The sequence below is a fragment of the Paracoccus marinaquae genome (assembly GCF_018860165.1).
Lineage (GTDB): Bacteria > Pseudomonadota > Alphaproteobacteria > Rhodobacterales > Rhodobacteraceae > Paracoccus > Paracoccus marinaquae.
This window is the reverse complement of the sequence record NZ_JAHKNG010000004.1, coordinates 114,045-168,434: the sequence shown is the minus strand read 5'-3', so window position 1 is coordinate 168,434 and position 54,390 is coordinate 114,045. Positions and strand designations below refer to the sequence as shown.

At 67.1% G+C, this 54,390-nt stretch carries 57 protein-coding genes and 1 other RNA gene (2 of these 58 running past the window's edge); 23 read left to right on the top strand and 35 right to left on the bottom strand.

Annotated features, from left to right (window positions below; all coding sequences use genetic code 11):
* From KNW02_RS04410 to KNW02_RS04390, 5 genes are all read left to right on the top strand, one after another.
* Positions 1-1,285, top strand: the 3' portion of a protein-coding gene (locus KNW02_RS04410; RefSeq protein ID WP_216032057.1) for an acyclic terpene utilization AtuA family protein. 77 nt of this gene lie to the left of the window's left edge; only the last 1,285 of its 1,362 coding nucleotides appear in the window; its start codon lies off the left edge, out of view; its stop codon occupies positions 1,283-1,285.
* Entirely contained in the window at positions 1,282-1,581 is a 300-nt protein-coding gene (locus tag KNW02_RS04405) for a DUF4387 family protein (RefSeq protein ID WP_216032056.1), read from the top strand. Before KNW02_RS04410 ends, KNW02_RS04405 begins: the two co-directional genes overlap by 4 nt.
* A complete protein-coding gene (locus tag KNW02_RS04400) occupies positions 1,535-2,596 on the top strand; it encodes an AbrB family transcriptional regulator (protein WP_216032055.1) in 1,062 nt (353 codons plus the stop codon). The genes KNW02_RS04405 and KNW02_RS04400 overlap by 47 nt, the downstream gene beginning before the upstream one ends.
* 320 nt (positions 2,597-2,916) lie before the next feature.
* Positions 2,917-3,546, top strand: a complete 630-nt coding sequence (locus KNW02_RS04395) for a hypothetical protein (RefSeq protein ID WP_216032054.1) — start codon at positions 2,917-2,919, stop codon at positions 3,544-3,546.
* Between the two features lie 26 nt (positions 3,547-3,572).
* On the top strand, positions 3,573-4,085 hold the full coding sequence (locus KNW02_RS04390) for a DUF1036 domain-containing protein (protein ID WP_216032053.1): 513 nt from the start codon (positions 3,573-3,575) through the stop codon (positions 4,083-4,085).
* A gap of 36 nt (positions 4,086-4,121) precedes the next feature.
* Here the strand turns inward: KNW02_RS04390 and doeB are convergent, their stop codons facing one another.
* From doeB to ehuR, 10 genes are all read right to left on the bottom strand, one after another.
* A complete protein-coding gene (doeB, locus tag KNW02_RS04385; protein ID WP_216032052.1) occupies positions 4,122-5,111 on the bottom strand; it encodes a N(2)-acetyl-L-2,4-diaminobutanoate deacetylase DoeB in 990 nt (329 codons plus the stop codon).
* Positions 5,108-6,304, bottom strand: a complete 1,197-nt coding sequence (gene doeA / locus KNW02_RS04380; protein WP_216032051.1) for an ectoine hydrolase DoeA — start codon at positions 6,302-6,304, stop codon at positions 5,108-5,110. The genes doeB and doeA overlap by 4 nt, the downstream gene beginning before the upstream one ends.
* On the bottom strand, positions 6,297-7,274 hold the full coding sequence (locus KNW02_RS04375) for a cyclodeaminase (protein WP_216032050.1): 978 nt from the start codon (positions 7,272-7,274) through the stop codon (positions 6,297-6,299). Before KNW02_RS04375 ends, doeA begins: the two co-directional genes overlap by 8 nt.
* A complete protein-coding gene (gene eutB, locus KNW02_RS04370; protein ID WP_216032049.1) occupies positions 7,271-8,224 on the bottom strand; it encodes a hydroxyectoine utilization dehydratase EutB in 954 nt (317 codons plus the stop codon). Before eutB ends, KNW02_RS04375 begins: the two co-directional genes overlap by 4 nt.
* Positions 8,218-8,922 carry a maleate cis-trans isomerase family protein gene (locus tag KNW02_RS04365; protein WP_216032048.1) on the bottom strand — a complete coding sequence of 235 codons (705 nt, stop codon included), beginning with the start codon at positions 8,920-8,922 and terminating at the stop codon, positions 8,218-8,220. Before KNW02_RS04365 ends, eutB begins: the two co-directional genes overlap by 7 nt.
* Positions 8,923-8,940: 18 nt before the next feature.
* Positions 8,941-9,384, bottom strand: coding sequence for a universal stress protein (locus tag KNW02_RS04360; RefSeq protein ID WP_216032047.1), 444 nt, complete (start codon positions 9,382-9,384; stop codon positions 8,941-8,943).
* 9 nt (positions 9,385-9,393) lie between these two features.
* The gene (locus tag KNW02_RS04355) at positions 9,394-10,680 is read right to left on the bottom strand and encodes a TRAP transporter large permease (protein ID WP_216032046.1); all 1,287 of its coding nucleotides are present in this window, start codon (positions 10,678-10,680) and stop codon (positions 9,394-9,396) included.
* 3 nt (positions 10,681-10,683) lie between these two features.
* Positions 10,684-11,328, bottom strand: a complete 645-nt coding sequence (locus tag KNW02_RS04350) for a TRAP transporter small permease (protein WP_216032045.1) — start codon at positions 11,326-11,328, stop codon at positions 10,684-10,686.
* Positions 11,329-11,434: 106 nt separating this feature from the next.
* Positions 11,435-12,445 (bottom strand): TRAP transporter substrate-binding protein DctP, encoded by a 1,011-nt coding sequence (gene dctP / locus KNW02_RS04345; RefSeq protein ID WP_216032044.1) that lies wholly within the window; start codon positions 12,443-12,445, stop codon positions 11,435-11,437.
* 197 nt (positions 12,446-12,642) lie between these two features.
* Positions 12,643-14,007 (bottom strand): MocR-like ectoine utilization transcription factor EhuR, encoded by a 1,365-nt coding sequence (gene ehuR / locus KNW02_RS04340; RefSeq protein WP_216032043.1) that lies wholly within the window; start codon positions 14,005-14,007, stop codon positions 12,643-12,645.
* A 73-nt stretch (positions 14,008-14,080) separates the two neighbouring features.
* Here ehuR and KNW02_RS04335 point away from each other — a divergent pair, with 73 nt between their 5' ends.
* From KNW02_RS04335 to KNW02_RS04325, 3 genes are all read left to right on the top strand, one after another.
* Positions 14,081-14,563, top strand: coding sequence for an Lrp/AsnC family transcriptional regulator (locus tag KNW02_RS04335; RefSeq protein WP_216032042.1), 483 nt, complete (start codon positions 14,081-14,083; stop codon positions 14,561-14,563).
* Positions 14,564-14,717: 154 nt separating this feature from the next.
* A complete protein-coding gene (locus KNW02_RS04330; protein ID WP_216032041.1) occupies positions 14,718-16,178 on the top strand; it encodes an NAD-dependent succinate-semialdehyde dehydrogenase in 1,461 nt (486 codons plus the stop codon).
* A 13-nt stretch (positions 16,179-16,191) separates the two neighbouring features.
* The gene (locus KNW02_RS04325; protein ID WP_216032040.1) at positions 16,192-17,562 is read left to right on the top strand and encodes an aspartate aminotransferase family protein; all 1,371 of its coding nucleotides are present in this window, start codon (positions 16,192-16,194) and stop codon (positions 17,560-17,562) included.
* A gap of 200 nt (positions 17,563-17,762) precedes the next feature.
* On the opposite strand, the gene rpmG is transcribed toward KNW02_RS04325, so the two are convergent.
* The 5 genes from rpmG to KNW02_RS04300 form a co-directional block, all read right to left on the bottom strand.
* The gene (rpmG, locus tag KNW02_RS04320) at positions 17,763-17,930 is read right to left on the bottom strand and encodes a 50S ribosomal protein L33 (RefSeq protein WP_022707377.1); all 168 of its coding nucleotides are present in this window, start codon (positions 17,928-17,930) and stop codon (positions 17,763-17,765) included.
* 151 nt (positions 17,931-18,081) lie between these two features.
* Positions 18,082-18,455: RNase P RNA component class A (gene rnpB, locus KNW02_RS04315), an RNA gene on the bottom strand.
* An 82-nt stretch (positions 18,456-18,537) separates the two neighbouring features.
* Positions 18,538-19,371: an MBL fold metallo-hydrolase gene (locus KNW02_RS04310; protein WP_216032039.1), complete on the bottom strand. Its 834-nt coding sequence runs from the start codon at positions 19,369-19,371 to the stop codon at positions 18,538-18,540.
* Positions 19,372-19,474: 103 nt separating this feature from the next.
* Positions 19,475-21,400: an acyl CoA:acetate/3-ketoacid CoA transferase gene (locus KNW02_RS04305; RefSeq protein ID WP_216032038.1), complete on the bottom strand. Its 1,926-nt coding sequence runs from the start codon at positions 21,398-21,400 to the stop codon at positions 19,475-19,477.
* A gap of 93 nt (positions 21,401-21,493) precedes the next feature.
* The gene (locus KNW02_RS04300) at positions 21,494-21,877 is read right to left on the bottom strand and encodes a DUF2147 domain-containing protein (protein WP_216032037.1); all 384 of its coding nucleotides are present in this window, start codon (positions 21,875-21,877) and stop codon (positions 21,494-21,496) included.
* A 140-nt stretch (positions 21,878-22,017) separates the two neighbouring features.
* Between KNW02_RS04300 and hisA the strand changes: the two genes are divergently transcribed.
* A complete protein-coding gene (gene hisA, locus KNW02_RS04295; RefSeq protein WP_216032036.1) occupies positions 22,018-22,737 on the top strand; it encodes a 1-(5-phosphoribosyl)-5-[(5-phosphoribosylamino)methylideneamino]imidazole-4-carboxamide isomerase in 720 nt (239 codons plus the stop codon).
* 50 nt (positions 22,738-22,787) lie between these two features.
* Here hisA and KNW02_RS04290 read toward each other — a convergent pair whose 3' ends face one another.
* Positions 22,788-22,982 (bottom strand): hypothetical protein, encoded by a 195-nt coding sequence (locus tag KNW02_RS04290; RefSeq protein ID WP_216032035.1) that lies wholly within the window; start codon positions 22,980-22,982, stop codon positions 22,788-22,790.
* A 216-nt stretch (positions 22,983-23,198) separates the two neighbouring features.
* Here KNW02_RS04290 and hisF point away from each other — a divergent pair, with 216 nt between their 5' ends.
* The 5 genes from hisF to aat all read left to right on the top strand — a co-directional run bounded on the left by hisF (position 23,199) and on the right by aat (position 26,911).
* A complete protein-coding gene (gene hisF, locus KNW02_RS04285) occupies positions 23,199-23,960 on the top strand; it encodes an imidazole glycerol phosphate synthase subunit HisF (RefSeq protein WP_216032034.1) in 762 nt (253 codons plus the stop codon).
* The gene (locus tag KNW02_RS04280) at positions 23,957-24,277 is read left to right on the top strand and encodes a phosphoribosyl-ATP diphosphatase (protein ID WP_216032033.1); all 321 of its coding nucleotides are present in this window, start codon (positions 23,957-23,959) and stop codon (positions 24,275-24,277) included. Before hisF ends, KNW02_RS04280 begins: the two co-directional genes overlap by 4 nt.
* Before the next feature lie 133 nt (positions 24,278-24,410).
* Positions 24,411-24,917, top strand: a complete 507-nt coding sequence (accB, locus tag KNW02_RS04275; protein ID WP_216032032.1) for an acetyl-CoA carboxylase biotin carboxyl carrier protein — start codon at positions 24,411-24,413, stop codon at positions 24,915-24,917.
* A 7-nt stretch (positions 24,918-24,924) separates the two neighbouring features.
* Positions 24,925-26,271, top strand: a complete 1,347-nt coding sequence (gene accC, locus KNW02_RS04270) for an acetyl-CoA carboxylase biotin carboxylase subunit (protein ID WP_216032031.1) — start codon at positions 24,925-24,927, stop codon at positions 26,269-26,271.
* A 10-nt stretch (positions 26,272-26,281) separates the two neighbouring features.
* A complete protein-coding gene (gene aat, locus KNW02_RS04265; RefSeq protein ID WP_216032030.1) occupies positions 26,282-26,911 on the top strand; it encodes a leucyl/phenylalanyl-tRNA--protein transferase in 630 nt (209 codons plus the stop codon).
* Here aat and KNW02_RS04260 read toward each other — a convergent pair.
* From KNW02_RS04260 to KNW02_RS04240, 5 genes are all read right to left on the bottom strand, one after another.
* Positions 26,878-27,234, bottom strand: a complete 357-nt coding sequence (locus tag KNW02_RS04260) for a DUF2155 domain-containing protein (RefSeq protein WP_216032029.1) — start codon at positions 27,232-27,234, stop codon at positions 26,878-26,880. The two genes, aat and KNW02_RS04260, sit on opposite strands and share 34 nt — an antisense overlap.
* A gap of 2 nt (positions 27,235-27,236) precedes the next feature.
* Positions 27,237-27,698: an outer membrane lipid asymmetry maintenance protein MlaD gene (mlaD, locus tag KNW02_RS04255; protein ID WP_216032028.1), complete on the bottom strand. Its 462-nt coding sequence runs from the start codon at positions 27,696-27,698 to the stop codon at positions 27,237-27,239.
* Positions 27,699-28,082, bottom strand: coding sequence for an NADH:ubiquinone oxidoreductase subunit NDUFA12 (locus tag KNW02_RS04250; protein ID WP_216032027.1), 384 nt, complete (start codon positions 28,080-28,082; stop codon positions 27,699-27,701).
* Between the two features lie 193 nt (positions 28,083-28,275).
* Positions 28,276-29,541, bottom strand: coding sequence for an ATP-dependent Clp protease ATP-binding subunit ClpX (clpX, locus tag KNW02_RS04245; RefSeq protein ID WP_216032026.1), 1,266 nt, complete (start codon positions 29,539-29,541; stop codon positions 28,276-28,278).
* A gap of 161 nt (positions 29,542-29,702) precedes the next feature.
* Positions 29,703-30,335 carry an ATP-dependent Clp protease proteolytic subunit gene (locus KNW02_RS04240; RefSeq protein ID WP_216032025.1) on the bottom strand — a complete coding sequence of 211 codons (633 nt, stop codon included), beginning with the start codon at positions 30,333-30,335 and terminating at the stop codon, positions 29,703-29,705.
* 168 nt (positions 30,336-30,503) lie between these two features.
* Here KNW02_RS04240 and pth point away from each other — a divergent pair, with 168 nt between their 5' ends.
* The 5 genes from pth to KNW02_RS04215 all read left to right on the top strand — a co-directional run bounded on the left by pth (position 30,504) and on the right by KNW02_RS04215 (position 34,045).
* Entirely contained in the window at positions 30,504-31,226 is a 723-nt protein-coding gene (gene pth / locus KNW02_RS04235) for an aminoacyl-tRNA hydrolase (RefSeq protein WP_216032075.1), read from the top strand.
* Positions 31,223-32,287: a DUF2332 domain-containing protein gene (locus KNW02_RS04230; RefSeq protein WP_216032024.1), complete on the top strand. Its 1,065-nt coding sequence runs from the start codon at positions 31,223-31,225 to the stop codon at positions 32,285-32,287. The genes pth and KNW02_RS04230 overlap by 4 nt, the downstream gene beginning before the upstream one ends.
* Positions 32,288-32,343: 56 nt before the next feature.
* Positions 32,344-32,721: a DUF2237 family protein gene (locus tag KNW02_RS04225; protein WP_216032074.1), complete on the top strand. Its 378-nt coding sequence runs from the start codon at positions 32,344-32,346 to the stop codon at positions 32,719-32,721.
* Positions 32,722-32,772: 51 nt separating this feature from the next.
* Entirely contained in the window at positions 32,773-33,510 is a 738-nt protein-coding gene (locus tag KNW02_RS04220; RefSeq protein ID WP_216032023.1) for a molecular chaperone DjiA, read from the top strand.
* Between the two features lie 82 nt (positions 33,511-33,592).
* Positions 33,593-34,045, top strand: a complete 453-nt coding sequence (locus tag KNW02_RS04215) for a hypothetical protein (protein ID WP_216032022.1) — start codon at positions 33,593-33,595, stop codon at positions 34,043-34,045.
* Here KNW02_RS04215 and KNW02_RS04210 read toward each other — a convergent pair.
* The 7 genes from KNW02_RS04210 to acs all read right to left on the bottom strand — a co-directional run bounded on the left by KNW02_RS04210 (position 34,021) and on the right by acs (position 42,901).
* A complete protein-coding gene (locus KNW02_RS04210) occupies positions 34,021-35,991 on the bottom strand; it encodes a 3'-5' exonuclease (RefSeq protein WP_216032021.1) in 1,971 nt (656 codons plus the stop codon). The genes KNW02_RS04215 and KNW02_RS04210 overlap by 25 nt on opposite strands.
* Positions 35,985-36,356 carry a response regulator transcription factor gene (locus tag KNW02_RS04205; protein ID WP_216032020.1) on the bottom strand — a complete coding sequence of 124 codons (372 nt, stop codon included), beginning with the start codon at positions 36,354-36,356 and terminating at the stop codon, positions 35,985-35,987. The genes KNW02_RS04210 and KNW02_RS04205 overlap by 7 nt, the downstream gene beginning before the upstream one ends.
* Positions 36,328-36,855, bottom strand: a complete 528-nt coding sequence (locus tag KNW02_RS04200) for a hypothetical protein (RefSeq protein WP_216032019.1) — start codon at positions 36,853-36,855, stop codon at positions 36,328-36,330. The genes KNW02_RS04205 and KNW02_RS04200 overlap by 29 nt, the downstream gene beginning before the upstream one ends.
* Positions 36,852-38,669 (bottom strand): DUF294 nucleotidyltransferase-like domain-containing protein, encoded by a 1,818-nt coding sequence (locus KNW02_RS04195; protein ID WP_431356738.1) that lies wholly within the window; start codon positions 38,667-38,669, stop codon positions 36,852-36,854. The genes KNW02_RS04200 and KNW02_RS04195 overlap by 4 nt, the downstream gene beginning before the upstream one ends.
* Before the next feature lie 56 nt (positions 38,670-38,725).
* Entirely contained in the window at positions 38,726-40,537 is a 1,812-nt protein-coding gene (locus KNW02_RS04190; protein ID WP_216032017.1) for a sodium:solute symporter family protein, read from the bottom strand.
* A 13-nt stretch (positions 40,538-40,550) separates the two neighbouring features.
* Positions 40,551-40,808: a DUF4212 domain-containing protein gene (locus tag KNW02_RS04185; protein WP_216032016.1), complete on the bottom strand. Its 258-nt coding sequence runs from the start codon at positions 40,806-40,808 to the stop codon at positions 40,551-40,553.
* A gap of 137 nt (positions 40,809-40,945) precedes the next feature.
* On the bottom strand, positions 40,946-42,901 hold the full coding sequence (gene acs, locus KNW02_RS04180) for an acetate--CoA ligase (protein ID WP_216032015.1): 1,956 nt from the start codon (positions 42,899-42,901) through the stop codon (positions 40,946-40,948).
* Positions 42,902-43,183: 282 nt separating this feature from the next.
* Here acs and KNW02_RS04175 point away from each other — a divergent pair, with 282 nt between their 5' ends.
* Entirely contained in the window at positions 43,184-43,684 is a 501-nt protein-coding gene (locus KNW02_RS04175; protein ID WP_216032014.1) for a HugZ family pyridoxamine 5'-phosphate oxidase, read from the top strand.
* 45 nt (positions 43,685-43,729) lie between these two features.
* Here the strand turns inward: KNW02_RS04175 and KNW02_RS04170 are convergent, their stop codons facing one another.
* Positions 43,730-46,024, bottom strand: coding sequence for a glycosyl hydrolase family 28-related protein (locus KNW02_RS04170; RefSeq protein ID WP_216032013.1), 2,295 nt, complete (start codon positions 46,022-46,024; stop codon positions 43,730-43,732).
* Positions 46,025-46,205: 181 nt separating this feature from the next.
* Complete coding sequence (locus KNW02_RS04165; RefSeq protein WP_216032012.1) at positions 46,206-47,804, bottom strand: lysine--tRNA ligase; 1,599 nt, start codon at positions 47,802-47,804, stop codon at positions 46,206-46,208.
* A gap of 92 nt (positions 47,805-47,896) precedes the next feature.
* On the opposite strand from KNW02_RS04165, the gene KNW02_RS04160 reads away from it, so the two are divergent.
* Positions 47,897-48,319 carry a tellurite resistance TerB family protein gene (locus KNW02_RS04160; protein WP_216032011.1) on the top strand — a complete coding sequence of 141 codons (423 nt, stop codon included), beginning with the start codon at positions 47,897-47,899 and terminating at the stop codon, positions 48,317-48,319.
* 2 nt (positions 48,320-48,321) lie between these two features.
* On the opposite strand, the gene KNW02_RS04155 is transcribed toward KNW02_RS04160, so the two are convergent.
* The 5 genes from KNW02_RS04155 to KNW02_RS04135 form a co-directional block, all read right to left on the bottom strand.
* Positions 48,322-49,737 carry a D-alanyl-D-alanine carboxypeptidase gene (locus tag KNW02_RS04155; RefSeq protein WP_216032010.1) on the bottom strand — a complete coding sequence of 472 codons (1,416 nt, stop codon included), beginning with the start codon at positions 49,735-49,737 and terminating at the stop codon, positions 48,322-48,324.
* Positions 49,734-50,351, bottom strand: a complete 618-nt coding sequence (locus KNW02_RS04150) for a nicotinate-nucleotide adenylyltransferase (protein WP_216032009.1) — start codon at positions 50,349-50,351, stop codon at positions 49,734-49,736. Before KNW02_RS04150 ends, KNW02_RS04155 begins: the two co-directional genes overlap by 4 nt.
* Positions 50,352-50,433: 82 nt before the next feature.
* Complete coding sequence (locus KNW02_RS04145) at positions 50,434-51,405, bottom strand: GGDEF domain-containing protein (RefSeq protein WP_252733435.1); 972 nt, start codon at positions 51,403-51,405, stop codon at positions 50,434-50,436.
* A 59-nt stretch (positions 51,406-51,464) separates the two neighbouring features.
* Positions 51,465-52,049, bottom strand: coding sequence for a heme NO-binding domain-containing protein (locus KNW02_RS04140; protein ID WP_216032007.1), 585 nt, complete (start codon positions 52,047-52,049; stop codon positions 51,465-51,467).
* 75 nt (positions 52,050-52,124) lie between these two features.
* Positions 52,125-52,415, bottom strand: a complete 291-nt coding sequence (locus KNW02_RS04135) for a DUF3572 family protein (protein ID WP_216032006.1) — start codon at positions 52,413-52,415, stop codon at positions 52,125-52,127.
* 121 nt (positions 52,416-52,536) lie between these two features.
* Here KNW02_RS04135 and KNW02_RS04130 point away from each other — a divergent pair, with 121 nt between their 5' ends.
* Positions 52,537-53,931, top strand: coding sequence for a diguanylate cyclase (locus KNW02_RS04130; protein ID WP_216032005.1), 1,395 nt, complete (start codon positions 52,537-52,539; stop codon positions 53,929-53,931).
* Between the two features lie 109 nt (positions 53,932-54,040).
* Positions 54,041-54,390: the 5' portion of a DUF983 domain-containing protein gene (locus tag KNW02_RS04125; protein ID WP_252733434.1), read on the top strand. Its footprint extends 76 nt past the window's final position; the window shows 350 of its 426 coding nt (coding positions 1-350); its start codon is at positions 54,041-54,043; its stop codon lies off the right edge, out of view.

Here is a 54,390-nt window from a genome sequence, read left to right as displayed (position 1 = left end):
CATGAAGCCCGACATCATCTGTATCGACGGAGGGTCCACTGACAGTGGGCCCTTCAGCCTTGGCGCCGGGGTCTCGAAATACTCCCGCGCCGCCACGAAATCGGAATGGCGGACCCTGATGGCCGCCCGCGCCGAGGCCGGCGTTCCCCTGGTGATCGGCACCGCGGGCACCTGCGGCACCGATTCCACCGTGGACTGGATGTACGAGATCACCGTCGAACTGGCCCGCGAACTGGGCCAGTCGCTGAGGATCGCAAGGCTCTATTCCGGCCAGCCCATCGCCCGCGTGGCGCAGGCCCTGCAGGCCGGCCGCATCGACCCGCTGACCCCGGCCCCCGAAATCCGGCTGGACGATCTGTCGAACGTCGTGGCCCTGGCCGGGGCCGAGCAGATTCAGGCGGCGCTGGCTACCGGCGCCGATATCGTCATCGCCGGGCGGACCACCGACACCGCCACCATCGCCGCCCTGCCCTTGTCGCGCGGCGACGCGGCGGGCGGGGCCTGGCACGGTGCCAAGATCGCCGAATGCGGGGCGCTGTGTTCGACCAACCCGACCTCGGGCGTGATCATGGTCGATTTCGACGAGACCGGCTTCACGGTCGAGCCACTGGCCGAAACCGCCGCCTGCACCCCGCATTCGGTCTCGGCCCACATGCTCTACGAGAACTCGGACCCGTTCCGTCTCTATGAGCCGGGCGGGCATCTGGACGTGACGGGCGCGCGCTATACCGCGCTCGACCCCCGCCGCGTCCGGGTCGAGGGCTCGCGCTGGATCCCCGGCCCCTACACCGTCAAGCTGGAGGGGGCACGGATCGCCGGCTACCAGACCACGATCCTCGCCATCCTGCGCAACGCCCATTATGTCCGGAACGCGCAGGCATGGATCGACCGGCTGACCGGCTTCCTGACCAGCGAGATCGAGACGCGGATGGGCCTGACCACCGGTGATTACGGCCTCGAATTCCGGCTGATCGGCGTGAACGGCGCCCTCGGCGGGCTCGAGAACCGCAGCGGCGATCCGGTCGAGGTCGGCGTTCTGGGCATCATCACCGCCCGCAGCCAGGCCGAGGCCGGCGAGATCGGCAAGCTGATCAACCCCTTCGTGCTGCATTACCCGCTGACCGACGACGAGGAACTGCCGACCTTCGCCTTCCCCTATTCGCCGGCCACCACCGACCGCGGCGCGCTGTATGAATTCGCGCTGAACCATGTGATGCATCTGGATGACCCGATGGCGGCCTTCCGGCTTGAAGTCAGCGAGATCGGCGCGGAGGTTCCGGCATGAGACTGGGTGATATGGTTCTGAAGGTGCGGTCCAAGAATGCCGGGCCGTTCTGGGTCACGATCGATATCTTCTGCGACCGCCCCGAGGTGTTTGGCCAGGTCCGGCAGGCGCTGTCCAGCAGCGCCGTCGCCGCGCTTTACGACGTGCCCGAGCAATTGCTGAAACGCTTCGACATCGAGGAACTGCGGGTGGTCAAGTTCAGCCTGCCGCGCCCGGTCGTGCAGGGCTCGGCCGAGGATCGCGACATGCATGGCGCGCAATACGCGGCCCTTCTGGAAGAGCTTGAGATTGCTTAGGAAACGCGCGCTGACCTTCGCCATTGCTGCGGTCGGGGCGGCTGCGTTCCTGATGTCGAACCTGCCCCTGCCGCTGCTGCTGGGGCCGATGCTGGCCTGCCTCATCGCCGCCCTTGCGGGCGCGCCGCTGGCCGGGGCCGGGCAGTTCGGCGTCTTCATGCGCACCTTTCTGGGCGTCGCGGTCGGGGCCTCGATCACGCCCGAGGTGCTGGCCGGGCTGCCCGGCATCGCCGCCTCGCTGATCTTCGTGCCGGCCTTCATCGCGGTGATCGCGATGGTCGGCTATCCGCTGTTCCGGCGCGGCTTCGGCTTCGACCATCCGACCGCGTGGTATGCGGCCATGCCGGGCGGGCTGCAGGACATGCTGGTCTTCGGCCAGGAGGCGGGCGGCGATGTCCGGGCGCTGTCGCTGATCCATGCGACGCGGGTGCTGGTGATCGTGACCGTCGGCCCGCTGATCATGAACGCCTATTGGGGGGTCGATCTGTCGCGGCCGCCGGGCGACTCGATCCGGGCGACCGACCCGGTCGAGATCGCCATCATGGTCGCCGCCGGTTTCTTCGGCTGGAAGATCGCCGAGCGGATCGGCCTGTTCGGCGCCTCGATCCTTGGGCCGATGATCCTGACCACGGTGCTGTCGCTGACCGGCATCATTACCCACCGCCCGCCGGCCGAGATCATCCAGGCAGCACAGTTCTTCATCGGCATCGCGGTCGGCATCCAGTATGCCGGGATCACCGCGCGCGAGTTGCGGATCGATGTCACCGCGGGGCTGGTCTATGCCATCGCCCTTGCCGGGATCAGCCTGATCTTCTTCGAGATCATCGTGCAGTTGCAGATCGCCCCGGCGCTGGACGCCTTCCTCGCCTTCCTGCCCGGCGGACAGGCCGAGATGGTGGTGATCGCCATCCTTGCCGGCGCCGATCTGGCCTATGTGGTCAGCCATCACATCCTGCGCATCGTGATCGTCATCATGCTGGCCCCGGTGGTGGCCCGGATCATGTCACGGCGCTGACCTGCCCGCCCAGGACCCTGTCCCCTGCCCGCGATCGCCCCGCGACGCGGCGGTGCGCAAATGGCGGCGCCGCAACAGGTTCACAAGCCACTGAAAAACCGTGGCCGCGATCATCACTTTTGAATTTCGCAAATGTAAATATTAATTCTGTAAAATTAAAACATAATATGAGATAATATATCCGCCTTATTCATTCTGTTTGGCGTCTGCCGGTGCCGACAACGCCGGTCCCGCGCCAGCACGATGGAGAACGCATCTGAACGTGTCGCATGAGAAGCCAGTTCAACAGGCGGAAGGCGCGGGGTGACGGGTTTATTCCGATGAGCAGCGGACCGGAGAGCGGAAATCAGATCCAGCCATGGCATGTCGCGGCCTCGATTGCGGTTGCCGTCGCGGTTCTGCTGCTGCTGTTCTGGCTGGATCTGCGCCAGAACGCGCCCGGTTTCACCATCGATCCGGACATCACGCTCAGCGATTACGAGGAACGCTTCAACCGCCACGCGTTCGAATATTCGATCTGGACGCTGGAGCAGGCGAAGACCAATTTCCAGTGGAGCCTGCGCAGTTCGCAATACATCTTCTGGGTGTCGATGCTGATCAGCGTCAGCGGCATCTGCTTTGCCTTCTGGCAATTCGCGCAGGCCGGCCAGTTCGATCGGGCCTCGAGCGAACGCGACGAGGTCGAGGTCAAGACCGAACTGGCCAGCCTGTCCTTCAAGACCCGCTCGGTCGCCACCTTCGTTCTGATGATCTCGCTGCTCTATCTGCTGATCTATGTCGGGTTTCTCTATGGCGTCGACGTGGTCGAGGGGCCGTTGCGCGAACGTCCGCGGGTCGATGATGAACCGGGCGTCGCAAGTCCGGTGTTTGATGAGGAGGATATCGAAAGCGACAGCGACCCGGTCGATTTCGTCATTCCCGATCCGCCGGAAATGCCCGGCGGAGATTGAGTACGAGTAACACAGGAGAACTTGTCATGTCTTGGAAAGACCGCAGCAAACGGGGCAGCGCCCTGTTCATGGCGCTGCTGGTGGCCTTCGCAACCGCCACCGCGGCGCAGACCCCGACCCGAAGCGTGCCGGACCGGCCCAGCGATCGAGGCACCTCGGGTGGCTTCGGTCGCGGCATGGACGGCGGCGGCAGTGATCGTGGAGCCGGTGCGGGCACGGCCGGCTGGCAGATGTGCAACCTGTCGGGACAGGCTCTGGTCCAAGCGGTCGCATTGTGGCCCGAGGGAACCGGCTGGCGGTCGACGGGCTGGATCCCGCTTGCCAGGGGCAAATGCGCGACGATGCCGACCATCCCCGTCTCGACGGCCTATTATTTCGCCGTCGGCAAGGGGCAAAGCTGGTCTGGCCGCAACGCGTTCTGCCTCAATCCCGGCAACGCCAGCGGACGCGCGGGAACCTCGTGCTCGGGCGCGGAAAAGCCGGTGGGCTTTCGCAAAGCGACCCTGCGGGGCAGCCTCGTCAGCACGAATTTCCGCTGAAACACCTGCGGGCAGGTCGCGGCTGCCCGATTCGCTTCAGGCGACCGCGATCACGGCCAGACAATCGCCGGTCTGGATCAGGCCGGGGAAATGCCGGGCGGCAATCAACCCGTCGCGATTGGCCGGCACCTCGACCGGCGCGACCCCGGTGCGGTCGGGTGGCCAGATGCGGGCGATGGGCTGGCCGGCCCTGACCGCATCGCCCAGATCGACCAGCGGATGCATCAGCCCGTCGCGGGTGGCGAAGTGGAAACAGTCGTCGCCCGGCATGTCCAGCAGGATGCTGTCGCCGGGCCCCTCGACCTCACCCGCAAGGATGCCGGCATGGCGCAGCACATTCTTCGCCCCGCGGATGGCGATCCTCGCGGATCGTGCCGTGGCGGTGCCGCCGCCGCCCAGTTCGGTGGTGACGAAGACCTTGCCCTGCGTTTCGACCGCCGTGTCGAACATGCCCATGCTGTCGATCTCTAGCATCATCATCGTGTAGGGCGCCCCGAAAGCCTTCACGGCGGCCACGCATTTCGCTTGCTGGTCCTTGTCGTCAAGGTAATGCGCCGCCGCATAAGGCAGGAAATCCAGCGTCTTGCCGCCCGAATGGTAATCCAGCACGATATCCGCCATCGGCACCAGCACGTCGTTGAAATAGTTCGCGATCTTCTGGCTGGGGGTGCCGTCGGGACGGCCCGGAAAGGCCCGGTTCAGGTTCACCTGGTCGATCGGGCTGACCCGCGTGCCGGCGCGGAAGGCCGGGTAGTTCATATAGGGCACGATGACGACCCGGCCCGTCACATCCGCCGCCTCGATCTCCCATGCCAGTTGCTGCAGGGCGATCGGACCCTCGTATTCGTCGCCGTGATTGCCGCCGGTCAGCAGGGCGGTCGGCCCCTCGCCCCGCGCGATCACCGTCAGCGGGATCATCACGCTGCCCCAGGCGCTGTCGTTTCGGCTGTAAGGCAGGCGCAGGAACCCATGCGCCTTGCCCTGCCCGTCCAGCGGAATCGTGGCCGAGATCGGATTGCGGCTCATGACTTCACCAGCATCCGGCGCGGAATATTGCACAGCAGTTCCGGTTCGCGCTCGGTGATGACGATGGATTCGGTGGTCTCGTAGCCCCAGTCCTCCATCCACAGGCCGGTCATGAAATGGAAGGTCATGCCGGGCTTCAACTCGGTCCGGTCGCCGCGGCGCAGGGACATGGTGCGCTCGCCCCAGTCGGGCGGATAGGACAGGCCGATGGGATAGCCGGTGCGGTTGTCCTTGGTGATCCCATGGCGGTCCAGAACGGTGAAGAAGGCGGCGGCGATATCCTCGCAGGTATTGCCGGCGCGGGCGGCGCCCAGCCCGGCCTCCATGCCCTCCAGCACCGCCTTTTCGGCCTCGATGATCTCTTTCGGCGGCTTGCCGAGGAAGATCGTGCGCGACAGCGGGCAGTGATAGCGCTGGTAACAGCCGGCGATCTCGAAGAAGGTGCCCTCATTCACCTTCATCGGCATGTCGTCCCAGGTCAGATGCGGTGCCGCCGCATCCGGCCCCGAGGGCAGAAGCGGCACGATGGCCGGATAATCGCCGCCATGACTGGCCCATTCGTCATAGCGCAGCCCGGCATCATAGATCTCGGCCACCAGATCGCATTTGCGCATCCCGACCTCGATCCTGTCGGCGATGCGGCGGTGCATGCGCTCGACGATGCGGGCGGCCTTGCGCATATAGGCCAGTTCCTTCGGCGTCTTGATCGCGCGCTGCCAGTTCACCAGCCCGGTCGCATCAAGGATCTGCGCCTCGGGCAGACCGTGGACCAGCCGCTCATGCGCCTTGGCGGAATACCAGTAATTGTCCATCTCGACGCCGATGAAGCCGCGATGCCAGCCCCGGTCGGCCAGTTGCGCCCAGAGGTAGTCCATCGGGTGATACTCGACCGATTGGACGTAATGGTCGGGATAGCCGATGATACGGTCCTCGCTCATCCAGACGGTGCGCAGCGCGCCCTGCGCGTCCTGCCCGCGCCCGAACCAGATCGGCGAGCCGGTCGGGCCGACGATCACGCATTGATGGACATAGAAGGACCAGCCGTCATAGCCGGTCAGCCAGGCCATGTTCGACGGATCCGAGACGATCAGCAGATCGAGACCCAGCTTTTCCATGCTGGCACGGGTCTTCTGCAACCGCTGTTCGTATTCGTCGGTCGAGAACCGTTCGGGCGTTCTTTGCAGTTCAGGCATGCGTGGCGTCTTTCGCAAAGGCGGCAAGCGCGTGGGTGGCGATGGCGGTGTCCTGCACGCCGGTTCCGGTCAGGTCGGCGATGGTGATCTGGTCGGGCGATGTGCGACCGGGATGCCGGCCGCGGATGATGTCGCCCAGTTCGGGGATATCGCCGGTCTCGACGATCAGCCCGGCCTCAAGCGCGGCATGCAACTCGCCCATCAGCCGCGTCTGGCTGACCCGGTCGGCCACATAGAGATCGGCCCGGTCGAGGCAATAGGGATCCAGTTCGTTCTTGTCGGGCTGGTCGCTGCCCATGGCGGTGACATGCTGGCCCGGACGCAGCCAGTCGGCCTGAAGGATCGGGTGATGCGACGGGGTGGTGGTGACGATGATATCGGCAAAGGCGGCGGCGCGGGCGGCGTCAGCCTCGGCACGCACGGTCAGGCCGTCACCGTCAAGTTCGGCCGCCAGCGCCGCCGCCTTGTCGGGATCGCGCGCCCAGATCACCGCCTCGCGGATCGGGCGGACGAGGCACAGTGCCTGAAGCTGCATCCGTGCCTGAAGGCCGGCCCCGAAGATCGCGGCGCGGCTGCTGTCCGCGCGCGACAGGTGTTTCGCGGCCACCCCGCCGGCGGCGGCGGTGCGGATATCGGTCAGATAGCCGTTGTCCAGAAGCACCGCCTGCACCCGGCCGGTTTCACTGGACAGCACCACCATCAGCCCCGAGGTCGAGGGCAGGCCCTTCGAGGGATTGTCGAAGAAACCGGGCGACAGCTTGACCGCAAAACCCGCCAGGCCCGGCACATAGGCGGTCTTCACGTCCAACTCGCCCTTCACATCGGGCATTTGCATCGACAGGACCGGCGGCATCACCACCCCGCTCCGGCCCAGGGCCGCAAAGGCGGTTTCGATCACCCCGATGGCGGCGGTGTCCAGCTTGACCCGCTGGCGCAGCTGGTCCTCGGTCAGAATAAGGATATCGCTCATCTCTCTCCCCTGACGATGGCGGCATGGCGGGCCGGATCGATATTGCCGCCCGACAGGATCAGGACCAAGGGGTCATCGGTCCGCAGCTTGCCGGCAAGGATCGCGCCCGCGCCGACGGCGCCCGCACCCTCGACGGTTTCGCCATCCTCCAGCGCCAGATGGCGGATGCCGGCGGCGATCTCGTCCTCGCTCAGAAGGATCAGGTCGTCCATCAACGCCCGCACCATGCCGAAGGTCAGGCGGTTCTTCTGCCCGATCCCGCCACCCAGGCTGTCGGCCAGCGTCTCGACCTCCTCGACCTCGACCGGATGCCCGGCGGCAAGGCTGGCGGCCATGGCCGCGCCGCGTTCCATGGAGATGCCGATGATGCGGATATCGGGTCGCAGCGCCTTGACCGCCAGCGCCACGCCCGACAGGAGCCCGCCCCCCGACAGCGGAATGGCGATGGCGGCGGCATCGGGAATCTGGCTCAGGATTTCGAGGCCCAGTGTCCCCTGCCCCGCGATCACCTCGGCATGATCGAAGGGCGGGATCAGCGCGAAACCCTCGTCGCGTTGCAGGCGGCGGGCCTCTGCAAATGCCTCGTCCTGCGAGGCGCCGGCGATCCGTGCCTCGGCGCCAAGCGCGGCGATGGCGTCCAGCTTGTTCTGCGGCACGAGGCGCGAGACGCAGATGATCGCGGGCAGCCGCTGTGCCCGTGCCGCATGGGCCAGCGCGCGGCCGTGATTGCCGGTCGAGGCGGTGGTGACGCCGGCCACATCGCCCAGCCGGGCGACGGCATTGCTGGCCCCGCGCAGCTTGAACGCGCCGGTTTCCTGCTGCTGCTCGCATTTCAGCCAGACCGGCCCGCCGGCCAGCGCTGACAGGCTGGGCGACAGCTTGACCGGTGTGACCCGCACCAGGCCGCGGATCCGCCCGGCCGCCGCCGAAACATCGTCCATCGTCACCATGTGCGCACCTGAAACAGCCGGCCCGGTCCGGCGGCGGGAATGCGTGCCTGATCCAGCATCGACCAGAACAGCGCCAGATTGGCACTGATGACCGGCTTGCCCAACTGATCCTCGATCCGCTCGATCACCGGAACAGCCGGCAGGGCGGTGCAGGACATGAACAGCGCCTCGGCATCGGGATGATCCGATTCCAGCGCGAAATTGACGACCTCGTCGCCCGACAGCATGGCCATGTCGCGGTCGTCCGCATAGCCCATGGAATGGCGGGTCACGACGCGCATGCCGCTGGCCTCGAAATGATCGCCGACCAGATCGGTGGTTTCGCGGAGGTAAGGCGTCATCAGCGCGATCCTGTCGACCCCAAGCACGTGAAAGCCGCGCAGGGCCGCGCCGACCGGGGTGCTGACCGGGGCGCGTGCGCCGATGGCCCGCTCGACCTCCGGGCCAAGGACGGCCGAGGCCGAGGTGCAGGCAAAGCCGATGCCCTTCAGCTCGACCCCCGGCACCAGCAGGGCGGCGGCGGCGGCCAGATGCGGGCCGGTCCGGCGCAGGTTCTCGGCCGTGGTCGGATTGTCGAAGGCGATGCGGGTCACATGCAGGCGGCAATCGCCGGGCAGCAGGCGGGCGGCGTCAGCCTCGACCGTCAGATCGGTGGCAAGGGCGATCAGCCCGAAACGGTTCAGATTGTCGCGCCACATCTGTCTTGACCTTCCCCGTCAGACCACCATGACCGGGCAATCGGCCAGCCCGGTGACCTTGTGGCTGACCGACCCCAGCAGATAACCCTCGGTCGCGCCCAGCCCGCGCGAGCCGACGACGATCAGGTCGCAGCCCTTCTCCTTGCCCAGTTGCACGATGGTGCGCGCCGGCTGGCCCGCCTTGATGAAGGCGCTGACCTTGGCGACACCCGCGTCCCTCGCATGGCTTTTCGCATAATCGGCCGCGTTGCGGGCGGTCGTCCGCATCGCCTCGTCCAGATTGCCGCCGGGTTCCAGACTGCCGCGCACCATCGACAGCGAGGCTTCCAGCATCGAGTGATGGCGATAGACGGTCAGCACCACCAGATGCGCCGCGCACAGCCGGGCCAGTTCGGTGGCCTTCTCCAGCGCCCGTTCGGCGCCGCTCGAGCCGTCATAGGCGATGAGGATTTTCTGAAACATCGCCGCCCCCTATTTCGCGAATGCCAGATCGCGCAGGAACAGGGCGATCTGCGGGAAGAAGATCAGCAGCACCGCCACCGCCAGCAGCATGAAGACGAAGGGCGGCGTGCCCTTGACCACCTCGATATAGGGGCGCTTGAAGACGGCGATGGCGGTGAAGATGTCGCAGCCGAAGGGTGGTGTCGCGCTGCCGATGGCGACCTGCAGGGTGATGATGGTGCCGACCAGAACCGGGTCGAGGCCCACCGACTGCACCACCGGCGCGAAGATCGGCACGAAGATCAGGATCACCACGATCGGATCGACGAACATGCAGCCGACGAAGAAGGCGATCGAGATGGTGAACAGCACGCCATATTGCCCCATCTCGTCGATGCCGATGCCGCCCAGGATCTGCTGCGGGATCTGCGCGAAGCTGATGACATAGGAAAACGCCTGCCCCGCGCCGACCAGGATGAACACGACGGCGGTGATCAGCCCGGTCGATTTGGCGGTGGCGTAAAGCTGGCGGAAATTCATCTCGCGAAAGACGATCATCTCCAGAAACAGCGCATAGAGGACGCAGGCCGCCGCCGCCTCGGTCGGCGAGAAGATGCCGCCATAGATGCCGCCGATGATGATCGCCGGAAAGCCCAGCGGCCAGAGCGCGCGCTTCACCGCCTGCCCGCGTTCGGCCCAGGTCGCCTTCGGCTCGACCGGGACATGGTTCCTGACCGCGTAGATGTAGGAATAGATCGAGAAGAACAGCAGGATCAGCAGCCCCGGCCCGATCCCGGCGATGAACAGCTCCGAGATCGAGGTGCCCGACACCACGCCATAGATGATCATGCCGATCGAGGGCGGGATCAGGAAGGCGATGTCCGAGGCGTTCACGATCAGCGCCAGCACGAAGCTGTCATTGTATCCGGCCTTCAGCATCCGCGGCCGCAGCGGCCCGCCGACCGCCACCACGGTCGCCTGCGTCGATCCCGACACCGCGCCGAACATGGTGCAGGCCCCGGCGGTCGAGATCGCCAGCCCGCCCTTCAGGTGGCCGACAAAGGCCATGACCAGATCGATCAGCCGGTTCGCGGACTGGCCGCGGGTCATGATGTCGGCGGCAAAGATGAACATCGGCACCGCGATCAGGCTGGCCGGGCGGATGCCGCCCAGGATCTGCTGGACCATGGTGTCAAGCTGGCCGAAGCCGCCGAACAGCGCGACGAATCCGATCAGCGAGCCCGCGATCAGCGGGATCATCATCGGGAACCCCAGCAGCAGCAGGACAATCATGGTGCCGAAGATGGCCAGCGTCATGGCTCAGATCTCCTCTTCCGCGCTGTCGTCATATCCTTCCAGCGTGCTGGTCGACAGCCAGATATCCTTGTCGATCAGGTTCTTGATCGCCGTCAGCGCATATTGCAGCCCGGTCAGGAAAAACCCCAGCGGCACCCAGATGATGATCCACCATTGCGGGATCTGCAGCGCCGGCAACAGCCTGCCCCGCGACGCCTGCGCCAGAAGGTAGTCGAGGGAATACCAGGTCAGCAGGAACATCGCGGCCGCCGTCACCGCGGCGATGACGACCATCATCGTCTTGCGCAGATGGAAGGACATGGCGTCGAAAAAGGCCGACATGCGGATATGCCGGCCGTGCCGCGCGGCATAGGAGATACCGGCGAAGGTGATCAGGATGATCAGCGCCTGATTCAGTTCCTCGGAAAAGAAGATGCTTTCGCCCAGCAGGTAACGCCCGACGACATTGGCCATGGTGTTCAGCGCCATCAGCAGCACGCCCACGGCCAGCAGCACCGCCTCGATCCGGGCAATGCCCGCGTCGATCACGCCAAGAAGGCCCGGCAGCCCCGAGACATATCTGGAATCGTCGATATCGTCATCGACATCCACCGCCGCCGTGATCACGTCGGGACCCGGGTTCGGGGCGTGCTTGTCGTCAAGCGTCATGGCCGCAATCCGTCATGCTGTGGCATCTGGAAACCTGCCGGATCCAGCCCGTGAAACGGGCTGGCCCGGCATGGACGCGCGGCCGGGGTGCCGCGCGCCCGGGACGTTACCCGCCAGCCGCGGCCGCAAGATCGGCCTTCATCTGGTCAAGGATCGCCTGCGCCTGATCGCCGCCGATCTTCAGGAATTCCTGCTCGACCGACTCGGCGGTGGCCATGAAGGGCGCGCGCTGTTCGTCGGTCAGCGTGGTGATGGTCATCTCGGGCTTGGCTTCCTGAATTTTTGTCAGGGATTCCTCGGTCAGGCCGGTCTGGTATTCGATGATAAACTCGAAGGCTGTGTCGATCGCGTTCTGCACCACCTGCTTTTCCTCGTCCGAAAGCCCGTCATAGAAGTCCTTGTTGGCCATGACGGCGGTGGTGAAATTGTTGTGGCCGGGCCGGGTGATATGGTCGGTCACCTCGTACATCTTGGTCGATTCGATGAAGAAGGCGGGGTTTTCCTGCCCCTGGATGATCCCGGTCTGCAACGCGCCATAGACCTCGCCCCAAGGCAGCGGCGTGGGCGTGGCACCGAAGGCGCGATAGCTTTCGACCAGCAGCGGATTGGTCATCACCCGGAACTTGACCTCGTTCAGATCCGCGGGGCTGGCGACCGCCTCGGTGGTGGTCATCATCACCTCGCCCTCGGGGAACATGGTCAGCAGTTCCAGCCCCTGCTCGGCATAGAGCGGCGGGAACAGCTCGTGGATGGCCTTCGAGTTGCGGAAGAAGCTGAACAGCTGATCGCGGTCGGCGGGCAGCAGGTAGGGCACGAAGAACACCTGCGCCTCGGGGATCAGCGCGCCGGTGAACCCGGGCGACTGGTCGACGAATTGCAGGATGCCGGATTGTGCCTGCTCCATGATATCGGCGCTTTCGCCCAGCGTGCCGAAGGGGAAAAGCTGCACCTCGTGGTCGGAATTGGCCTCGACCTCTTCCTTGAATTTCTGGGCGAACTTGCCCTGCACCTCTTCCAGCGCCTCCTCGAAGGCATAGCGCCAGGTGTCGGCCAATGCGCCGCCCGTGCCCAGAAGAAGGGCCGCGAGGCTTGCAGCGGTGAGTGTCTTGTAGGTCATGTAACCTCCTGTTCATGGGGCCGATGTGACGCGATGCGTCCAGGGCCTCCGGCTGGCAGGATCCGGGTCGTTCCTGCCCGGCCTGGATGAGGTGACAGTTCGGTGTATCCGGATATCAAGTCAATTATTATATTAAATCATGACAATTTTGACGCCATCCGTCAAATCGTCCCGCCGCATCGCGGCGCGGGGACAGCCTATTGAACGGGCAGAATCTCCGCGACGATGCTCAGCGCCTGTTCCAGATCGCGCAGGGTCGACCCGCCCAGGCACAGCCGCAGCGCCGGGCTTCGGTCGCTGACCGCGAAACCCGATCCGGGGGCCAGCGCGACCCCGCGTTGCAGGGCCTGGCGCAGAAGGGCACGCTCATCCGTGCCTTCGGGCAGCGGCAACCAGCGATGCAGGCCGTGCCGAAAGCCCAGGCCGCGCCCACCAAGGCTGTGCTGCGCCAGCCGGTTCCGCGCCGCCAGTTCGGCCCGCTGCGCGATCAGCAGCTCATCCGCCAACCCGCCGTCGATCCAGTCGGCGGCGATCTCGGCCATCATCGGCGTGGCCATCCAGGCGACCGACAGATGCCGGTTCAGGACCCGTTCGGCCAGCGCGTCGGGCATCGCCAGAAAGCCCAGCCGCAGCCCCGGCGACAGGCATTTCGTCAACCCGGTCAGATAGAGGCTGCGCTCGGGCGCGAAGCTGGACAGCGGCGGCGGGCGGCGCGGCGCGACCGGACCCAGCACATCGCTTTCGATGATGATCAGCCCGTTCGCGGCGGCAGCGGCGGCCAGATCCTCGCGCCGCTGGCGGTCCATGACCTGCGCGAGGGGCCCGGCCCCCGAGGGCAGCAGGAACACCGCGCGCAGCTTGCCGCCCGAGGCCCGCGCCGCCGCCGCCAGCGCGTCGGGCAGCATGCCACGCTGGTCGCCGGCGATCCCGCGCAGCCGCAGATGCAACTGCCGGGTCGCGGGTTTCAGCGTGTGGCAGGTGGAACTGTCGGTGGCGATCTCCTCGCCCGGCTGGGCCACCGACATCAGCGCCACCAGCACCGCCGGCGTGCAGCCATTGGTGATCAGGATGCGCTGCGCCGGAACCACCATGCCGCAGCGCGCCAGCCAGCCCGCCGCAGTGCCGCCATAGCGCGCCATGGTCTGGCGCGGACGGAAGGAATAGATCGCCGGATCCTGCAGCCGGTCCGCCACCCGATGCAGCGATTCGCGCCAGGCCTCGGCGATGCGCGGCAGGCGCACCGGCGTCATCATCGACAGGTCGATCGGCGCCTGCCGGGTCACGGCGCGGAACCAGGGCACCTCGACCATCTCGCGCGGGCCGGAATTGACGAAGCTGCCGCGCCCGACCTCGCCCGAGATCAGGTCGGCGCGGATCAGTTCCTCATAGGCGCGGCTGACGGTCTGCACCGACAGGCCCAGCTTCCAGGCAAGATCGCGATGCGGCGGCAGCCGGTCGCCCGGCCGCAGGCTGCCCGCGTCGATGGCCGCCGCAATCCCCTGCGCCAGGCTGCGATAGGCGGGGCGGGTGATATCATCCTTGCTGAGCGGCCAGTGCGACATGGCCCCAGACTGGGCCAGACCGCGCCGGCTTGTCCAGATTGACAAAATTCCGCGCGCCGGAAACAAGCGGGACATGACCGCATTGCGCCTCGACGACCGCGACATCGCCATCCTCGCCACGCTGAGCCGCGAGGGCCGCATCGCCAAGACCGATCTGGCGGCGCGGGTGAACCTGTCGCCGACCCCCTGCTGGGAGCGGATGAAGCGGCTGGAACAGGCCGGGCTGATCCGCGGCTATCGCGCCGAGATCGACCTGGCCGCCCTGGGGCCGCATGTGCAGGTCTTCGTCATGGTGGAACTGGACAGCCACCGCGCCGAAAGCTTTCAGACCTTCGAGCGGGTGGTGGCGCGGATCGACCAGATCACCGGCTGCTGGGCCATCGGCGGCGGCTATGACTATCTGATGCAGGTCCTGACCAGGGATGTGGCGGCCTTTCAGGACCTGATGGACGGGCTGCTGGAAAGCCGCGCGGGATTGCGGCGCTATTACAGCTATATCGTGACCAAGCCGGTGAAGGATCTGCCGCCGGCCCTGGCCTTGCTGGGTCAGGATTGAAAGGGGCTTCGCCCCTCGCCCCGTTGGGGCTCACCCCAGGATATTTTGATGAAGAAGAAGGGGCGGGAGGAGGAATCCTCTGGCGGGACGGGGCGCTTTGGTGAAATCCCCTGCCCCGTTGCGCCTAACCTCCTGGCAGACAAGGAGGTGCGCGATGCTTGACGATATCTCTGCCCGACTGGCCGAGCGGATCGGTGATCCCGGCCTGTTGCCCGGCTCAGGTGATTTTGCGGGTGACGGCAGGCTGGCGGTTCGCGATCCGGCAACCGGCGCGGTGGTGGCCAAGGTCGCGATCAGTGACAGGGACGGCGCGCGCGCCGCCGTCGATGCCGCGCAGGCGGCATTTCCCGGCTGGTCGGCCATGCTGCCGCAGGACCGCGCCGCGATCCTGCATCGCTGGTACGGGCTGATCCTGGCCGCGAAAGAGGATCTGGCGCGGATCATGGTGGCCGAACAGGGCAAGCCGATCAGCGAGGCGCGGGGCGAGATCGACTATGCCGCGAGCTTCGTGCAGTTCTATGCCGAAGAGGCGTTGCGCCCGAATATCGAGGGTGTCACCAGCCACCTGCCCGATGCCGAGATGGAGTTGTGGCGCGAACCCGTGGGCGTGGCCGCGCTGGTCACGCCGTGGAACTTCCCCTGCGCCATGATCACCCGCAAGGCGGCGGCAGCCCTTGGCGCCGGCTGCAGCGTGGTCATCCACCCCTCGGCCGAGACGCCCTTGTCGGCCCTGGCGCTGGCGGTGCTCGCGCGGCGGGCGGGGTTTCCCGCCGGCGTCGTCAACACCGTGATCGGCGATGCCGCCGGCATCGTCGGCGAATGGACGGCGGATGCGCGGGTGCGCGCGCTGTCCTTCACCGGCTCGACCGAGGTCGGGCGGCTGCTTTATCGCCAGTCGGCAGAAACGGTGAAGCGGCTGGTGATGGAACTGGGCGGGCACGCGCCCTTCATCGTCTTCGAACATGCCGATCTGGATCGCGCCGTTCGCGAAGGTATCAAGGCGAAATTCGCCACTTCGGGGCAGGATTGCCTCGGCGCCAACCGCTTCTACATCCACCGGCCGGTCTATGCCGAATTCTGCGCCCGGTTCGTGGCGGCGGTCGAAAAGCTGACGCTGGGTCCCGGCATGGAGGACCCGGATATCGGGCCACTGATCCATGACCGGCAGATCGACAAGCAGAAGGCGCATGTCGCCGATGCGCTGGCCAAAGGCGCAAGGCTGCTGACCGGCGGTAATGTGGACAAGGCGCGGGGGCCGCTGTTCTTCCGCCCGACCGTGCTGGCGGATGTGCCCGACGAGGCCGCGATCATGCGCGAGGAAACCTTCGGCCCGGTGGCCGCACTGTCGGTCTTTGACGCGGAGGACGAGGTCTATGCCCGCGCCAATGCCAGCGAATACGGGCTGGTGGCCTATGTCCACAGCCTTGACCCGCGCCGCATCTATCGCGCCACCCGCGCCCTGCAATACGGCATGGTGGCAGTGAACCGCACCAAGGTCACCGGCGCGCCGATCCCCTTCGGGGGAATGAAACAGTCGGGGCTGGGGCGCGAGGGCGCGCGCCAGGGCCTCGAGGCGTTCACCGAAATCAAATATGTCTGCCGCGACTGGGGATGAAAGGACGAATACCATGCTGACCAATGACGAGCTTGCGAAATGGGACCGCGAGAATTTCCTTCACCCCTCGACCCATCTGGGCCAGTTCGCCCGCGGCGAGGCCCCGCAGCGGATCGTGACCGGCGGTGAGGGCGTCTTCATCACCGACCGCGACGGCAACCGCCTGCTGGACGGCTTTGCCGGGCTTTACTGCGTGAACGTGGGTTACGGGCGGAAGGAGATCGCCGAGGCCATCGCCGATCAGGCACGCGAACTCAGCTATTACCACGCCTATGCCGGGCATGGCGCGGAGGCGAATATCACCCTGGCGAAGATGGTGATGGACCGCGCGCCCGATCACATGGCCCGGGTCTATTTCGGGCTGGGCGGATCGGATGCGAACGAGACCAACATCAAGCTGGTCTGGTATTACAACAACATCCTCGGCCGGCCGGAAAAGAAGAAGATCATCAGCCGCTGGCGCGGCTATCACGGCTCGGGGCTGATGACCGGGTCGCTGACCGGGCTGGAGCTGTTCCACAGGAAGTTCGACCTGCCGCTGGCGCAGGTGATCCACACCGAGGCGCCCTACTACTATCGCCGCCCCGACCTGAGCCTGAGCGAGGCGGATTTCACCGCCCATTGCGTCGAGAGGCTGGAGGCGCTGATCGCCGCCGAGGGTGCCGGGACCATCGCCGCCTTCATCGGCGAGCCGGTGCTGGGCACGGGCGGGATCGTGCCGCCGCCCGCCGGCTACTGGCCGGCGATCCGGAAGGTGCTGGATCGTCACGACATCCTGCTGATCGCCGATGAGGTGGTGACCGGCTTCGGGCGGCTGGGAGCCATGTTCGGCAGCGATCACTTCGGCATGAGGCCGGATCTGATCACCTGCGCCAAGGGGCTGACCTCGGCCTATGCGCCGCTGTCGGCCTCGATCGTCGGGCAGCGGATGTGGGAGGTGCTGGTCGAGGGCACGGATGAACATGGCGTGCTGGGCCATGGCTGGACCTATTCCGCCCATCCCATCGGCGCGGCGGCCGGCATCGCCAATCTGAAGCTGATCGACGAACTGGGTCTGGTGCGGAATGCCGGCGAGACCGGCGCCTATCTGGTCGCATCGATGCGCGAGGCCGTGGGCGCGCATGCCCATGTCGGCGAGGTGCGCGGCGAGGGGATGCTGTGTGCGGTCGAACTGGTGGCCGAGCGCGAGAACCGGCGCTTCTTCGAGCCGGCCGAGGGCAAGGGCGCCAAGGTGGTGGCGGCGATGCTGAAGCGCGGGGTGATCACCCGGGCGATGCCGCAGGGCGACATCATCGGCTTCGCGCCGCCCCTGTGCCTGAGCCGGGCCGAGGCCGACCAGATCGTGGCGGTGACGAGGGACGCGATTGCCGAGGTACTGGGATAGGCAGCAGCCCCGGGGGCGATTTGCGTCCCGCGATGGCCGGGGGACTTCGCGTCCCCCGGACCCCCTGCGAGGTATTTGGAAAGAGTGCGAGGGGCGACCCTTCCGGATCCCGACACGCAACCCATGCCGGCCCCTGCAGACATGGCAAAAGGCCGCGCCTTTCCGGGCGCGGCCTTGCAAACCGTCGGGATCGGCAGATCCTACTTGATCTTGCCTTCCTTGTATTCGACATGCTGACGCACGACCGGATCGTATTTCCGGACCGTCATCTTTTCAGTCATCGTGCGGGCATTCTTCTTGGTCACGTAGAAGTGACCGGTCCCGGCCGTCGAGTTCAGCCGGATCTTGATGGTCGTCGGCTTCGCCATAGTCGTCGCTCCTGCTTCGGGGCGAGTCGCGGCTGCGAAACCCCGTGGAATTCGTCTGGAACCCGCCTTTTATTCGCGGCGGATGCGAAGTCAACCGCGAATCGCGGAAAACTGCGCCCACGCCATGCGGCTGATGGCAGATATGCATCTGATGCGCGGAGGGCCTGTAAGCCGGATTCTGTCCTCCGGGGTCTCCGGAGGGATGGCCATTCCTCTGGCCCGGCCGTTGCCGGCCGGATCAAGCTGCCTACCCGGACCTGCTGGGGCAAGGCGGCCCTGCGGATCGCTCCGCGCGCGGTCCCTATTCGGCATTGCTCCCGGTGGGGCTTGCCATGCGGGGGCTGTTGCCAGCCCCCCGGTGGGCTCTTACCCCACCGTTTCACCCTTACCCGCAGGCGCGGGCGGTCTGTTCTCTGTGGCGCTTTCCCTGGGGTTGCCCCCGCCGGGCGTTACCCGGCACCGTCGCCTCATGGAGTCCGGACTTTCCTCGACGGCAGATGCCGCCGCGGCCATCCGGCCCTCCGCGCAGCCCCGATATGGCGGCGATCCGGGCGGCGGTCAATGGGGCTGCCGCGCTGGTTGCCGCGCCGGCCCGGAAATCCCCTGCTCAGTCCTCGAGCGGCCGCGGTTCGAGCACCAGAACCGTCGGGCGCCGAGGCAGGCTGGAGGGCGAGACGGTGATCTCGCTGGCGCCGGCGCGCTCGATCAGGAACTGGCCGGACATGCCGGAGAGAAAGCTGCCGAGTCGCGCCTCGGAAAACCAGTGCATCGGCAGGACCAGCGAACTGCGCAGCCGCGACACCACCCGCATCATCGTGCCCAGATCCATCGTGTAGCTGCCATCGACCGGCACCATCAGCACGTCGACCCGGCCGAGTGCGGCATATTGCGCCTCGTTCAGTTCCTGATGCAGATGGCCAAGATGGGCGATGCACAGCCCCGCCGCCTCGAAGACGAAGATGGAGTTGCCGTTTTCCTCGACCGTGCCGAAGCTGCGGATATCGCTGGTGACATTGCGGATCAGCACATCGCCAAGTTCGAGATGGTGGTCGGCGGGCAGGCCGAAGCTGTCGGACCAGCCGCGCAGCACCTGTCCGATCCCCTCGACACCGTCGGTCCAGTGGCTGGAATGGGCGCGGTTCATGGTCGCGACATCGGGCAGGAAGGTCGTGGGGCCAAGATAGCCGTTGTAATCGGTGACGATGCTCAGGCCGTCCCCGGTCCGGATCAGGAACATCGAATGTCCGATATAGCCGATCCGCACCGCGCCGTCCGGCACCGGATCGCGCCAGGTCGCAGGTTGAATGTACTCGATCCCCGGGGCTGCGTCGGCAATGGCGATGCAATGGCTCAGCCGGCGCGACTGCGCCCCGGCCGGGACCGCCATGGCGAGGGACAGAATGGCCAGAAGCAGGCTGGCAAGGACGGCTTTCAGGGGCATCGCCGGCAACCTTTCGGGATCGGCCCAGCATAACCCCGCAGGCGCGCTTTCCCAAAGTCCGGGCGCCGCGCCGGCCTCACTTCCCCGTGAGGCCGGCGGCGGGCTATGTCTGCCGCAAGGCCGCCCGCGCCGCCGCCTCGCTGTCATAGATGGTCTGCCGGCGGCGCGGCTCCAGCGTCTCGCCCAGACGGCGGCGCAGGAAGGCCGAGGTGGAATAGCGCGTCACCTGCCGGTAGAGCCGGCTTTCCAGATCGCCGACCATTTCGGCCCAGTCCTGCTGGATGCGCTCATCGATCCGGAACAGGTCGTAATTGACCACCACATCGACGCGCCGGCCCAGCCCCGACAGTTCCGCTTCGACCCGCTGCCGGACGGCGCGGATATCGGCCAGATCACGGATCGTCATCCGCGACAGGTTCACGAACAGGATATCCTTGCCGGGATCGAAATGGACCCGGCGCGACAGCGGGATCTCCAGCAGGTCGTCGCGTAGGCCCATCGGCGCGTCGGTGAAGATGCGAGCATCCATCCCGGTCGGCAGATCCATCAGCGGCGCGAAGCCCATCAGCGGCAGGATGTCGCGGTCGGGGTCGATGCCGGGCGCGATCTCGACCAGGCGCAGCCCGTCGGGATCCAGCTGCAGCACGCAGCGTTCGGTGACGAACAGCACCGGCCGGCGCAGGCGGCGCGCGCGCGGCCCCGAGAAGGTGATCTGCTGCACCGCCTCGATGAACTTGCGCGCCCGCCCCTCGCTGCGGATCTCCAGCCGCCCCGCGCCCGGGCGCACGTCCAGACCGCCGGCGGTGAAGCTGCCGGCAAAGACCAGCTTGCGGGCGTTCTGGCTGATATTGATGAACCCGCCCGAGCCCGCCAGCCTTGTGCCGAAGCGGCTGACATTGACATTGCCCAGCTGATCCGCCTCGGCCATGCCCAGACAGGCCATGTCGAGGCCGCCGCCGTCATAGAAATCGAACTGCTGGTTCTGGGCGATGATCGCCTCGGTGTTGATGGCGGCGCCGAAATCCAGACCCGAGGCGGGTTGCCCGCCGATCACGCCCGGCTCGGCGGTCAGGGTGACGTGATCCAGCAGCCCTTCCTCGGCGGCGACGGCGGCCACGCCCTCGGGCATGCCGATGCCCAGATTGACCACGCCGCCAATGGGCAACTCAAACGCGCAGCGCCGGGCGATCACCTTGCGGATATCCAGCGACAGCGGCGCCACGCCACCCTCGGGCGCCCGGTAGCGGCCGGTGAAATAGCGGTTGTATTGCGAGGCATAGGTCTGCGGGTGCTGCTCGGGCGGGGCCTCGACCACGGCATCGACCAGCGCTCCGGGGATCTCGACATCGCGGGCGCAGAGGCTGCGGGCGGCGACGATCTGGTCCACCTGCACGATCACCACGCCGCCGGAATTCTTGACCGCCATCGCCTGGGCGAGATTGTCGAGGATCAGCGCCTCGCGCTCCATGGTGATGTTGCCGCGCTCATCCGCGGTCGAGCCGCGCAACAGCGCCACGTCGATCGGCAGGGCGTGGTAGAAAAGGCGTTCGACGCCGGCGATGGTCACCAGTTCGACCAGATCCTCGGCGGCGGCCTCGCTGATCCGGCCGCCGCCCAGTCGCGGATCGACGAAAGTGTCCAGCCCGACATGGGTCAGCGTGCCGGGCTTGCCGGCCGCGATATCGCGATAGAGATGGCTGATCACGCCCTGCGGAAAGTTCCAGCCGGCGATCTCGCCCCGCACGGCGCGGGCGGCAAGCGCCGGGATCAGGCCCCAATGGCCGCCGATCACGCGGCTGACCAGCCCCGGGGCGCAGAGCCGGTCCAGCCCGCGCCCCTTGCCGTCGCCCTGCCCGGCGGCGAAGATCAGGGTCAGGTCGCGCGGATGGCCGGCCTCGGCATGCCGGTCGGCCAGGGCATTCAGAAGGCAGTCGGGGACGCCGGCGCCGACAAAGCCCGAGGTTGTGACGGTATCGCCGCTATGAACCAGAGCCGCGGCATCGCGCGACGAGACGACCTTGTTCGGCATCGGAATCCCCCCTTTGCCCCTGCGGCTTGAAGGAAGATTAGCGCCGGCAGCGTTTCACGCAAGCCGGCCGCTTGGGCTTTGGCCCCGGTCGGGTTACTTGACCCGCACCCAGGTCTGGCTCTTGCACAGCAGGCCGCCGGCGACGCAGCCGGCAAGGCTCAACTGGTTGCCCGAGACGCTGGCCTTGCCCTGATAGACCTTGTTGTTCGCCGGACGCCAGACCTTGCCCTCATAGCTTCCGCCGCCCTTCGGCGCCATGTCGATGACGATCTGGCGGCCAAGGTTGGGCGACTTGTATTCGGCCTTGTCCTTGAAGGTGCGGCTGATGGTGCCGCAGAAGGCGCCGCCGCAGGGCGCGATGGTGACGTGGGCGAAAGATCCCTCGTCGGGCTGGGTCTGCCACAGGCCCTCGATCGGGTCGGCGCCGGCGGCGGTGGCGGCCAGCAGGAATGCGGCGGTGATGGCGAATTTTCTCATGATCCCTCCTCCCTGGGGAATGCGCAGATCACCTTGCGCCGCAGAGCTTTGCCGAGGCAAGGCTGACGTGGGGTCCGACCCTTCCCCTTTGCCCCGCAAAATGCAAAAGGGGGCGCAACGTCACGACTGCGAGTATCCAGATGATCCTTTATCCCGCCATCGACCTGAAGGACGGCAACTGCGTGCGCCTGCTGCGCGGCGACATGGAGGCCGCGACCGTCTTCGGCAGCGACCCCGCCGCCCAGGCCCGCGCCTTTCAAGACTCGGGCGCCGAATGGCTGCATCTCGTGGACCTGAACGGCGCCTTCGCCGGGCATCCGGTCAATGCCGCGGCGGTCGAGGCGATTCTGGCGGCCATCGACATCCCGGCCCAGTTGGGCGGTGGCATCCGCGACATGGCAACCGTCGAGGCATGGCTTGACCGCGGCCTCGCCCGGGTGATCCTGGGCACGGCGGCGGTCGAAAACCCCGATCTGGTGCGCGAGGCGGCGGATGCCTTCCCGGGCCGCATCGCGGTCGGGATCGACGCCCGCAGCGGCAGGGTCGCCACGCGCGGCTGGGCGACCGAAACCAATGTGATGGCGACCGATCTGGCGCGGCGTTGCGAGGATGCCGGGGCGGCGGCGATCATCTATACCGATATCGACCGCGACGGCGCCATGCAGGGGCCGAATATCGCCGCGACCGAGACCCTGGCCCGCGCGGTCAGCATTCCGGTCATCGCCTCTGGCGGGGTGTCGTCCATGGCCGACCTGACGGCTCTGGCCCGCACCGGGGTCATCGCCGGCGCCATCTCGGGTCGCGCCCTCTATGATGGCGCGCTGGATCTGGCCGAGGCGCTGGCGGCGCTGAACAGCTAGCCGCGGGCGCCCCGACCGATGGGCCGATTGCTTCGGCCCGGCGGCGCGGCTTACTTGGCCGGCACGAAAGCGGCAAGATTGGCGAAAGCCCTGGCGGTGGCTTCGCCACCCGTGCTGTGGGCATTGGGGGCGACCTGCGTCGCAGCGTCATTATGGCCCGCAAGTGCAGCCAAGCCGGTGGTCAGAGCCTCGATTCCGGTAACAACGGCGTCCGGGCGGTTCTGGCAGTCAGCGTGGTGGGTCATTTCTCATTCCTTCGGATAAAACAGTAGCTTCGCGCGCTTGCCCATGAGATATGCTGCGGGCGCTAACACGACCAGAGGCCCGGACAGCAAAGGCGGTATGCCCCCCACGCAACACTCGGGGGGTCGCAATCCGCGTTCGGTTCCCCATGCAAGCTCTGGCCGTTGCGGGCTTTTCGATCTAGAACGCCCCGACCCGAGGAAAAAGGCCACCCTGCCATGCTGAAGACCCGGATCATTCCCTGCCTCGACGTGGCCGATGGCCGCGTCGTCAAGGGCGTCAATTTCGTCGATCTGATCGATGCCGGCGATCCGGTCGAGGCGGCGCGGGCCTATGACAAGGCCGGCGCGGACGAGATCTGCTTTCTCGACATCCACGCCACGCACGAGAACCGCGGCACCATGTTCGATCTGGTCACCCGCACGGCCGAGCAGTGCTTCGTGCCGCTGACCGTCGGCGGCGGGGTGCGCAGCCACGAGGATGTGCGCGCCCTGCTGCTGGCCGGCGCCGACAAGGTCAGCTTCAACTCGGCCGCCGTGGCCGACCCCGATGTGGTGGCCGGGGCCGCAGACCGCTTCGGCAGCCAGTGCATCGTCTGCGCCATCGACGCCAAGACCGTCGCCCCCGGCCGGTGGGAGATCTTCACCCATGGCGGGCGCCGGTCCACCGGCATCGACGCGGTGGAATTCGCCCGCACCGTCGAGGCGAAGGGGGCGGGAGAGATCCTGCTGACCAGCATGGACCGCGACGGCACCCGCGCCGGCTTCAACCTGCCCCTGACCCGCGCCATCGCCGATGCGGTGGGCATCCCGGTCATCGCCTCGGGCGGGGTCGGCACGCTGGATCATCTGGTCGAGGGCGTGACCGAAGGCCATGCCAGCGCCGTTCTGGCCGCCTCGATCTTCCATTTCGGCACCTTCACCATCGCCGAGGCCAAGGCCCATATGGCCGCCGCCGGCATCCCGATGAGGCTGACATGAGCGCGCTTGAACGGCTTGCCGCCACCATCGAGGCCCGCAAGGCCGCCGATCCCGACAGCAGCTGGACCGCGAAACTGCTGGCCAAGGGCCCCGAGAAATGCGCCGAGAAATTCGGCGAAGAGGCCGTCGAGGCGATCATCGAGGCGGTGAAGGGCGACCGCGAGAAACTGGTCTCGGAAGCGGCCGACGTGATCTTTCACCTGCTGGTCATGCTGGCCGCGCGGGATGTCACGCTGCAGGATGTGGCGACCGAACTGGCGCGGCGCGAGGGGATTTCGGGCCTCGCCGAAAAGGCCGCACGACCGGCACCCCGCTGATCAAGACCCAGCCGCCTGCCGCGCCGTCCAGACTGTCAATACACTTTCCCTTGGGTTGTCCTCCGCGCTATAAGCGGCACAACGGCCCCGCCACAGAACGCGGCCGATTTAATGGAACAAGCCAGAGGACGGCATGAGCAAGGATTCCGAAGACGGCAAGCATCACGAGGGCGACGTGGCCTTCATCCGGTCTCTGGCCGAATTGCTGAACGCCAGCGAGCTGAGCGAAATTTCGGTCAAGCGCGACTATGGCGAACATGACCGCCTGACGGTCAGCCTGTCCAAGCATGGCAAGCAGATCGCCGTCGCCGCCCCGGTCGCGCCGGCTGTCATGGCCGCCCCTGCGGCCGCGCACGCCCCGGCCGCCACCGCGCCCGCCGCCGCCGGCGACGACCCCGCCAGCCTGCCCGGCGCCGTGACCTCGCCGATGGTCGGCACGGCCTATCTGTCGCCCGAACCCGGCGCCGCGCCCTTCGTGCAGATCGGCCAGAGCGTCGCCGAGGGTGACACGCTTCTGATCGTCGAGGCGATGAAGACCATGAACCACATCCCCGCCCCGCGCGCGGGCACCGTCAGGCGCATCCTCGTGGATGACGGCACCCCGGTCGAGTTCGGCGCCCCCCTGATGGTCGTCGAGTGAGGCGGCCATGTTCGACAAGATCCTGATCGCCAATCGCGGCGAGATCGCCCTGCGCGTGATCCGTGCCTGCCGCGAGATGGGAATCGCGTCGGTCGCGGTCCATTCGACCGCCGATTCGGATGCGATGCATGTGCGCATGGCCGATGAATCGGTCTGCATCGGCCCTGCCCCCTCGGCCGCAAGCTACCTGTCGATGCCCGCCATCATCTCGGCCTGCGAGATCACCGGCGCGCAGGCGATCCATCCCGGCTATGGCTTCCTGTCCGAGAACGCGCAATTCGTTCAGATGCTGGAAGACCACGGCATCACCTTCATCGGCCCGCGCGCCGAACATATCCGCATCATGGGCGACAAGATCACCGCCAAGGACACGATGAAGGCGCTTGGCGTGCCCTGCGTGCCCGGCAGCGCGGGCGGCGTCGACGATGTCGAGACGGCGAAGACGGTCGCGGCCGAGATCGGTTACCCGGTCATCATCAAGGCCACGGCCGGCGGCGGCGGGCGCGGCATGAAGGTCGCGCTGGACGAGAACGGGTTGGAGGTCGCCTTCCGCACCGCCCGGGCCGAGGCCAAGGCCGCCTTCGGCAATCCCGATGTCTATATCGAGAAATACCTGCAGAAGCCGCGCCATATCGAGGTTCAGGTCTTCGGCGACGGCAAGGGTCGCGCCGTGCATCTGGGCGAACGCGACTGTTCGCTGCAGCGCCGCCACCAGAAGGTTCTGGAAGAGGCGCCGGGCCCCGTGATCACCCCCGAGCAGCGCGACGAGATCGGCCGCATCTGCGCCGAGGCCGTGGCCCGGATCGAATATGCCGGCGCCGGCACCATCGAGTTCCTGTTCGAGGACGGCGAGTTCTATTTCATCGAGATGAACACCCGCCTGCAGGTCGAACATCCCGTCACCGAGGCGATCTTCGGCGTCGATCTGGTGCGCCAGCAGATCCTGGTCGCCGCCGGCGAGGAGATGGAATTCGAGCAGGACCGGCTCAGCATCCGCGGCCATGCCATCGAGGTGCGCATCAATGCCGAGAAGGTGCCGGGTTTCAGCCCCTGCCCCGGCCGCATCAGCCAGTATCACGCGCCCGGCGGTCTGGGCGTGCGGGTCGATTCGGCGCTTTACGACGGCTATTCCATCCCGCCCTATTACGACAGCCTGATCGGCAAGCTGATCGTCCATGGCCGCGACCGGCGCGAGGCGCTGGCCCGGCTGGACCGCGCATTGGGCGAATTGATCGTGGACGGGGTCGATACCACCGTGCCGCTGTTCAGCGCCCTGCTGGCCGAGCCGGACATCCAGACCGGCAACTATTCGATCCACTGGCTCGAACGCTGGCTCGAGCAGAAATTCGGCTGACCGGCCGCCGATGCTGAGCGCCTCGCAATTGCTTGCGGGCTATGCCCGCGGCGTCTTTCCCATGGCCGAAAGCGCCGGCGATCCGCGGCTGTTCTGGTTCGATCCGCCACGGCGCGGGGTGATCCCGGTGGGCGGGGTCCATGCCTCGCGATCGCTGCTGCGCGAGTTGCGGCGCGGCGGCTGGTCGGCGCGGCGGGACGGGAATTTCGACGCGGTCGTGGCGGCCTGCGCCGATCGCGACGTGACCTGGATCAACGCCCCGCTGGCGCGGCTCTATTCCGACCTGCACCGCACCGGCCACGCCCATGCCATCACCGTCCTCTACGAGGGGGATTTCGCGGGCGGATTGTTCGGCGTCACCCTGGGATCGGCCTTCTTCGGGGAATCGATGGTCTCGATGCGCCCGAACGGCTCCAAGATGGCGCTGCTCTGGACCTCGTCGCATCTGGCACGATGCGGCTTTACGCTCTTCGACACGCAGTTCCTGACACCGCATCTGGCGCGGATGGGCGGGATCGAGATTCCACGGGACCGCTATCACGAGGGTCTGGCCCGGGCGCTGCGCCTGAAGGCCGATTTCCGCGCCGCAGAACTGCCCGACGCCGATCAGCTCTGGCAGGAAATCACCCAGACGTCGTAGCGCGCATCATCCAGCGCCGACAATGCGGGCGAACTGGCAATCATCCAGCCGCTGAACAGGGTGACGTTCTGCGACAGATCGGTGACGGTCAGTTGCGCGAAGGCGTCCGAACTGGGATTCCCGGCCGGATAGCGACACTCGCCCAGGCGCACCTCCAGCCGGCCATAGCGGACCGCCTCGCCGACCCCAAGGCGGATATCGGAGGTGCGGCCCGAAATCTTGTCCAGCCCGCGCAGCAATGCACCATCGGCGCGCGCCACCTCCTGCGCCGCGGCGGGAAGGGCAAGGGCTAACGCAAGCGCGGCGGAAAGCATCCGGATCATGGCTAGCCTTCACCGTCCTGCGCCTGGCTGTCGACGAATTTCATCATCAGCTGGATCAGGCTGACCGCGCCCTGCACCTCCTCGATCTCGTCTCCGGGTGCAAGGTTTTCGAGGCTGCCGCCCGGCTGGATCTGGATATAGGCGCCGCCCAGCAGGCCATCCGACTGGATGATCGCGGCGCTGTCGGCAGGCAATACCACATCGTCGGGGATGCTCAGGGTCGCATCGGCCATATAGGTCTGCGGATTAAGCCCGACCCCGGTCACCCGCCCGACCTTGACCCCCGCCAGCCGCACCTCGGTGCCGATCTCGACACCATCGACATCGGGGAATGACGCCGTCAGCTCATAGCCGCCCCGCCCGGGCAGATCACCGCCCGTCGCCCAGATCAGAAACCCGGCGGCAACGGCCAGAACCATGCCACCGGCGATCAGTTCGGCCCGATGCTCGGCACCAGCGGTCATCTATTCGGGCTGCCACGCGTCATAATCGCGCCGGACGGCGGGTTCGGCCCGGTAGAGCGAGCCATCAGGGTGATAGGCCGCGGGCGAGCCGGTCAGGTTCGGCCGATGCGGCTTTTCCCAGGTCCTGTGCGCCAGCGGAACCTCGGTCGGCGGTTCGTCCCAGGTATGGTGCAGCCAGCCATGCCATTCCGGGCTGATCTTGCTGGCCTCGGCCTCGCCCTTGTAGATGACCCAGCGGCGCTTGCCGTCCTTGGTCTGATAGAAGACGTTGCCCTGCTCGTCCTCTCCGACTTTCCTGCCGTTCCGCCAGGTCCAGACCTGCGTGTTGATGGTCTGGCTGTTCCACCAGGTCAGGACACGAAGCAGCGTGGATTTGACGGACATCGGCACGGACCTCATTCTTCCGGTTCGCTCGAGATATGGCGCAGTTTGTCCCTGACGTCCAGCCTTCGCGGTGAGGCGTCTCGCCGCGCAGTTCCTCGGAACGACCGGCCGCCAGGGCCGATCCCGTCCGGGCGGAAACACCGGCCAAAAGCCCGGCCCGGACAGGCCGCGCGTCCGCCGGGTCCTTGGCCAATCAGCCGGCCGAGGCGCTTTCCTTCTTCTGATCGGCATGGATCAGCAGGGGCGTGACGGCCGCGTTCTCGACCGCGTCCTCGTTGACCACCACCTCCTCGACGCTGTCGAGGCCCGGCAGTTCGAACATGGTATCCAGCAGGATATCCTCCATGATCGAGCGCAGCCCGCGGGCGCCGGTCTTGCGCTTGATCGCGCGCCGGGCGATGGCGTCCAGCGCGTCCTCGGTGAAGGTCAGTTGCACCCCTTCCAGATCGAACAGCCGCTGATACTGCTTGACCAGCGCGTTCTTCGGCTTGGTCAGGATGGTGATCAGCGCCTCCTCGTCCAGATCGGTCAGCGTGGCGATCACCGGCAGGCGGCCGACGAATTCCGGGATCAGGCCGAATTTCAGCAGATCCTCGGGTTCCAGCTCCTTGAACAGCTCGCCCACGCCGCGGTCGTCGTTTTCCTTGACTTCGGCGCCGAAGCCCATCGCCGTGCCCTTGTTGCGCTGCGAGATGATCCGCTCGAGCCCGGCGAAGGCGCCGCCGCAGATGAACAGGATATTGGTCGTGTCCACCTGCAGGAATTCCTGCTGCGGATGCTTGCGCCCGCCCTGCGGCGGCACCGAGGCGACCGTGCCCTCCATGATCTTCAAGAGCGCCTGCTGAACGCCCTCGCCCGAGACATCGCGGGTGATCGAGGGATTGTCCGACTTGCGCGTGATCTTGTCGACTTCGTCGATATAGACGATGCCGCGCTGCGCCCGCTCGACATTGTATTCGCTGGCCTGCAGCAGCTTCAGGATGATGTTCTCGACATCCTCGCCGACATAGCCGGCCTCGGTCAGCGTGGTCGCATCGGCCATGGTGAAGGGCACATCGAGGATCCGCGCCAGCGTCTGCGCCAGCAGCGTCTTGCCGCAGCCGGTCGGGCCGATCAGCAGGATGTTCGACTTGGCCAGCTCGATATCCGATTTCGAGCCGTGGTTCAGCCGCTTGTAATGGTTGTGCACCGCGACCGACAGCACCCGCTTGGCATGTTCCTGCCCGATCACGTAATCGTCCAGGACCGCGCAGATTTCCTTCGGCGTCGGCACCCCGTCGCCGGATTTCAGCCCCGAGGTCTTGGTCTCCTCGCGGATGATGTCCATGCACAGCTCGACGCATTCGTCGCAGATGAACACGGTCGGCCCCGCGATCAGCTTGCGCACCTCATGCTGGCTCTTGCCGCAGAAGCTGCAATAGAGCGTGTTCTTGCCGTCACCGCCGGACTGGTTCGCCATCGTCCACTTCCTTCGTTGCCGCCTGCCCCTTGGCCCGACGGGCGGCCGCGGGTCCGTCCCCGCCCACCGCTTTTGCCATCGCCGCGGCGGCCATCCCGGCCGCCACGATCGCTTCGCGCCATGTTAGGAGCGACATGCCGTCGTCACAATCCCCAACCGGCCTATTTCTTATCGGGCTCGGCCTTGCCCCGCGGCACAAGCACCTCGTCGATCAGGCCCCATTCCTTCGCCTCTTCCGGCGACATGAACCGGTCCCGTTCCAGTGCCTCCTCGACCTCTTCCAGCGTCCTGCCGGTATGGGCCACGTAAATCTCGTTCAGGCGGCGCTTCAGCTTTTCGGTCTCGCGGGCGTGGATCAGGATATCGGTCGCCTGCCCCCGGAAGCCGCCCGAGGGCTGGTGCACCATCACCCGGCTGTTGGGCAGCGAATGGCGCAGGCCCGGCTCGCCCGCGGCCAGCAGAAGCGAGCCCATCGAGGCGGCCTGCCCGACCACCAGCGTCGAGACGCGCGGGCGGATATACTGCATCGTGTCATAGATCGACAGGCCCGAGGTCACCACGCCGCCGGGGCTGTTGATGTACATGCTGATATCCTTGGTCGGGTTCTCCGCCTCAAGGAACAGCAATTGCGCGCAGATCAGCGTCGACATGCCGTCATGGACCGGCCCCGAGACGAAGATGATGCGCTCCTTCAGCAACCGCGAGAAGATGTCATAGGCACGTTCCCCGCGCGAGGTCTGCTCGACCACCATGGGAACAAGGGTGTTCATGTAGAATTCTGCCGGATCGCTCATCGTCTTTCCTTGCCTCAAATATCCCTGTTCCCGCGATTCGTCCGGGCTTGAATCCCTGTCTTAGTCGCGAAAGGTTGACAGAGTCTTAGTAACCGGCAAGGTCCGCCGCAAGGTATGGATCGCAAAACGGCCAGAGGCATCCCGGCCGTGATGACGCAGGAGGCAGATGTGAAGCTGATCGTGGGGTTGGGAAATCCGGGCGCGAAATACACCGCCAACCGCCACAATATCGGCTTCATGGCGGTGGACCGGATCGCCGCCGATCACGGTTTAGGCCCGTGGAAGGCGCGGTTTCAGGGGCTTGCGGCCGAGGGGCGCCTGGGCGAGGCCCGGGTGACGCTGCTGAAGCCGCAGGGTTTCATGAACCTCTCGGGCCAGGCCGTGGGCGAGGCCATGCGTTATCTGAAACTGGCGCCCGAAGACGTGACCGTGCTGCATGACGAACTGGATCTGGCGCCCGGGAAATGCCGCGTGAAGCGCGGCGGCGGTCATGCCGGGCATAACGGGCTGCGCTCGATCCATCAGCATATCGGCGCCGAATACGACCGGGTGCGGCTGGGGATCGGCCATCCCGGCCACAAGGACCGGGTCGCGGGCTATGTGCTGTCGGATTTCGCCAAGGCCGATCAGGACTGGCTTGACGACCTGTTGCGCGGAGTTTCCGACGGCGCAGCGGCGCTGGCCTCGGGCGATCACGGCCGGTTCCAGAACGCCGTCGCCGCGCGCACCGCGCCCGCCCGCAGCGGCACCGGCGACCGGCCGCCCGAGGCGCGGCCGGCACAGTCCAAACCTGATCCAAAACCGAAGCCCGGCAAGGCAGGCCCCGACACGCCGCCGCAACCCGCCAGTCTCGCCGACCGGCTGCGTGCCCTGACCGAGCGCTTCAAATGAGCGAGGCGCGGGTCCGCGCGGCCTTTCTCGATCAGGCCAAGGCCTGCCGGGCGCTTGGCTCGCCCTTCACCGCCGATCTGTGCGCTTCGCTGGCGGATGATCTCAAGGCCGGTCAGGGCGCGGTTGCCGCGAAGGTTCTGGGCTGGACCGGCGATCCGTCCGCGCGGGCGGATTCGGTGCCGCTGCGCCTGTGCGGCGGCCTGCATGCGCTGGTCCTGACCGGCGCCGACGCCGCCTTGACCGAAAGCTATCACGCGAGGCAGGTCGACCGCGCGGCGATCCTCGCGGCACTGGTCGCGCATGAGGCGATGCTGATGGGCTGGCTGGACAGCCCGCCGCAGACCAACGAGGTCGCGCGTTCGGCCGCGATCATCGCCGCGGCGCGATTCGCATCCGGCCTGTCGCCGCTGCCGATCAGGGCGCTTGAACTGGGGGCCTCGGCCGGGCTGAACCTGAATTTCCATCGCTATCACCTGCAGGCGCAGGACCGGCCGCCCCCCGCGCCCTCACACCATCAGCCCGAGGGCCGGGCGGACGGGCAGGCGGTGGTGCTGACCCCGCACTGGCAAGGAGAGGTGCCGGGCGGAACGCTGCGCGTGGCTTCGGCCGAAGGGGTCGATCTGCGGCCGCTGGATGCGCGGCGGGACGGGCTGCGGCTGATGGCCTATTGCTGGGCCGATCAGGACCTGCGGCTGGCGCGGCTGCGGGCGGCGCTGGAACTGGCGCGGGATTATCCGCCGCAGGTCGCGGCGGGCGATGCCGGCGACTGGCTGGCCGAAAGGCTGGCGCAGCCCGCGCCGGGGCGGCTGACGCTGGTCTATCACACGATCGCGGCGCAGTATTTCCCGCCGGCGACACAGGCTGCATGCGAGGCCGCCCTGGCGCGGGCGGGGGCGGCGGCCTCGCCGGATGCGGCGCTGGCCCATTTCGCCATGGAGGCGGATGGCGGCGACGGCGCGGCCCTGACCCTGCGCGTCTGGGACGGATCGCCGCGAGGCTGGCGGCTGGGCCGGGCCGATTTCCACGGCCGCTGGATCCGCTGGGCGCCCGTTCCGAACTGAGGGCTTGGCGGCGGGCCGGGCAACGGCTAGCCTTGAGAAAGAACCGGGAGGGCCGGATGGAGCCATCCGTGAACGTGCTTGGCGGGCGGCTTGAGCCCTGCTCGAAGGACCCGATAACCGGGTTCTATCGCAATGGCTGCTGCGATACCGGGCCGGAGGACGGCGGCAGCCACACCGTCTGCGTGATCGTCACGGCCGAATTCCTCGCCATGTCGGCCTATCTGGGCAATGATCTGACGACGCCACGGCCCGAATTCCTGTTTCCGGGGCTGAAACCCGGGGATCGCTGGTGCCTTTGCGCGGCGCGCTTTCTGCAGGCGGCACAGGAATATGCCGCCCCTCGGGTCGTGCTGGAGGCGACCCATGCCCGGGCCCTGTCCATCGTGCCGCTGGAACTGCTGCGCGCCCATGCCGTGACCGATCCGCAGGGCTAGCCGGCCCGATCGGCCCTACCGTCGCGCCGCGATCCCCGCTAGTCTCAGGGCATGGACACGAGCCCGCATCCCGCCCCCTGCCCCGAACTGCCGAAGCCGCGCAGCTTCTGGCAGCGCATCGCCGACCGGCTGGCGGCGTTGCTGGGCCGTGCGCCTGCGGCGACGCCGCCGGAACGCTCGGTCGCCTTCACCATCGCGGTGATCGCGCTCGGGGCCAAGCTGGCCAAGGCCGATGGCACCGTCGCCCGGGCCGAGGTCGCGGCCTTCCGCCGGCTGTTCATCATCCCGCGCTCCGAGGAAAAGAACGCCGCGCGGGTCTTCGATCTGGCCCGGCAGGACGTTGCCGGCTTCGATTCCTGGGCGCGCCGGATCGCGGCGATGTTTCCCTCCGGCGATCCGGTGCTGGGCGACGTGCTGGAGGGGCTGTGCATCATCGCCGTTGCCGATGGCAGGATGCACGAGGCCGAGATCATCTTCATCGACGAGGTCGGACGCATCTTCGGCATGCCGCCCGCCCGCATCGCCGCGATCCGCGCCCGGCACGATCCGGCCGCCGGCTGCCCGCCCTGCGAGGTGCTGGGGATCGAGGCCGACACGCCGCTGGCCGACGCCCGCAAGCGCTGGCGCGAGCTGATCCGCGAGGCCCATCCCGACCGCGCCATCGCCCGCGGCCTGCCGCCCGAGGCCGTGCGCCTGGCCGAGGCACGCACCCGCAGCCTGAACGAGGCGTGGGAACGGTTCCGGGCCATGCATCAGGGGCCCGACCCGAAGCCGGCCAGCCCTGCCTGACGCCAAGGCCCCGCCGTCATCGGCCCGGTTGCAGGGGCCGAACTGGCTTGCGCCATGGCCCGCAAGACCCCATCTTCGGGCCATGACCTGTCGCACCCTTGCCCTGACCGCCTGTATCCTCGCCCTGCCCCTCGGCGCGGCGCCGGTTCAGGCGCAGACCGAATATGAACCGCCGCTGGCCGAGGACATCCCCGAGGCCGAAGACGGGCTGAGCCTGATCGAACGCGGCATCGGCGCCTTCATGGAGGAATTCTGGCAGGATGTCGGCCCCGACCTGAACCAGTTGGGCGAAAGCATGTCATCCTCGCTGTCGCGCATGACCCCGGTTCTCGAGGATCTGTCGGCGCTGATCGACGATCTGGGCAATTACCAGGCGCCCGAGCGGCTGGAAGGCGGCGATATCATCATCCGCCGCAAGCCCGGAGCACCACCCCCGCCGGTGATCGGCGAGGGGCTGCGCGACGCCCCGGCACCGGATGGCGACGGATTACCCGCCATCCCGCGCGATCCCTATGCGCCCGAGGTCGAGCTTTGATCCGGCGCCTCGGCGGCAATCGGGTTCACATCCCCGATCAGGCGCCGATGGCGGCGCGATTCGGCCACCGCCTCCTCGAAAAGTGAGATGCCCTTGCCCTCCAGCGCCGGGATCAGCCGCAGGAAGGCCTCGGCCGTGGCCACGGTGTCGCCCATCGCGGTGTGACGGTCCTCGGGCGGGATGGTGATCCCCAGCCGCTCGGTCAGCGCGTCCAGCGTATGCGGCACCGACTGCCCCCAGACCATCGCCGACAGCAGCACCGTGTCCAGCACGCGATTGTCGAAATGCGCCCCGGTCTCGGGCGCGGCATTGCGCAGAAGCCCCATGTCGAAGGGCGCGTTATGGGCGATCAGCACCGCGTCCTCGGTAAAGTGGTGGAAGGCGGTCAGCGCGGCGGTCATGTCGGGGGCATCCGCCACCATGGCGTCAGAGATATGGTGGATCTCGGTCGTGCCGGGCGGGATCGGGCGGCCCGGATTGACCAGCGTCTCGAAGCGTTCGCCGGTCAGGCGGCCACGGGCGATGCGAACCCCGGCAATCTGGACGATGCGATCCTCGGTCGGCGACAGGCCGGTGGTTTCGGTGTCGAAGACGACGCAGGTCAGATCCGCCAGCCGCGACGAGGCCGCGCCGCGGCTGGCCAGCGCGAAATCATAGGTCAGCCCTGCTGCGTCCGACTGGCCCGGCGCCAGCCGCAAGGGCAGGATCAGCCGGGCCGTGCCGTTCCGGGCCTCGGGCCAGATGCCGCTGCCATGCGTGGCCAGGATATCGGCGCCGGACTGGTCGGGCTGGCCGGCATCGGGGGGCTGCGACAGCCAGCCCTCCAGCCGGTCCATCGACACCGCCCCGCCCTGCCATTCCAGCAGCAGATGCGCCTCGCCCGGCTCGTCCAGCCCGACCCGCAGGGCGGGGGCCAGCCCATCCCCGCGCAGTTGCCCGTCCAGATGCCGCAGCAGCGCGTTCATCGGCCCGGCCTCGGCCAGCACCGAGAGGCGCGGCAGGTCGCCGGCATGGTCCATCCCGGTGGCCAGTTCGGCCATCGTGGCGCGCCCGGCCGGCGCATCCTCGGCCATGATCTCGGACAGCCGCCGCATGGCCGCGGCCAGCCCCTGCCCTTCGTCGCGGATCGCCTGCGCCAGCGCCGGCGGCATCGGCCCCTCCAGCGCGTCCAGCATCGGCACCAGCGTCGCGGCATGGCGGCGCAACGATTCCAGCACATCGCGCGGCGCCGGCCGTTCGCGGGCCCGGTCGCGCAGGATCAGCAGGGTGCCGCCGTCGATCCGGCGCATGCGCCCGGCCAGCCGCTCGCCCTCGGAAGTCAGGCAGATCAGGTCGGTCGCCTCGACGCCGGTTTCCAGCCGGGCGGCGGCGGCTTCCAGCGCGCCCGGCACGATGTGACGTTCCAGCGGCCGGTCCAGCCCGAGGCCCGGCAGCAGCCGCGCTGCCGAGGCATTGTAGAACACCACCCGGCCCTTGGCATCGGTCATCACCGCGCCGGCGCCGAAATCGGCGAGAATCGATTCCAGCGTCGCCTTTTCGCGGGCCAGATCGGCGGCATGTTCCTGCACCGCCTCGGCCAGCGCCTCGGCCGAGCGGGCGCGCGCCTCGGCGGCGTCGCGGGCGGCCGGGCCGAGATCGGCCAGATAGCGGGATTCGCCAGGATCGGGCGCCTGCCCGGTGCGCAGCCCGCCGGCCAATGCCTCGATGGGGCGCGCGACGTTGCGGTCGAACAGGAACCAGACGCCGGTGACCAGCCCCAGCGTGCCGAACCCGGCGATCAGCCCGGCCTGCAGCATCGGGTCCAGCCATGTTTCAGCGCCAAGGCCGCTGGCCGCCAGCCGTCGCGCCTCGACCCACAGCCCCAGCCCGATCATGGCCAGCACCGCCGCCGCCAGCCCGGCAAAGATCAGCAGGACGCGCAGCCGCAGCGGCAGGCCGGTCAGCATGGCTTCTCCAGCAGCCGCGCCATCTCGCTGCGAAGTTCGGACAGTTCGAACGGCTTGGCGATAAAGCCGTCGGCGCCAAGCGCCAGCCCCTTGCGCCGTTCCACGACCGAGCCGCGCGCGGTCATCATCAGCACCCGGACATCGGCCAGCGACGGATCGGCGCGCACGTCCTGCACGATCTGGTAGCCCGAGACATCGGGCAGCATCACGTCCAGCAGCACCAGATCGGGACGGGTCTCGCGGATACGCGCCACCGCGCCCGCCCCGGTCGCCATGCGGTCATGGCGATGGCCTTCGCGCGTCAGCAGGAAATCCAGCGCGACGGCAATATTGTCCTCATCCTCGATCACCAGAATTTCGGCCATTGTCTCCCTCCCCCTGACAGACGGCGGCATAGGCCGGATCCTCCGGCCCCGCCTCCGTCCATTCGCCGCGCGCCGGGCGGATCATCCCCCGGCCGCAGTCGAATTCCTGCGGCACGACCAGCGTCTGGTCGCGCCGCTCGACCAGCATGATCTGCGCCTGGCGCACCGCGCCCTCGCCGGCGCTGATCGTCGCCGGATCAAGTGCCGCGAAACGCACCTCAACCGGCACCAGATAGGTCCAGGGTGCCCAGGGCTGGCTGTCGCGTCCGACCAGCAGCACCTGGGCATCGGCGGGCAGCCTCCCCACTGCCCGCCCGAACCAAGCGTAATCGTTCCAGACCGAATAGCCGATCATCGCCAGCCCGATCCCCGCCGGCAGCAGCCAGCGCGGCAGGTCCAGCCCGGCCTTGCGCAGCGCATGCAGCCCGGCATAGAGCAGCGCCGCCATGCCGATCCCGACCGCGATCACCCCCAGAAGTTCGACACCCACACCCGTCATCCCAGCATCCCCTTGCCATGTCCCACGGCCGATTGCATGCCGCGTACCACCACGAAGGCGTCGCGCAGGTGGCTGCGCTCGAAATCCGGCAGATCGGCGGGGGAAAGATAATTGTCGGGCTTGCGGCCCGCGCGGATCAGTTGCGCCTGACTGTCCAGCCGCATGGTCTGGATCAGGTCATAGGCGGCGATCAGGTCGCGCGCGCCACCGGCCGAGATGACGCCCTTCGCCTCGGCCTCCTCCAGCCGGCTGCGGGTGTTCACCGGCACCAGCCGCCCCTGCAGCGCATAGACGCGGGCCAGATCGGTGACCGGCACGACCCCGTTATGCTTCATGTCGATATGATGGCGATGCTCGCCCGAGCGGATCGTGGCAAAGCCGCCGATCAGCCCCAGAGGCGGGCGGTGCTTCAGCGAGTTCGAGACCATATGGGCCACGAAGATCGAGTTCTTGGCCGCCATCTGCAGGGTGTCGCGCTGCAGATCCTCCAGCAGCCCGGCATCGCCGCCGATGGCGCGCAGGTCGAACATGACCGAGGCCAGCATCTGCGCCTCGGGGCTGGGGTGGTCGATCCAGTCGCGGAAATAGCCGCGCCAGACCTCGCGCGGCTGGCGCCAGCGCGGGTTGGTGGCCATCATGTCGCCGGGGCAATAGACATAGCCGCATTCGTTCAGCCCGTCGCTGACAAGGCGGGCCATCTCTTCGAAATAGGGATGTTTCGGATCGGTGCCCTCGGCCAGGATCAGGCAGTTGTCCTGATCGCTGACCCCGGTCTGTTCCTGCCGGCCCTGACTGCCGCAGGCCGCCCAGAGCCAGGCGGCGGGCGCCGGACCCAGCTTCGCCACCGCCATGTCCAGAAGCCGCCGCGTGACGGCGTCAGCGATGTCGGTGATCATCCGGGTGATCACCTCGTGGCGCTGATGGCCGCGCACCAGATGCAGCAGCAGTTCGGGGATCCGCGCCGTCGTCTGGGCCATCTCGGCCACGGTCTCGGCCATGGCCGCGTCCCGGATCAGGGCCGAGGCGCTGACCGCCTGCACCCGCGTCAGGTCGGTCTGGCTGATCATGCCGACGAAACGCCCCTCATCGACCACCGGCAGGTGCCCGACCCGGCGTTCCAGCATGATGTTCAGCACGTCATAGCCGAGCGCCGAGGGCGGCAGGGTGATCGGGTCGGCGGTCATCACCGCGCGCACCGGGTGGCGCATGTCGCGGCCCTCGGCCACGACCCGGTTCGACATGTCGCGGATGGTGACCAGCCCGATCAGGCGCTCGCCCTCGGTGATGCCGAGGCTGCTGACGCGGGCATCGCGCATCAGCCGCGCCGCCTCGATGATCGGCGTGTCGGGGCCGCAGCTTTGCGGGTTGCGATGCAGCAGGTCGCCGACCTTCAGCATGGCGATCTCGGTGCCGCGATCGACCGGGCCGCGGCCGCGATCGAAGAAGCGCGCGACGGCGCTATGGTTCTGGATCAGCCGCACCACCTCGGATCGCGGCAGCATCAGCACCACCGAGTCCTCGTCCGTCGCGGCCGAGGTGACCGCCACCCCGTCGCGCAGCAGGCCGCGTTCGCCGAACGAATTGCGCGGTCCCAGTTCCGAGACGGAATCGCCGTTGCGGTCGGTGACGCGGATGCGGCCGCGCTCGATCAGGAAGATGCCGGGCAAGAGGTCGCCGGCATGATAGATCTCGGTGCCGGCGGGATAGGTCCTGCGGCTGAAGGAGCTGGCGACGCGCGCCAGTTCGTCCCGCGACAGGCTGTCATAGGGGTGGACCGTGGCAATGAAATCGGCGGTCTCGGACATCCCTGACATTCCCCCGGATTGCGAAAGGTGCCGCGCCCCGGCAGGGGGCGCGGCGCTATTTTGTGTCAGTGGGCGACGGCGTCGCCGGCACCGCGCGGAACGCGGATCGATTCGACCAGTTCCTGCACCTCGACCGGCGGCTCTTCGGTCGCGTTCGACACCACATAGGCGACACCGAAGTTGATCAGCGCGCCGACCACCCCGAAGGAGGCGGGCGAGATGCCGAACAGCCAGTTCGCAGCCGTGTCGGCCAGCAGGTTGGTATCGGCGATGAAGAACCAGCCCTTGTAGGTGAAGATATAGACCAGCGTCGAGATGATGCCGGCCAGCATCCCCCAGATCGCGCCCTGCTTGTTGATGCGCTTCGAGAAGATGCCCATCATCAGAACCGGGAAGATCGAGGATGCGGCAAGGCCGAAGGCCAGCGCCACGGTCTGCGCCGCAAAGCCCGGCGGGTTCAGACCGAGGATCGTTGCCACCAGGATCGACACCGCCATCGAGACGCGGGCCGCGAACAGCTCGCCCTTCTCGCTGATGCCGGGGTTGATCGCGCCCTTGATCAGGTCGTGGCTGACCGCGCCCGAGATCGCCAGCAGAAGACCCGCGGCGGTGGACAGCGCGGCGGCCAGACCGCCCGCGGCCACGATGGCGATGACCCAGCCCGGCAGGTTGGCGATTTCGGGATTGGCCAGCACCATGATGTCGTTGTTCACGGTGGTCAGCTCGTTCCCGACCAGTCCCTGCTCGGCGATGACGGCGGCCAGAGGCTCGTTGGCGGCGCCCGCTTCGTTATAGTACTGGATCAGACCGTCGCCGTTCTTGTCTTCCCAGTTCAGCAGGCCGGTGACCTGCCAGTTGCGCATCCACTGCTTGTCGGCGTCGTTCTGGATCGCGTCCAGCGACACGGCCGACTGGCTGAAGGTTTCGCCCGAATGGGCACCCGGCCACATGGTCGCGGTCAGGTTGAAGCGCGACATCGCACCCACCGCCGGAGCAACGGTGTAAAGCAGCGCGATGAAGACCAGCGCCCAGCCGGCCGACTTGCGCGCATCCGACACCTTCGGCACGGTGAAGAAGCGGATGATGACATGCGGCAGACCCGCGGTGCCGATCATCAGCGCCAGGGTGAACAGCACCATGTCCAAGGTCGACTTGTGATGCCCGGTATAGGACGTGAAGCCCAGATCCGTCACCACCTGGTCCAGCGTGGTCAGGAACTTGCCACCACCGTCGTTCAGGGTGCCGAACAGCCCGGTCTGCGGCAGGACATGACCGGTCAGCTGCATGGCGATGAAGACCGCCGGGATCGTATAGGCGATGATCAGCACGACATATTGGGCGACCTGCGTATAGGTGATGCCCTTCATGCCGCCCAGGACCGCATAGCAGAACACCAGCGCCGCGCCGATCCACAGGCCGGTCGAGTTCGACACTTCCAGATAGCGCGAGAAGGTCACGCCGACGCCGGTCATCTGGCCGATCACATAGGTGATCGAGATCACCAGCAGACAGACCACGCCGATGATCCGCGCGGTCTGCGAATAGAAGCGGTCGCCGATGAATTCGGGGACGGTGAACTTGCCGAACTTGCGCAGATAGGGCGCCAGCAGCATCGCCAGCAGCACATAGCCGCCGGTCCAGCCCATCAGATAGGTCGAGTTGTCAAAGCCGGTGAAGGCAATGAGGCCCGCCATCGAGATGAAGCTGGCCGCCGACATCCAGTCCGCGGCGGTGGCCATGCCGTTCATGACCGGGCTGACGCCGCGGTTGGCGGCATAGAATTCCGCCGTCGAGCCGGCGCGGGCCCAGATCGCGATGCCGATATAGATGGCAAAGGACAGGCCGATGAAGATCAGGTTAAGCGTAAACTGGCTCATGGGTCAGTCCTCCTCATTCGTCCACGCCATGGTCGCGGTCGAGCTTGTTCATCCGCGCGGCGTAGAAGAAAATCAGCACGATGAAGACCAGGATCGACCCCTGCTGGGCGAACCAGAAGCCCAGATCGGTACCGCCGATCCGGATGCCCTCGACCAGCGGCCGCAGGATGATCCCGAAGCCATAGGACACCAGCGCCCAGATGACCATGCAGACATAGATAATCCTCAGATTTGCCTGCCAGTATGCATTCGATGATTGCCTGTCACTCATGTCCGTCGGACCCTCCCTAGTGTTTCAGACTCGTCCCTCATTCCGCCCTTGAATTGGGTACAGCATCCCGGTTCCCGGCGGAGAGGCCGGGATGCGATAGCGGGGCCGCAAGGCAGCCCCGTATTCCGGTCGGCAGATCAGCCGCGGTTCATGCGGTTGTCGATCAACTCGTCCACGACCTCGGGCTCGGCCAGGGTCGAGATGTCGCCCAGGGCCCCGTAATCGTTCTCGGCGATCTTGCGCAGGATACGGCGCATGATCTTGCCCGAGCGGGTCTTGGGCATGCCCGGCGCCCACTGGATCAGGTCGGGGCTGGCAATCGGGCCGATCTCGCCGCGGACCCATTTCACCAGTTCGGTGCGCAGCTCCTCGGTCGGCTCGATCCCGTTCATCAGCGTGACATAGGCATAGATGCCCTGCCCCTTCACCGGATGCGGATAGCCGACGACGGCGGCCTCGGCGACCTTCTCATGGGCGACCAGCGCCGATTCCACCTCGGCCGTGCCCATGCGGTGCCCCGAGACGTTGATCACGTCATCGACACGCCCGGTGATCCAGTAATAGCCGTCCTCGTCACGGCGGCAGCCGTCGCCCGTGAAGTAATAGCCCGGATATTGCTGGAAATAGGTTTCCATGAAGCGCTGGTGATCGCCCCAGACGGTGCGCATCTGCCCCGGCCAGCTGTCGGCGATGCACAGCACGCCCTCGGCCGGGTCACCCTCGATCAGCTCGGCGGTGCTGGCGTCGAGGATCGCCGGCTTGACGCCGAAGAAGGGCAGCGTGGCCGAGCCGGGCTTGGTTTCCACGGCACCGGGCAGCGGCGTGATCATGTGGCCACCGGTCTCGGTCTGCCACCAGGTATCGACGATCGGGCATTTGCCCTTGCCGACATGGTCGTTGTACCAGTGCCAGGCCTCGGGGTTGATCGGCTCGCCCACCGTGCCCAGCAGGCGCAGGCTGGACAGGTCGTGCTTCTCGACGAATTCGGAACCCTTGCCCATCAGCGCCCGGATCGCGGTCGGCGCGGTGTAGAACTGGTTGACCTTGTGCTTGGCGCAGACTTCCCAGAAGCGGCCGGCATCGGGCCAGGTCGGCACGCCCTCGAACATCACCGTCGTCGCGCCATTGGCCAGCGGGCCATAGATGATATAGCTGTGGCCGGTGACCCAGCCGACATCCGCCGTGCACCAGAAGATGTCGCCATCCTTGTAGTCGAAGACGTATTGATGGGTCATCGCGGCGAAGACCAGATAGCCGCCGGTGGAATGCACCACGCCCTTCGGCTTGCCGGTCGAGCCCGAGGTATAGAGGACGAACAGCGGATCCTCGGCATTCATCGGCCGGGGCGGGCAGTCCGGGCTGACATGCTTCATCTGCTCCTTCACGTCGACATCGCGGCCCTGGACCCAGGTGGTCTGGTCGCCGGTATGCTTGACCACAAGGCAGCGCACCCGGTCCGAGCAGTGCAGCAGCGCCGCGTCGGTGTTGGATTTCAGCGCGGTGCGCCGTCCGCCGCGCGGCGCGGTATCGGCGGTGATCACCACCTTGGCGCCGGAATCGTTGATCCGGTTGGCCAGCGCGTCGGGCGAGAAGCCGGCGAATACGATGGAATGGATGGCGCCGATCCGGGCACAGGCCAGCATCGCATAGGCGGCCTCGGGGATCATCGGCAGGTAGATGACCACACGGTCGCCGCGCATCACGCCCTGGCTCAGCAGGACATTGGCCATCCGGTTCACGCTCTCGGACAGCTGCGCATAGGTGATGTGCTGCGCCGGCGTCCGGGGATCGTCGGGCTCGAAGATGATGGCGGTCTGGTTCGCACGGGCCGGAAGATGGCGGTCGACGCAGTTCACGCTGGCATTCAGGATGCCATCCTCGAACCACTTGATGCTGACCTCACCGAAGTTGAAATTGGTGTTCTTGACCTTGGAATAGGGATGGATCCAGTCCAGCCGCAGACCCTCGCGCCCCCAGAAGCCCTCGGGATCGTCCATCGATTCGGCATAGAGCCGGCGGTAGTCCTCGACCCCGGCATGGGCCTGTTCGAAGCCCGCGGGAATGGCGTGTTTTTCAACGGTTTCTGTGCTCATGAAGTCCCCTCCTCAGCAGTATGATCGCAACCTGACGGCTTTCGCCGCAGCCCGGCAAACGAAGGTGCTTGCCCGCCTTGGGGGAATGTTAACCACAAACCAGACAAAATGTTAAGTGATTTTTATATAACGATAATTTTGTAAATTTATTCACGGATTTATCACTGTTCTTGTAAACCGTTCACAACCTTGTCAGCCGACGGAACCGGCCTCCCTCTCGGCTGCGGTTTTTTCCGCCGCCCGCCCCTTGCCATTGGCCCGGCCGCGCGCGAGCATGGCGGCATGAGCAAGTCACCCATCCGCAATACCGACGATCTGGCCCGCGGCACCGCGCGCGGATTGCTGGACGGAATGTGTCACGCCACGCTGGCGGTGATCGACCCGGAAACCGGCCATCCGCATCTGTCCCGCATCCTCTGCCAGACCGATGCCGACGGCCAGCCGATGGCCCTGCTGGCCGGCCTCGCCACCCACAGCCGCGCGCTGGCCGCCGATCCCCGCGCCGGGCTTCTGGTCGAAAATACCCAGCCCAAGGGCGATCCGATGACCTGGCCGCGGCTGTCCTTGCAGGTCACGGCCAGCCAGTTGCCCTCGACACCCGAACGGCGGGAACGCTGGCTGGAACGCCATCCGCGTTCGCAGCTGTTCCTCGGCCTGCCCGACTTCGCCTTCTGGCAGCTGACCCCGCTGGGCGGATTGCTGAACGCGGGTTTCGGCGCGGCCTTCCGGCTGACACCGGCGGATCTGGCCCTGCCCGCAAACGAAACATCGCCGCAGGGCTGACCCTGCGGCGACATCTTTCCTTGCAATTGGCTGGTCGCGGCGGCGCTATTGCGGGCGATCCATGCGCGCATAGACGCAGACGCTGCCCTTGACCGGCTTCGACCAGTTCAGCCGGATCTGGCGCTTGGACGATCCGACATGCGTCTGCACCCAGGGCATGGCGTCCAGCCGGCTGCCGCTGTTGTCGATGATCGGCGCCTCGGACACCACCGACTGCACCGATTTCGCCCAGGCCTGGAACGGCAGCCCCTCGATCACCGGCAGGGTCCAGCTGTTCGAGGTGCTGTTCTGGACATGCTGGATCATCAGCGGATTCGAGACATAGTTCGAGACGCCATTGAAGGTGTTGCCCTCGAACTGGACGTTCCGCATGTTGTTATAGTCCAGATCAGCGATCGAGGTATCGACCCGCTCGACCCGGTCGATCTGGTTGTAGAGCGCCTTGAAGACATTGCCGACCACCGACAGGCCGTGGACGAAATGGCCGCTGCCATAGGGCTTGACCGTCAGCCAGGTGAACCAGGGCACGGTCTTGCTGCACAGGCAGGTATTGCCCGAGATGGTCAGCCCGCCAAAGCTGAACTCGTTACCGGTGAAATCGGGATAGGCGCTGTGTTCGTTGGTCCATTCGACCGAGGCATTGTCGATGTAATTGCCCGAGATCGTGGTCTGGACGTTCTTCTGCGTCAGCACCAGCCCGGCATAGCGCAACCCGTCGCTGGCATTGTCGCCCTGGAACCAGTGATTGCCGGTGATGATATGCCCGCCGCCATGGGCGACCATGAAATGCGCGAACCGGACAAAGCGGTTGTTGCGCATCTTCACGTCATTGCCGTTCACGTTGATGGCGATGGTGTTGCGCTGCTGGGCCGGCAGGCTCATCTCGTTCGACAGGAACTGGCAGCGGTCGACCAGCATGTCCTGACAGCCCCGCCCGATCGAGGTGATGGCGCGGTCCTTCGGCCGGGTCACATAGCAGTCGCGGACAGCGATCATCTCGCCCTTGGCGGGCAGCATCAGGCAGCTTGCGACGCCGTTGCAGTTGATGTCCAGATCGACGAAGTTCAGCCGGTCGACCTGATCGACGCCCGAGAAATCGAAGATATAGCGATAGCGTTCAAAGCTGTAGCTGCGCGTGCCGGCACCGCCGTAAAGTGGCTGCGACAGGCTTAGCCAGCCCTGGGCGACGTTCTTGCCGTTCACATAGACCTCACGGCCGACCCCGTTGCCGATCACCCGGCTGCCGATCTCGATCGCGGCCACATTGGCGACATTGGTCAGCCGCCCCGGTGTCGCCGGGTCATAGGTCGCCTGGCTGGTCCAATTGCCGGTCAGCCAGGCCGGCCCGTCCACCGCCAGAAGGCTGCCATTGCTGATCACCCGACGGTTCGAGAAATCGCCAAGGCCGGGCGCGAGGGCGTCGATGACCAGCGGCTCGTCGATCTCGACCCGGCGGCCGCACAGATCCAGCGTGACATGGTCGGTATAGCCGAACAGCGCCTGCAGCGCCTTCTTCATGCCCAGCGTCTCATTGCCGAAGGCATCGGCATAGGTCGGGAAGTCAAAGCTCTGCAGGAAGGCGATGCGGGTCGAAGCCGGCGCCGTCAGCCGCCCCTTGAAGCGGATCGGGCTGTTGATCGCCAGATCGCCCTGGATGAGGAAATTGCCCTCGGGCACAAGCACCCAGCCACCATTGGCGGCCTGGTCGGCGGCCAGGAAGGCGGCGCGGTCATTGGTCACGCCGTCGCCCACCGCGCCGTAGTCGCGCACATCGACCCAGTCGATCAGCGAGGGAACGAAGGCCGCGCTGACATCCTCGATCCGGACCGATTCGATCCGGACGGCGCCGCCATTGGTGCCCACCAGATCCAGCCCGAAATGCCCATAGACCGGCCGGGTGCCCCAGCTCATGTCCACGCCGCCGCGCGCACCGACACCGACGATGGCGCTGATCTCGACGACCTTGCCGATCGTGTCCAGCGGCACGGTCGGCCCGGTTTCGGGCAGGCCGGTGACATGGTTGCGCGCCCCGTCTCCGGCCCAGCCGGCGATGCGCGCGCTGCAGGGCACCCCGGCCACCAGCTTCAGCCGGGCCGAGACGCGCAGATAGACCCCCGCGATCATCGGCGTCTCGCCCATGAAGCGGATGCTGGTCGTCGTCTGCTGCTTGAAGATCTCAAGGCAGGCGCCGAAATCCTGATCGGACGGGTTGATGCCGCCAGTGCCGCCGCTGGCCCAGGTGGCGCTGCCCGGCGTGCCATTGGTCCGCGACCATGCGTTCAGTCCCGCCCGGAAGGCCGGCGGCATCAGCAATAGGCCGTTGGTGATCGCTATGTTCATTCCCTATCTCCCATGACGGAACAGAAACGGGCCCGACACACGACCCCGCATGAGGCCTGAAGAGATAGTTGATGAAAGGTTAAGGCCGGCCAAAGGCAGCGTCCGGCGCAACACGACCGAGGCGCAACAGGGGCGCCAGCCTGCACGTGCGCAGGGGGCCGCGCGACCCCCTGTCCACGTCTTACGCGGTCGGCGGCGCCTCGGCGACCAGCCCCCCGGTCAGGGCGCGTTCGATCAGCAGGCGCGTCTCATCGACGCCGTAAAGCGCGATGAAGCCGCCGAATCGCGGCCCCTGATCGGCGCCCAGCAGCACCTGATAGAGGGCCCCGAACCAGTCGCGCAGCGGCTCGAACCCGTGTTCGCGGCCGATGGCGAAGACCATGGATTGCAGCGCCTCGGGATCGGCCGGCTGGTCCCAGGCCGCAAGGCGGCCGGCCAGATCCTCCATCGCGCGCCGCTCGACCTCGCTCGGCAGGCGGAACTCGCGGGTGGGGGCGACGAAATCGTTGAAATAGCGCACGGCGAAGCCGGCGCCCTGATCCAGACCGGGATGGGTCTCGGGGCTGGCCTCGGGGGCATAGCGGCGCATGAAGCCCCAGAGCCCGTCCCTGTCCTTGGCACCCGCCACCGAGGCGAGGTTCAGCAGCATCTGGAACGGCACCACCATGTCGGATTGCGGCACCTCGCCGCCATGGATGTGCCAGACCGGATTGGCCAGTTGCTGCTCGGGCGTCTGATCGGGATAGGCGCGCAGCTGCTGGTGATATTCGTCCACCGCCTTGGGGATCACGTCGAAATGCATCCGCTTGGCCGTCTTCGGCTTCTGATACATGAAATAGGACAGGCTTTCGGTCGCGGCATAGGTCAGCCATTCGTCGATGGAAAGCCCGTTACCCTTTGATTTGCTGATCTTCTGGCCGTGCTGATCGAGGAACAGCTCATAGGTGAAATGCTCGGGTTTGCGGCCGCCCAGGATCTCGCAGATGCCGTCATAGATCGGCGTATTGGTGCTGTGATCCTTGCCATACATCTCGAAATCGACATCCAGCGCCGCCCAGCGGGCGCCGAAATCGGGCTTCCATTGCAGTTTGACCTGCCCGCCGGTGACCGGCAACACCATCTCCTGCCCGTCCTCGTCGTCGAAGGTGATGGTGCCGGCCTTCGCATCGACATGCTTGATCGGCACATAGAGGACGCGCCCGGACTTCGGATCGATCGGCAGGAAGCAGCTGTAGGTCTGCTGCCGCTCCTCGCGCAGCGAGGCCAGCATCACCTCCATGATCGCGTCGTATCTCTCGGCCGCGCGCAGCAGCGTTTCGTCAAACTGGCCCGATTTGTAGAACTCGGTGGCGCTGACGAACTCGTACTGGAAGCCGAAGGTGTCGAGGAAACGGCGCAGCATGGCGTTGTTATGCGCGCCGAAGCTGTCATATTCGCCGAAGGGATCGGGCACCGTGGTCAGTGGTTCCTGCAGATGCGCGCGCAACATCTCTTGCTGGGGCACGTTGTCGGGCACCTTGCGCATCCCGTCCATGTCGTCGGAAAAGCAGATCAGCCGGGTCGGGATGTCGCTGATGATCTCGAAGGCGCGGCGGATCATGGTGGTCCGCGCCACCTCGCCGAAGGTGCCGATATGCGGCAGGCCCGAGGGGCCATAGCCCGTCTCGAACAGCACATATCCCTTTTCGGGATCCTTCCTGGCATAGCGTTTCAGCACCCGGCGCGCCTCTTCGAACGGCCAGGCCTTCGAGGTCATTGCGGCATCGCGCAGGGTGGTCATCGCGTCTACTCCTGTTTCAAGGCTACGACGCCTTATTGAAAGCGCATGGAATCGTCAATAATTTGCACCCCATTCAGGACGGAGACCTACACATGACCGCAGAACTGCCCTCCCTTTCGCCCTGCGACGCGCTGGTGGCGGTCATGGTGGCCGTCTCGGCCTCGGATGAGACGATGCGCACCTCCGAGCTGGTGGCGATCCAGCGCAACGTCGATCATGCCCCGGTCTTTGCCGAATATGACGTCGACCGGATCCGCGCGATCAGCCAGACGGTCATTTCGCTGTTCGAGGACGAGGACGGGATCGACGCCCTGTTCGGACTGATCCGCGACGCCCTGCCCGAGAAGCTTTACGAGACGGCCTATGCGCTGGCCTGCGATGTCGGCGCGGCCGACGGGCGGCTTTACGAGGGCGAGATCGTCATGCTGGCCGAGATCCGGCACCAGTTGAACATCTCGCGCCTGCATGCCGCCGCGATCGAGCTGTCGGCGCAGGTCCGGCACCGGGTGCTGTAACCTCACAGATAGCGCGCGACCCAGCCGGTCAGGATATCGCGCTGCAACCGCTTGGCAGCCTTGGTCCAGCCGATCACGCCGGCCGGCAGTTCCTGCCCGCTGGTCGCGGCATGGCGGGGGCTGTCGGCGCAGAGGATGGCGAAGCCGGCCGTGCCGCCGCCCGGCACGTTCAGGTGACCGGCAAGGTTCGAGACGAAGTTCAGCGTGCCGGTCTTGGCCATGACATCGAAGCCCCGCGCCGGCATCGCCCCCAGATCCTCGTCCAGCGGATCGCGTTTCAGCAAGGGCGTCAGTGTCGCGGCGCCCTGCGCCAGCGTCAGTGCCCGCGCCAGCCCCTCGGCGGTGACCCGGCTGTCACCGGCAAGCCCCGAATGGTCGGCCAGTCGGAACCCTTCGGCCAGACCCTGATCGCGCAACCAGCCCTGCATCGCCGCGGCCGAGGCGGCAATGCCTGCGGCCCCGCTGGCCTGCAACCCGATCACCTCGGCGGTAAGATTGGTCGAGTAATACAGCATGTCGCGCAGCAACTCGCTGAGTGGCGGGCTTTCAAGCGAGGCGATCTCGGTTCCCGCAGGCAGTTCCTCGATCACCTCGGGCGTGGGCAGCACCAGCCCCTTGGCGCGGCACAGCGTCTGGAACACGTCGCCGGCATAAAGCTCGGGCTTGCGCACCGGCAGCCAGCGGCTGCCCGGCCGCGCCACCGCCGAACGCGCGACGGTCCAGTATTCGCGCAGCGGCTCGGCGCGATAGGTGAACAACTCGCGCTGATCGCCGGCCTGCGCGCTGATCGTATAGGCGCGGGGCGAATTGGCCGCGGCCCGCGCCTCGAGCGACATCTGCACGCCGCCATTCGCGCGGCGCCAGCCCAGATGCACCCGGTTGAAATTCAGGATCATCCCCGACAGGGTCGGGTTATAGGCCAGATGATCGGCCTGTTCGGGCGCGATCTCGGCCAGCCGCGGCAGGGCCCCGCCCCAGACGGCGAAACGGGCGGGCGCGGGCTGCCCGCTGGCCACCAGATCCGCGGCCAGCGCGGCCAGCCCGTCGCTGCTCAGGACCGGATCGCCGCCGCCGGCCAGCACCAGCATGTCGCCCGCCACCAGCACCCGGGTGCGAAAGCGATAGCCCTGCCCCAGCCGGTCCAGCGCATAAAGCGCGGTCAGCACCTTCATCGTGCTGGCCGGCGGCAGTGATGCCGCCCCGGCGCCGCCATCCAGCAGCGCGCCGCTCTGCGGATCGACCAGCGCATAGCCGACCGTTCCGGGCAGATCGGCGGCCGCAATGCTGCGCGCCGCATCCGGCAGCGGCCGCGCCGGCGGCCGCTGCGCCAGCCCGCCACCGGTCAGCGCCCATCCCTGCGCGGCGGGGATGGCGGCCATTGCCGCCGACAGGAAGGCACGCCGGCCAAGTTTCGTCATCTCGTCTCCCGCCTGACTGCGGCATGTCTGGCCGCGCGAATCGCCGTGGAAGACTGCCACGACATCGGCAGGTTGATCAAAACCCAGGCGGGTGCGGGCACGCTCGCCAGAAGCGACGCCCGCGCCTGCGGCAGGCGCCAGCGCCGCATGATCTGCGCCGCGACCGCATTGCGCGCCGCGATGCGCGAGCCCGGCCGGGCCAGGACCCCGATCGGCACCGCCTCCGCAATCTCGCGCCAGCGATCCCAGCGGTGGAACTGACACAGGTTGTCCGAGCCCATCAGCCAGACGAAGCGGACCCCCGGATAGTGCCGGCGCAAGGCTGCAATGGTGTCGGCGGTCATGCGCGTTCCCAGCCTTGCCTCGATATCGGTGACCACCACCGCCGGGTCGTCCAGCATGCGCCGGGCGGTGGCGATCCGCTCGGCCATCGGGGCCGGGCCCTGCGCCTTCAGCGGATTGCCGGGCGAGACCAGCCACCAGACCCGATCCAGCCGGAACCGGCGCCGCGCCTCTTCGGTGATATGCACATGCCCGGCATGGGCGGGATCGAACGATCCACCCAGAAGCCCGATCCGCATGCCCGGGCGCGCAATGGGAAATTCCGCAACCATCCCTTTCGATTAGAACATCCTGCAGGCCAAGCCAATCGGCGGCAGAGCCGCATGAAAACCCGCGACGGCCCGGTGCCGCCGGTCACAGGCCCTGCGTCTCGCCCGTCAGCGGGGCCGTCAGGATCGTGACCCGCCCCCGCCCTTCGCGCTTGGACCGGTAAAGCGCGGCATCCGCGTCAAGCAGCATCCGTTCAAGCGGCTGGTCGCGATAGTTGCGCGACAGGACGATCCCCACGCTGGCCGAAACCCTGCAGCCGTCGGCCCCATCGCTCAGGACCGACTCGATTCCCGCGATGATCCGCCGCGCCAGGCGTTCAAGGCCGGCCACATCCTCGAACCGGCGCAGGATCAGCACGAATTCATCGCCGCCGACCCGCGCCGCGGTATCATCGCTGCGAATCACGTCGCCCAATACCCGCGCCACATGGCACAGGACACGGTCGCCCTCGGCATGTCCCAGCAGGTCGTTGACCGCCTTGAAATGATCCAGATCCAAATGCGCCAGCGCGAATCCGTCGCGGTCGCCGGCGCGCAATCCGGTCAGCGTCCGTGCCTCGGACAGCGCCAGTTCGAGGCCGCGGCGGTTGTGCAGCCCGGTCAGCGGGTCGGTATGCGCCTGCGCCTCGGCGACATCGCGCGCCACCTCCAGCTGGCTGTTGAAATGCGACAACTCCCCCAGCACGCCACCCATCGCCTCGCGCATGAACAGCAGTTCCATGGCCAGTTCGGGCGGCGCGAAATCCCGGTCGGTCAACCCGGCCGCGCGCACCGCATCCGGCAGGCCGATCCCGAAGCCCAGATTCACAAGCACCGCGTCCCGCCCCGCCGGCACGGCATGGCCGCGCAGGTTCAGGCAGGGCGTTTGCCGCATGCGCAGAAACAGCCGCTCGCCATCCGAGGCCGCGCCGAGGATGACGGCAACGAGGTCTTCATTGCCGCCGGGCCTGCCATTCGAGAAGCCATCGGCGACATGGCGCATCCCGGGCGTGACCAGCTTGCGCAGCGTCGGCCCGACCGACAGGACGCGACCACCGGCCTGGATCAGCAGATGCATCGGCAATATCCGGTCCATCGCCCCGGACGAAATGCCAGGCAGCAGGCCCGAGGGTTCCATCAGCGCAGCCCGGCGGCGTTCGGGACATCGCCCTGTTCCAGATGAAAGTCGCGCCCCTCGGCGAAGGATGCCTCGGGGATCTGCACCTGAACCGCGCGCCCCCCGACCGCGACCAGCCCGAGGGCGCCATAGTCATCCGCCATGGCCCGCAGCAACCCGCCGAGGATCGCGCACCAGGCCGGGGCCAGGGGATCCAGCAGCAGCCGCATGGTGCCATCTTCCTCGCGCTCGACCCGTATTCTCGGCATCTCCAGATCGGGGATGACGAAATGCGCCCGGTCGGGCAATTCCTCGAGGCTGAGGACGAAATCCGCGAAATCCCGGCCGGAAAACCGCAGCAGCCTGCGGATCGCCTCGCGGCGGGCAAGCCAGGCGCCCAGATCCTCGTAAAGCTCACCCTCGGGCTTTTCGAGGATCGCCCCGGCCGCCGCGATCATCCGCTCGGCCCCGCCGGGCAGGCGGCCGGCCGGTGCCGCAGCAGCGACCTGTTCCACCGCACAGGAAATCTCGACCTGCCGCCACAGGTTTGCGCCATAGGTATCGCGCAAGAATTCCTCGACCGCCCGAACAACCAGTCTGTGCATGATCCACCTCTGTTCGGATCAGGCTAGCGCGGAAGAATGAAGAAAGCGGAAACGCCGCCGGGGCCAGGGCGCCGGTCAGCCGGCCTCCCAGCCATAGCTGCCCGGCCCGGCCAGTGCCACCCGGGCGGCCAGCAGATCCTGCGGACGGCAGCCGATGGCGCGCGCGGCCTCCAGCACGCGCGCATCATCCTCCAGAAGGAAGTCCAGCGCCTGCAGCCCGGCCTCGGGGCGCGCGGCAAGTTGCCGCAGGTCATCGGCCTTGAGGCCCGTGGCCGCCATGAAACCCGCGATCAGTTCCGGCTGCCGGATCACATGCAGAAAGGCGTTCATCGCCAGGTCCTGCGCCTGTGCGGCGGAAAAGCTCATTGGATCACTTCCTTTCCTGAGTCGGCGGAAACCGGCCGGCCGGCTTCCTGTCGAAACCCTTTATTAAGAAATTGCTGAAAGGGTCCATCCGAACGAGGACCTGAATCGAATGGGGCAGATGATGACCGCACGCATCCTGGTGGCTGACGGCGTGGCGACGACGCGGATCAGGCTGAAGGTGCGGCTGGCCGCGGCCTGTTATGACGTCATTACGGTTGAAACGCCCGAGAGGTTGCGGATGCGAGCCCTGGCGGATCGCCCCGACCTGATCGTTCTGGGCGAGGGCTTCGCCGCCCCCGGCCCGATCGAAATCTGCAAGCGGCTGCAGGGTGACCGCGATCTGGCGGCGATTCCGGTCCTGATGCTGGCCGGGGCTGCCGGCAGGCTCGATGCGCTGCGCGCCGGGGCCGCGGCGGTGCTGTCTGTCGATGTCGATGAACAGATGCTTCTGGCCCGGATCCGCGGATTGCTGCGCGATGCCGAAAGCGACATCGAGTTGCAGTCGGCCCTTGCCGAGGCACCAACGGCCTTCGTCGCCCCCTCCGCCCGCATCGAGATCGCACTTGTCGCCGACAGCCCGGCGCGGGCCCTGCGCTGGCGTCACCTGTTGCGGGACCGGCTGTCCTGCAGGTTCTCGATCCACAACCCGGAAGAGGCGCTGGCGGCGGCAGCGTCAGGCCGGGCGGCCGCGCTCTACCTGATCGCCGCCGATATCGAGGGCCGCGGCGACGGGCTGCGCCTGATGTCCGAACTGCGCTCGCGCAGCGGATCGCGCGATTCGGCCTTCGTCATCGCGACCACGCCCGAGAGGGACGAGTTGTCGGCGGTCGCGCTGGATCTGGGGGCCGGCGACGTGCTGCCCATCGACCTTGGCGGCGGTGGTGGGATCGAGAGCACGGTGCTGGCGCTGCAGGCGCAGCTGTCGCGCAAGAAGCAGGGCGACCGGCGCCGGGCCGAGCTGCGGCGCAACATGATGTGGGCGATGACCGATCCGCTGACCGGGCTGCATAACCGCCGCTATGCCCTGCCGCGGCTGGCCGAGACGGTCGGCAATGCCCGGCGCGACCGGCTGCCCTTCGCCGTGCTGCTGCTGGATCTGGATCGGTTCAAGCGGGTCAACGACCTTCACGGCCATGCCGCCGGCGACGCCGTGCTGCGCGAGGTCGCGCGGCGGCTGGAAACCGTCATCGGCCCGCAGGGGATCGCCGCGCGGCTGGGCGGCGAGGAATTTCTGGCGATCCTGCCCGGGGCGGATGAGGCGGCGGCCTATCGCTGTGCCGAAGATCTGCGCCGGGCGGTCGAGGCGCAACCCATTCCGCTGCCGGATCTGTCCGGGGGCGGCTCTGTGCATGTCACCCTGTCGGTCGGCGTCGCCACCGGCCGACCCTGCCAAGAAGGGCTGCGCCCCGACCAGCTGGCCGAATGGTCGCTTGAACGCGCGGACCGGGCGCTGATGCTGGCCAAGTCCCATGGTCGCAACCGGGTCATGCTGGCCCAGACCGAACACGCGGCCTGAACCTTCCCGCCAGATCCTCGCCCGCCGGGGCTGGCGAAACCGGCATTCCGACACTAGATTGTGGCGGCGCGACGTCATCCGGCGTCCGGCCCATGCATGGAGGCGCCCGATGCCACAAGCCCTGATGTCCCGCGGATCGACCGCAACCCCGGAGACCGAGCGCCCGACCGGGCAGGCGATGTGGCGCGGCACCCGCGGGTACTGCCCGGCCTGCGGCGAGGGCCGGCTGTTCCGCGGATATCTGAAGGTTGCCGATCACTGCCCGACCTGCGCCGAGGAACTGCATCACCAGCGCGCCGATGACGGCCCGGCCTACCTGACCATCCTGCTGGTCTCGCATCTGGGCGCGCCGCTGCTGCTGGCCAGCTATATCGCCTGGCGGCCCTCGGCGGCGACCATGATCCTCAGCTTCGGCCTCGGCGCCATCGTGCTGTCCCTGTTGCTGCTACCGCGCATCAA

Excerpts from the sequence above, each read along its gene's own strand:
- KNW02_RS04405 (WP_216032056.1), top strand. The coding sequence starts at position 1,282 with ATGAGACTGGGTGATATGGTTCTGAAGGTGCGGTCCAAGAATGCCGGG.
- KNW02_RS04400 (WP_216032055.1), top strand. The coding sequence starts at position 1,535 with ATGGCGCGCAATACGCGGCCCTTCTGGAAGAGCTTGAGATTGCTTAGG.
- KNW02_RS04395 (WP_216032054.1), top strand. The coding sequence starts at position 2,917 with ATGAGCAGCGGACCGGAGAGCGGAAATCAGATCCAGCCATGGCATGTC.
- KNW02_RS04390 (WP_216032053.1), top strand. The coding sequence starts at position 3,573 with ATGTCTTGGAAAGACCGCAGCAAACGGGGCAGCGCCCTGTTCATGGCG.
- doeB (WP_216032052.1), bottom strand. The coding sequence starts at position 5,111 with ATGAGCCGCAATCCGATCTCGGCCACGATTCCGCTGGACGGGCAGGGC.
- doeA (WP_216032051.1), bottom strand. The coding sequence starts at position 6,304 with ATGCCTGAACTGCAAAGAACGCCCGAACGGTTCTCGACCGACGAATAC.
- KNW02_RS04375 (WP_216032050.1), bottom strand. The coding sequence starts at position 7,274 with ATGAGCGATATCCTTATTCTGACCGAGGACCAGCTGCGCCAGCGGGTC.
- eutB (WP_216032049.1), bottom strand. The coding sequence starts at position 8,224 with ATGGTGACGATGGACGATGTTTCGGCGGCGGCCGGGCGGATCCGCGGC.
- KNW02_RS04365 (WP_216032048.1), bottom strand. The coding sequence starts at position 8,922 with ATGTGGCGCGACAATCTGAACCGTTTCGGGCTGATCGCCCTTGCCACC.
- KNW02_RS04360 (WP_216032047.1), bottom strand. The coding sequence starts at position 9,384 with ATGTTTCAGAAAATCCTCATCGCCTATGACGGCTCGAGCGGCGCCGAA.
- KNW02_RS04355 (WP_216032046.1), bottom strand. The coding sequence starts at position 10,680 with ATGACGCTGGCCATCTTCGGCACCATGATTGTCCTGCTGCTGCTGGGG.
- KNW02_RS04350 (WP_216032045.1), bottom strand. The coding sequence starts at position 11,328 with ATGACGCTTGACGACAAGCACGCCCCGAACCCGGGTCCCGACGTGATC.
- dctP (WP_216032044.1), bottom strand. The coding sequence starts at position 12,445 with ATGACCTACAAGACACTCACCGCTGCAAGCCTCGCGGCCCTTCTTCTG.
- ehuR (WP_216032043.1), bottom strand. The coding sequence starts at position 14,007 with ATGTCGCACTGGCCGCTCAGCAAGGATGATATCACCCGCCCCGCCTAT.
- KNW02_RS04335 (WP_216032042.1), top strand. The coding sequence starts at position 14,081 with ATGACCGCATTGCGCCTCGACGACCGCGACATCGCCATCCTCGCCACG.
- KNW02_RS04330 (WP_216032041.1), top strand. The coding sequence starts at position 14,718 with ATGCTTGACGATATCTCTGCCCGACTGGCCGAGCGGATCGGTGATCCC.
- KNW02_RS04325 (WP_216032040.1), top strand. The coding sequence starts at position 16,192 with ATGCTGACCAATGACGAGCTTGCGAAATGGGACCGCGAGAATTTCCTT.
- rpmG (WP_022707377.1), bottom strand. The coding sequence starts at position 17,930 with ATGGCGAAGCCGACGACCATCAAGATCCGGCTGAACTCGACGGCCGGG.
- KNW02_RS04310 (WP_216032039.1), bottom strand. The coding sequence starts at position 19,371 with ATGCCCCTGAAAGCCGTCCTTGCCAGCCTGCTTCTGGCCATTCTGTCC.
- KNW02_RS04305 (WP_216032038.1), bottom strand. The coding sequence starts at position 21,400 with ATGCCGAACAAGGTCGTCTCGTCGCGCGATGCCGCGGCTCTGGTTCAT.
- KNW02_RS04300 (WP_216032037.1), bottom strand. The coding sequence starts at position 21,877 with ATGAGAAAATTCGCCATCACCGCCGCATTCCTGCTGGCCGCCACCGCC.
- hisA (WP_216032036.1), top strand. The coding sequence starts at position 22,018 with ATGATCCTTTATCCCGCCATCGACCTGAAGGACGGCAACTGCGTGCGC.
- KNW02_RS04290 (WP_216032035.1), bottom strand. The coding sequence starts at position 22,982 with ATGACCCACCACGCTGACTGCCAGAACCGCCCGGACGCCGTTGTTACC.
- hisF (WP_216032034.1), top strand. The coding sequence starts at position 23,199 with ATGCTGAAGACCCGGATCATTCCCTGCCTCGACGTGGCCGATGGCCGC.
- KNW02_RS04280 (WP_216032033.1), top strand. The coding sequence starts at position 23,957 with ATGAGCGCGCTTGAACGGCTTGCCGCCACCATCGAGGCCCGCAAGGCC.
- accB (WP_216032032.1), top strand. The coding sequence starts at position 24,411 with ATGAGCAAGGATTCCGAAGACGGCAAGCATCACGAGGGCGACGTGGCC.
- accC (WP_216032031.1), top strand. The coding sequence starts at position 24,925 with ATGTTCGACAAGATCCTGATCGCCAATCGCGGCGAGATCGCCCTGCGC.
- aat (WP_216032030.1), top strand. The coding sequence starts at position 26,282 with ATGCTGAGCGCCTCGCAATTGCTTGCGGGCTATGCCCGCGGCGTCTTT.
- KNW02_RS04260 (WP_216032029.1), bottom strand. The coding sequence starts at position 27,234 with ATGATCCGGATGCTTTCCGCCGCGCTTGCGTTAGCCCTTGCCCTTCCC.
- mlaD (WP_216032028.1), bottom strand. The coding sequence starts at position 27,698 with ATGACCGCTGGTGCCGAGCATCGGGCCGAACTGATCGCCGGTGGCATG.
- KNW02_RS04250 (WP_216032027.1), bottom strand. The coding sequence starts at position 28,082 with ATGTCCGTCAAATCCACGCTGCTTCGTGTCCTGACCTGGTGGAACAGC.
- clpX (WP_216032026.1), bottom strand. The coding sequence starts at position 29,541 with ATGGCGAACCAGTCCGGCGGTGACGGCAAGAACACGCTCTATTGCAGC.
- KNW02_RS04240 (WP_216032025.1), bottom strand. The coding sequence starts at position 30,335 with ATGAGCGATCCGGCAGAATTCTACATGAACACCCTTGTTCCCATGGTG.
- KNW02_RS04230 (WP_216032024.1), top strand. The coding sequence starts at position 31,223 with ATGAGCGAGGCGCGGGTCCGCGCGGCCTTTCTCGATCAGGCCAAGGCC.
- KNW02_RS04225 (WP_216032074.1), top strand. The coding sequence starts at position 32,344 with ATGGAGCCATCCGTGAACGTGCTTGGCGGGCGGCTTGAGCCCTGCTCG.
- KNW02_RS04220 (WP_216032023.1), top strand. The coding sequence starts at position 32,773 with ATGGACACGAGCCCGCATCCCGCCCCCTGCCCCGAACTGCCGAAGCCG.
- KNW02_RS04215 (WP_216032022.1), top strand. The coding sequence starts at position 33,593 with ATGACCTGTCGCACCCTTGCCCTGACCGCCTGTATCCTCGCCCTGCCC.
- KNW02_RS04210 (WP_216032021.1), bottom strand. The coding sequence starts at position 35,991 with ATGCTGACCGGCCTGCCGCTGCGGCTGCGCGTCCTGCTGATCTTTGCC.
- KNW02_RS04205 (WP_216032020.1), bottom strand. The coding sequence starts at position 36,356 with ATGGCCGAAATTCTGGTGATCGAGGATGAGGACAATATTGCCGTCGCG.
- KNW02_RS04200 (WP_216032019.1), bottom strand. The coding sequence starts at position 36,855 with ATGACGGGTGTGGGTGTCGAACTTCTGGGGGTGATCGCGGTCGGGATC.
- KNW02_RS04195 (WP_431356738.1), bottom strand. The coding sequence starts at position 38,669 with ATGTCAGGGATGTCCGAGACCGCCGATTTCATTGCCACGGTCCACCCC.
- KNW02_RS04190 (WP_216032017.1), bottom strand. The coding sequence starts at position 40,537 with ATGAGCCAGTTTACGCTTAACCTGATCTTCATCGGCCTGTCCTTTGCC.
- KNW02_RS04185 (WP_216032016.1), bottom strand. The coding sequence starts at position 40,808 with ATGAGTGACAGGCAATCATCGAATGCATACTGGCAGGCAAATCTGAGG.
- acs (WP_216032015.1), bottom strand. The coding sequence starts at position 42,901 with ATGAGCACAGAAACCGTTGAAAAACACGCCATTCCCGCGGGCTTCGAA.
- KNW02_RS04175 (WP_216032014.1), top strand. The coding sequence starts at position 43,184 with ATGAGCAAGTCACCCATCCGCAATACCGACGATCTGGCCCGCGGCACC.
- KNW02_RS04170 (WP_216032013.1), bottom strand. The coding sequence starts at position 46,024 with ATGAACATAGCGATCACCAACGGCCTATTGCTGATGCCGCCGGCCTTC.
- KNW02_RS04165 (WP_216032012.1), bottom strand. The coding sequence starts at position 47,804 with ATGACCACCCTGCGCGATGCCGCAATGACCTCGAAGGCCTGGCCGTTC.
- KNW02_RS04160 (WP_216032011.1), top strand. The coding sequence starts at position 47,897 with ATGACCGCAGAACTGCCCTCCCTTTCGCCCTGCGACGCGCTGGTGGCG.
- KNW02_RS04155 (WP_216032010.1), bottom strand. The coding sequence starts at position 49,737 with ATGACGAAACTTGGCCGGCGTGCCTTCCTGTCGGCGGCAATGGCCGCC.
- KNW02_RS04150 (WP_216032009.1), bottom strand. The coding sequence starts at position 50,351 with ATGGTTGCGGAATTTCCCATTGCGCGCCCGGGCATGCGGATCGGGCTT.
- KNW02_RS04145 (WP_252733435.1), bottom strand. The coding sequence starts at position 51,405 with ATGCATCTGCTGATCCAGGCCGGTGGTCGCGTCCTGTCGGTCGGGCCG.
- KNW02_RS04140 (WP_216032007.1), bottom strand. The coding sequence starts at position 52,049 with ATGCACAGACTGGTTGTTCGGGCGGTCGAGGAATTCTTGCGCGATACC.
- KNW02_RS04135 (WP_216032006.1), bottom strand. The coding sequence starts at position 52,415 with ATGAGCTTTTCCGCCGCACAGGCGCAGGACCTGGCGATGAACGCCTTT.
- KNW02_RS04130 (WP_216032005.1), top strand. The coding sequence starts at position 52,537 with ATGACCGCACGCATCCTGGTGGCTGACGGCGTGGCGACGACGCGGATC.